This is a genomic window from Sphingorhabdus lacus (assembly GCF_009768975.1).
Lineage (GTDB): Bacteria > Pseudomonadota > Alphaproteobacteria > Sphingomonadales > Sphingomonadaceae > Sphingorhabdus_B > Sphingorhabdus_B lacus.
Genome location: NZ_CP035733.1, coordinates 517,563 through 575,233, shown reverse-complemented (window position 1 = coordinate 575,233; position 57,671 = coordinate 517,563). Strand labels below are relative to the sequence as shown.

General features: G+C 57.4%; 45 protein-coding genes and 1 tRNA gene (2 of these 46 cut by a window edge). 18 read left to right on the top strand and 28 right to left on the bottom strand.

Going from position 1 to position 57,671, the window contains the following annotated elements:
- From edd to EUU25_RS02540, 4 genes are all read right to left on the bottom strand, one after another.
- Positions 1-377, bottom strand: the 5' end (the start) of a protein-coding gene (gene edd, locus EUU25_RS02555) for a phosphogluconate dehydratase (RefSeq protein WP_158898015.1). The gene continues 1,447 nt to the left of window position 1, outside the view; the window shows 377 of its 1,824 coding nt (coding positions 1-377); the start codon lies at positions 375-377; its stop codon lies beyond the left edge, outside the window.
- Positions 370-1,815 carry a glucose-6-phosphate dehydrogenase gene (zwf, locus tag EUU25_RS02550; RefSeq protein ID WP_158898013.1) on the bottom strand — a complete coding sequence of 482 codons (1,446 nt, stop codon included), beginning with the start codon at positions 1,813-1,815 and terminating at the stop codon, positions 370-372. The genes edd and zwf overlap by 8 nt, the downstream gene beginning before the upstream one ends.
- A 99-nt stretch (positions 1,816-1,914) precedes the next feature.
- A complete protein-coding gene (locus EUU25_RS02545; RefSeq protein ID WP_158898011.1) occupies positions 1,915-2,949 on the bottom strand; it encodes an ACP S-malonyltransferase in 1,035 nt (344 codons plus the stop codon).
- Complete coding sequence (locus EUU25_RS02540; RefSeq protein ID WP_158898009.1) at positions 2,946-5,138, bottom strand: thiamine pyrophosphate-dependent enzyme; 2,193 nt, start codon at positions 5,136-5,138, stop codon at positions 2,946-2,948. The genes EUU25_RS02545 and EUU25_RS02540 overlap by 4 nt, the downstream gene beginning before the upstream one ends.
- A 221-nt stretch (positions 5,139-5,359) precedes the next feature.
- Between EUU25_RS02540 and EUU25_RS02535 the strand changes: the two genes are divergently transcribed.
- Positions 5,360-7,942, top strand: coding sequence for a TonB-dependent receptor (locus EUU25_RS02535; RefSeq protein WP_158898007.1), 2,583 nt, complete (start codon positions 5,360-5,362; stop codon positions 7,940-7,942).
- Between the two features lie 309 nt (positions 7,943-8,251).
- On the opposite strand, the gene EUU25_RS02530 is transcribed toward EUU25_RS02535, so the two are convergent.
- From EUU25_RS02530 to acs, 4 genes are all read right to left on the bottom strand, one after another.
- Positions 8,252-10,447, bottom strand: a complete 2,196-nt coding sequence (locus EUU25_RS02530; protein WP_158898005.1) for a 3-hydroxyacyl-CoA dehydrogenase NAD-binding domain-containing protein — start codon at positions 10,445-10,447, stop codon at positions 8,252-8,254.
- A gap of 14 nt (positions 10,448-10,461) precedes the next feature.
- On the bottom strand, positions 10,462-11,676 hold the full coding sequence (locus tag EUU25_RS02525; RefSeq protein ID WP_158898003.1) for an acetyl-CoA C-acetyltransferase: 1,215 nt from the start codon (positions 11,674-11,676) through the stop codon (positions 10,462-10,464).
- 9 nt (positions 11,677-11,685) lie between these two features.
- Positions 11,686-12,834: a CaiB/BaiF CoA transferase family protein gene (locus EUU25_RS02520; RefSeq protein WP_158898001.1), complete on the bottom strand. Its 1,149-nt coding sequence runs from the start codon at positions 12,832-12,834 to the stop codon at positions 11,686-11,688.
- 95 nt (positions 12,835-12,929) lie between these two features.
- On the bottom strand, positions 12,930-14,882 hold the full coding sequence (gene acs, locus EUU25_RS02515; RefSeq protein WP_158897999.1) for an acetate--CoA ligase: 1,953 nt from the start codon (positions 14,880-14,882) through the stop codon (positions 12,930-12,932).
- 161 nt (positions 14,883-15,043) lie between these two features.
- On the opposite strand from acs, the gene EUU25_RS02510 reads away from it, so the two are divergent.
- Positions 15,044-15,826, top strand: a complete 783-nt coding sequence (locus EUU25_RS02510) for an SDR family oxidoreductase (RefSeq protein ID WP_158897997.1) — start codon at positions 15,044-15,046, stop codon at positions 15,824-15,826.
- Positions 15,827-15,894: 68 nt separating this feature from the next.
- On the opposite strand, the gene EUU25_RS02505 is transcribed toward EUU25_RS02510, so the two are convergent.
- The 3 genes from EUU25_RS02505 to EUU25_RS02495 form a co-directional block, all read right to left on the bottom strand.
- Positions 15,895-16,620, bottom strand: coding sequence for a hypothetical protein (locus EUU25_RS02505; RefSeq protein WP_158897995.1), 726 nt, complete (start codon positions 16,618-16,620; stop codon positions 15,895-15,897).
- Positions 16,621-16,717: 97 nt separating this feature from the next.
- Entirely contained in the window at positions 16,718-17,845 is a 1,128-nt protein-coding gene (gene prfB / locus EUU25_RS02500) for a peptide chain release factor 2 (protein ID WP_158897993.1), read from the bottom strand.
- Between the two features lie 70 nt (positions 17,846-17,915).
- On the bottom strand, positions 17,916-18,845 hold the full coding sequence (locus EUU25_RS02495) for a DUF3137 domain-containing protein (RefSeq protein ID WP_158897991.1): 930 nt from the start codon (positions 18,843-18,845) through the stop codon (positions 17,916-17,918).
- A gap of 62 nt (positions 18,846-18,907) precedes the next feature.
- On the opposite strand from EUU25_RS02495, the gene EUU25_RS02490 reads away from it, so the two are divergent.
- Positions 18,908-19,465 (top strand): LemA family protein, encoded by a 558-nt coding sequence (locus EUU25_RS02490; protein WP_158897990.1) that lies wholly within the window; start codon positions 18,908-18,910, stop codon positions 19,463-19,465.
- A 24-nt stretch (positions 19,466-19,489) separates the two neighbouring features.
- Here the strand turns inward: EUU25_RS02490 and EUU25_RS02485 are convergent, their stop codons facing one another.
- On the bottom strand, positions 19,490-22,009 hold the full coding sequence (locus tag EUU25_RS02485; protein ID WP_158897988.1) for a penicillin-binding protein 1A: 2,520 nt from the start codon (positions 22,007-22,009) through the stop codon (positions 19,490-19,492).
- Between the two features lie 71 nt (positions 22,010-22,080).
- Positions 22,081-22,995 carry an N-acetylmuramoyl-L-alanine amidase family protein gene (locus EUU25_RS02480; RefSeq protein ID WP_425505194.1) on the bottom strand — a complete coding sequence of 305 codons (915 nt, stop codon included), beginning with the start codon at positions 22,993-22,995 and terminating at the stop codon, positions 22,081-22,083.
- 508 nt (positions 22,996-23,503) lie between these two features.
- Here EUU25_RS02480 and EUU25_RS02475 point away from each other — a divergent pair.
- The 3 genes from EUU25_RS02475 (at position 23,504) to EUU25_RS02465 (ending at position 28,443) form a co-directional block, all read left to right on the top strand.
- Positions 23,504-26,077: an Rne/Rng family ribonuclease gene (locus EUU25_RS02475; protein ID WP_158897984.1), complete on the top strand. Its 2,574-nt coding sequence runs from the start codon at positions 23,504-23,506 to the stop codon at positions 26,075-26,077.
- 116 nt (positions 26,078-26,193) lie between these two features.
- Positions 26,194-27,561 (top strand): M48 family metalloprotease, encoded by a 1,368-nt coding sequence (locus EUU25_RS02470; protein WP_158897982.1) that lies wholly within the window; start codon positions 26,194-26,196, stop codon positions 27,559-27,561.
- Between the two features lie 57 nt (positions 27,562-27,618).
- Positions 27,619-28,443 carry a DsbA family protein gene (locus tag EUU25_RS02465; protein WP_158897980.1) on the top strand — a complete coding sequence of 275 codons (825 nt, stop codon included), beginning with the start codon at positions 27,619-27,621 and terminating at the stop codon, positions 28,441-28,443.
- Between the two features lie 29 nt (positions 28,444-28,472).
- On the opposite strand, the gene EUU25_RS02460 is transcribed toward EUU25_RS02465, so the two are convergent.
- Positions 28,473-29,159 carry an RlmE family RNA methyltransferase gene (locus tag EUU25_RS02460; protein WP_158903044.1) on the bottom strand — a complete coding sequence of 229 codons (687 nt, stop codon included), beginning with the start codon at positions 29,157-29,159 and terminating at the stop codon, positions 28,473-28,475.
- A gap of 1 nt (position 29,160) precedes the next feature.
- Entirely contained in the window at positions 29,161-30,384 is a 1,224-nt protein-coding gene (locus EUU25_RS02455; protein WP_158897978.1) for a Ppx/GppA phosphatase family protein, read from the bottom strand.
- Between the two features lie 170 nt (positions 30,385-30,554).
- On the opposite strand from EUU25_RS02455, the gene EUU25_RS02450 reads away from it, so the two are divergent.
- A tRNA-Gln gene (locus EUU25_RS02450) sits at positions 30,555-30,628 on the top strand.
- A gap of 35 nt (positions 30,629-30,663) precedes the next feature.
- Here the strand turns inward: EUU25_RS02450 and EUU25_RS02445 are convergent.
- From EUU25_RS02445 to EUU25_RS02425, 5 genes are read right to left on the bottom strand one after another with little or no spacing between them, the layout of a single operon-like run.
- Complete coding sequence (locus EUU25_RS02445; protein ID WP_158897976.1) at positions 30,664-32,103, bottom strand: S41 family peptidase; 1,440 nt, start codon at positions 32,101-32,103, stop codon at positions 30,664-30,666.
- A gap of 44 nt (positions 32,104-32,147) precedes the next feature.
- Positions 32,148-32,585: a response regulator gene (locus EUU25_RS02440; protein ID WP_158897974.1), complete on the bottom strand. Its 438-nt coding sequence runs from the start codon at positions 32,583-32,585 to the stop codon at positions 32,148-32,150.
- On the bottom strand, positions 32,570-34,525 hold the full coding sequence (locus EUU25_RS02435; RefSeq protein ID WP_158897972.1) for a sensor histidine kinase: 1,956 nt from the start codon (positions 34,523-34,525) through the stop codon (positions 32,570-32,572). The genes EUU25_RS02440 and EUU25_RS02435 overlap by 16 nt, the downstream gene beginning before the upstream one ends.
- 3 nt (positions 34,526-34,528) lie before the next feature.
- Complete coding sequence (locus EUU25_RS02430) at positions 34,529-35,173, bottom strand: response regulator (RefSeq protein ID WP_158897970.1); 645 nt, start codon at positions 35,171-35,173, stop codon at positions 34,529-34,531.
- A 2-nt stretch (positions 35,174-35,175) separates the two neighbouring features.
- Positions 35,176-36,282 (bottom strand): sensor histidine kinase, encoded by a 1,107-nt coding sequence (locus EUU25_RS02425; RefSeq protein ID WP_158897968.1) that lies wholly within the window; start codon positions 36,280-36,282, stop codon positions 35,176-35,178.
- A 193-nt stretch (positions 36,283-36,475) separates the two neighbouring features.
- Here EUU25_RS02425 and EUU25_RS02420 point away from each other — a divergent pair, with 193 nt between their 5' ends.
- Together EUU25_RS02420 and EUU25_RS02415 are read left to right on the top strand one after the other, a co-directional pair.
- A complete protein-coding gene (locus EUU25_RS02420) occupies positions 36,476-37,060 on the top strand; it encodes a phosphoribosyl-AMP cyclohydrolase (RefSeq protein WP_158897966.1) in 585 nt (194 codons plus the stop codon).
- Positions 37,061-37,151: 91 nt separating this feature from the next.
- Positions 37,152-37,832 carry an OmpW/AlkL family protein gene (locus EUU25_RS02415; protein ID WP_158897964.1) on the top strand — a complete coding sequence of 227 codons (681 nt, stop codon included), beginning with the start codon at positions 37,152-37,154 and terminating at the stop codon, positions 37,830-37,832.
- 88 nt (positions 37,833-37,920) lie between these two features.
- Here EUU25_RS02415 and EUU25_RS02410 read toward each other — a convergent pair whose 3' ends face one another.
- The 3 genes from EUU25_RS02410 to EUU25_RS02400 all read right to left on the bottom strand — a co-directional run bounded on the left by EUU25_RS02410 (position 37,921) and on the right by EUU25_RS02400 (position 40,312).
- Positions 37,921-38,691 (bottom strand): SDR family NAD(P)-dependent oxidoreductase, encoded by a 771-nt coding sequence (locus EUU25_RS02410; RefSeq protein WP_158897962.1) that lies wholly within the window; start codon positions 38,689-38,691, stop codon positions 37,921-37,923.
- Between the two features lie 40 nt (positions 38,692-38,731).
- Positions 38,732-39,628, bottom strand: coding sequence for a haloalkane dehalogenase (locus EUU25_RS02405; protein ID WP_158897960.1), 897 nt, complete (start codon positions 39,626-39,628; stop codon positions 38,732-38,734).
- A 75-nt stretch (positions 39,629-39,703) separates the two neighbouring features.
- Entirely contained in the window at positions 39,704-40,312 is a 609-nt protein-coding gene (locus EUU25_RS02400) for a TetR/AcrR family transcriptional regulator (protein ID WP_187351288.1), read from the bottom strand.
- A 113-nt stretch (positions 40,313-40,425) separates the two neighbouring features.
- On the opposite strand from EUU25_RS02400, the gene EUU25_RS02395 reads away from it, so the two are divergent.
- Positions 40,426-40,689 (top strand): hypothetical protein, encoded by a 264-nt coding sequence (locus EUU25_RS02395; RefSeq protein WP_158897958.1) that lies wholly within the window; start codon positions 40,426-40,428, stop codon positions 40,687-40,689.
- Positions 40,686-41,315, top strand: a complete 630-nt coding sequence (locus EUU25_RS02390; protein ID WP_158897956.1) for a hypothetical protein — start codon at positions 40,686-40,688, stop codon at positions 41,313-41,315. Before EUU25_RS02395 ends, EUU25_RS02390 begins: the two co-directional genes overlap by 4 nt.
- 17 nt (positions 41,316-41,332) lie before the next feature.
- On the opposite strand, the gene EUU25_RS02385 is transcribed toward EUU25_RS02390, so the two are convergent.
- Positions 41,333-43,675, bottom strand: coding sequence for a transketolase (locus EUU25_RS02385; RefSeq protein ID WP_158897954.1), 2,343 nt, complete (start codon positions 43,673-43,675; stop codon positions 41,333-41,335).
- Between the two features lie 129 nt (positions 43,676-43,804).
- Between EUU25_RS02385 and EUU25_RS02380 the strand changes: the two genes are divergently transcribed.
- From EUU25_RS02380 to EUU25_RS02350, 7 genes are all read left to right on the top strand, one after another.
- A complete protein-coding gene (locus tag EUU25_RS02380; protein ID WP_158897952.1) occupies positions 43,805-44,284 on the top strand; it encodes an Lrp/AsnC family transcriptional regulator in 480 nt (159 codons plus the stop codon).
- Between the two features lie 17 nt (positions 44,285-44,301).
- Positions 44,302-45,678, top strand: coding sequence for an amino acid permease (locus tag EUU25_RS02375; RefSeq protein ID WP_158897949.1), 1,377 nt, complete (start codon positions 44,302-44,304; stop codon positions 45,676-45,678).
- A 97-nt stretch (positions 45,679-45,775) separates the two neighbouring features.
- Complete coding sequence (aptA, locus tag EUU25_RS02370; RefSeq protein ID WP_158897947.1) at positions 45,776-47,092, top strand: omega-aminotransferase AptA; 1,317 nt, start codon at positions 45,776-45,778, stop codon at positions 47,090-47,092.
- A gap of 589 nt (positions 47,093-47,681) precedes the next feature.
- Positions 47,682-48,722: a DUF3034 family protein gene (locus EUU25_RS02365; protein WP_158897945.1), complete on the top strand. Its 1,041-nt coding sequence runs from the start codon at positions 47,682-47,684 to the stop codon at positions 48,720-48,722.
- A 28-nt stretch (positions 48,723-48,750) separates the two neighbouring features.
- Entirely contained in the window at positions 48,751-49,239 is a 489-nt protein-coding gene (locus EUU25_RS02360) for a group I truncated hemoglobin (RefSeq protein ID WP_158897943.1), read from the top strand.
- Entirely contained in the window at positions 49,239-49,619 is a 381-nt protein-coding gene (locus tag EUU25_RS02355) for a c-type cytochrome (RefSeq protein ID WP_158903040.1), read from the top strand. Before EUU25_RS02360 ends, EUU25_RS02355 begins: the two co-directional genes overlap by 1 nt.
- A gap of 98 nt (positions 49,620-49,717) precedes the next feature.
- On the top strand, positions 49,718-50,116 hold the full coding sequence (locus EUU25_RS02350; RefSeq protein ID WP_158897941.1) for a VOC family protein: 399 nt from the start codon (positions 49,718-49,720) through the stop codon (positions 50,114-50,116).
- A gap of 443 nt (positions 50,117-50,559) precedes the next feature.
- Here EUU25_RS02350 and EUU25_RS02345 read toward each other — a convergent pair whose 3' ends face one another.
- The 4 genes in view from EUU25_RS02345 to EUU25_RS02330 are tightly spaced (at most 3 nt apart) and all read right to left on the bottom strand, a layout consistent with a single transcriptional unit that may run on beyond the window.
- Entirely contained in the window at positions 50,560-51,630 is a 1,071-nt protein-coding gene (locus EUU25_RS02345; protein WP_158897939.1) for an alcohol dehydrogenase family protein, read from the bottom strand.
- On the bottom strand, positions 51,627-52,877 hold the full coding sequence (locus EUU25_RS02340; protein WP_158897937.1) for an aromatic ring-hydroxylating oxygenase subunit alpha: 1,251 nt from the start codon (positions 52,875-52,877) through the stop codon (positions 51,627-51,629). The genes EUU25_RS02345 and EUU25_RS02340 overlap by 4 nt, the downstream gene beginning before the upstream one ends.
- Positions 52,877-55,321, bottom strand: coding sequence for a GcvT family protein (locus tag EUU25_RS02335; protein ID WP_158897935.1), 2,445 nt, complete (start codon positions 55,319-55,321; stop codon positions 52,877-52,879). Before EUU25_RS02335 ends, EUU25_RS02340 begins: the two co-directional genes overlap by 1 nt.
- A gap of 3 nt (positions 55,322-55,324) precedes the next feature.
- On the bottom strand, positions 55,325-57,671 hold the 3' portion of the coding sequence (locus EUU25_RS02330) for an FAD-dependent oxidoreductase (protein ID WP_158897933.1). Its footprint extends 68 nt past the window's final position; only the last 2,347 of its 2,415 coding nucleotides appear in the window; the start codon falls outside the window, past its right edge — the gene reads right to left on this strand; its stop codon occupies positions 55,325-55,327.

Genomic DNA, 57,671 nt, shown 5'->3' with positions numbered 1-57,671 from the left:
AATTCCATCGAATCCTGCCCTTGCGTCACCCCGTCGCACATGGCCGGGGTGGCTCCAGCGACCTGTGCCGTGGCGCCGACTTCGCGGGCGAATATCTTCATCTGTTCAGGGTAGCGTCCATAGGGCTGATGCGCGGACAGCATGTCATTATAGGCGCTGATGATGCCGATATTCATCGCCTTGCCGCCACGGATTGCGGCCTTGTCTTCACCGCTGGCGGCAAAGCCATGGGCGAGATTACCACAGCTCAAGGTCGGCCGGTTGACGCCGGCATCCCGTTGCCGCGCAATCAGGTCCAGATAGGCAGCGCGTCCCGGCTTTGACCGTTCGATGACCCGCGCGGTAACCGCTTCCAAGGTGGCGTTCAGCTTACTCATGCCAGCTTACTCCATCCCGTTCGGCAAGTGCGATGGCGGCATTGGGCCCCCAGCTACCTGCGCCGTAATTTTTGGGCCTCAATCCGGTCGTCTTCCAAAGTTCGCGGATAGCATCGACCCATTTCCACTGTGCCTCGACCTCGTCGCGGCGCACGAACAGGGTCTGGTCACCCTCAATCAAATCGAGCAGGAGCCGTTCATAGGCGATCCGGCGGCGCGACCCTGCAAAAGCGGTGGTAAGCGACAGGTCGAGCGGCACTTCACGCAGCGTAACCCCGCCGCGATCCAGACCTGGCTCCTTCGCCATCACCAGCAGCCGTACATATTCCTCTGGCTGCAACCGGATGATCAGGGTGTTGGCCTCCAACCGTCCGCCGCGCGCGCCGAACACATTGTGCGGCACCGGTTTGAATTGGATTACAATCTCACTCCGCCGTTCAGGCAGACGCTTTCCGGTGCGCAAGAAAAAGGGCACACCCTGCCAGCGCCAATTATCGACATAGGCCTTGATGGCGACAAAGGTTTCGGTGTCGGATGGCTTGCCCAGATCGGAATCATAGCTTTTCACCGCCTCGCCCTTGACTGCGCCATCGCCATATTGGCCGGTCACAACATCGCCTTCGGCAACGGGCCGCAAGGCGCGGAGTACCTTGACCTTTTCATCACGGATTGCAGTGGCGTCCAGGTTGGCGGGTGGCTCCATCGCGGTTAGCGCCACGAGCTGAAGCATATGGTTCTGCACCATATCGCGCAGTGCACCGGTGTCGTCATAAAAGCCGGCACGTCCTTCCAGACCGACCGTTTCGCTGACGGTGATCTGCACATGCTCAATGGCGTTGGCGTTCCACAACGGCTCGAACAGCATATTGGCAAAGCGCAGAGCCATCAGGTTCTGCACCGTTTCCTTGCCCAGATAATGGTCGATCCGGAACGTCCGCTTTTCCGGAAAGACGGCGTTGACCGCATCGTTGATCTGGCAACTGCTGGCCAGATCATTGCCGAGCGGTTTTTCCAGACCGATACGCACATTGTCGCCCGCGAGCCCTGCGCTGTGGAGTCCTTTGATGGTGGGTTCAAACAGCGACGGGGCGGTCGACAGGAATATCGAAAGGCCGCCCGAAATGTCGCCGATTTTGTCGGCCAGCGCAGCAAAGCCGTCGGGCTGCGATGCATCCAGCGCCTGATAGTGGAGACGCTGCAAAAAGGCATCAATCATGCCTTCCGCCTTGCGGTCCTCCGGTAGAAATTCGCAAAGCGCTGTGCGCGCAAATTCGCGGAACTCGGCATCGCTATAGGCGCTGCGCGCGGTGCCAAAAATGCGCAAAGCAGGGTCGATCAGCTCGTCGGCGTGCAGCGCATAAAGGGAAGGTAGCAACATCCGCCGCGAAAGATCGCCGGTCGCGCCGAATAACAAGAGGGTCGAACTATGCTCGCTCATGCAGCCTATCTCCAACAATCGGCGTCCTGCGCGTCGATTACGCGCCATCCCTTAGCTTGCCGACCCCTCGCGTCTAGCGCTTATTCGTATGCACCGCCCTTAACGGACCACCTGCGCCCTCTGATCGGCTATTCCCATCGACAATATCACCGGATTTTCAGCCTGACGGGCCTGAAAATCCGTTTTTCCGGAAAGGCCGCGCCAGTCTGATCCGATCAGGGCCTGCGCGGTAGGTGCGCCGAGCGTTGTGCCGGGGCCCAGGACGATGATCTTATCCGGCGCAAATTCCGCCGCCGCGACCTGAACCGCGCGGGTAAAATCATAGGTCCGGTTCAACTGTGCACCTAGAGTATAGTCATACATTGCCGCCGGATCGAATGCCTTGGGCGACCAGACCTTGCCCTGCCCGTCCACCGCCGAAAGTTCACCTGCACCGAAATCCGCCAGCGGATTGGCGGCGCGCGCCATTTCCGGGATATGGTCGAGCAGCGGGCTGTGGAAAGCCGCATGGTGCATCAGACGCATCGGGAAGCGGTCGTCCTTGGGCAAACGCTCCGACAACCATTTCAAGCCCTTATCATCCGCCGCGAACACGATCATGCCGCCGAGATGGATGGAAATATGGACTTCTATATCAGGGAGAGATGCAACTTCTTGATGTATCTCACTGACTAATTTGTCTTTTTCGGGATCGATACGCCAATCGGCATCCACAATCGGCCAGACGATTTGCCCGCCGACGCCATGTTGGTGCATCATACCACCCATGGTGTTGACCAACCGCGCTCCACCTTCAAAATCGAGTATTCCGGCGCAAGCCAATGCCAGATACCAGCCCATTGAATTGCCGGTGACCGCAACAATATCGTAGCGTTCCCGGTCAATCGCCGCGAAGTCGGCCAAGGCACAGGCGTAAATCAGCAGGGATGCGTTATCGCCGGTCATATGGACCGAGGGCGTATATTTCTCGGCACCGTCCAGCTCGGAAATCGGCACCTGCCCCAGTGAACGGCGGAGCGCGTCGAGTTGCTCAACCATTGCCCAGCGGTCGGCATGATGGGTTTTCAGATAACCAAGTTCCGGCGCATTATAGGTGCCACGTCCGGGGCAGACGACAAGTGCAGTCTCTTTCATGCCACGGCCGCCTTTGCTGCTGCGATGATCGACTCGCGACTTGGCAAAACCAGCTCTGCGGCGGGCCCTAGCGGTATGAAGCAATCCTCGGCGGTGATCCGGTGCGTCACATCGCCGCGTCCGGCCTCGGCCAGGATCGTCATCAGCTTCTCGCTCAAACTGCCTGTCCGGCGGCTTTCATCGACGATCAGGATATTCCGGCAGTCGGCAATAGCCTCCACGATGGCGGCATCGTTCAACGGGTGCAGCCAGCGAAGGTCGATGATCCGCAGATCAATGCCCGCTACGCGCAATTCAGCCTCCGCTTGCCGAGAAAGAAAATAACCATTTCCGTAGGTTATGATCGCAAGTTGCGAACCACTCCCATGCTGGTGCAATTCGCCAAAGCCGATACGCTGCGCCTCAGTGGGCGCAGTATAAGGTGCCGTCCACGCCCCGTCATTGGCCTCCACCAAATCGGTCGTGTGATAAAGAGCGATGGGTTCGACAAAAACAACCACCTTGCCATCTTCATGCGCCATCCGGACACATTCGCGCAGCATGGCGGGCGCGTCTGCGGCATTTGAGGGACAGGCGACGACGATACCCGGAATATCGGTCAACACCGCAAGGCTATTGTCGTTGTGGAAATGCCCGCCAAAGCCTTTTTGATAGGGAAGTCCTGCGATGCGGACGACCATCGGGTTACGATATTGGCGGTTCGAGAAGAAGGACAGAGTCGCCGCCTCGCCGCGTATCTGGTCCTCGGCATTGTGCAGATAGGCCAGAAACTGGATTTCCGGGATCGGCACAAAGCCATTATGCCCCATCCCGATGGCGAGGCCCAATATGGTCTGTTCGTCGAGCAATGTATCAAAGACCCGCGCCGCGCCGAATTTCTCCTGCAGCCCCTGGGTCACCCCGTACACCCCGCCCTTGCGCGCCACATCTTCGCCAAATAGCGCGATATTGGGGTAGCGCTGCATCAGATCGGCGAGCGCAAAGTTGATGGACTTCGCCAGCGTTACAGGCTTGGCCAAATTGCGCTGATCCTTGGCAAACAGCGCATCACGGGCCGGTGCATCCGGTAAAGGCGGCGATGCTTTGAAACCTTCTATGGGGTCAATCGACGCCATGACGTCAGTTGCGGTCTCGATCCGTGGCTTGGCCAGCGCGTCCTGCGCCACATGGTCGACGCGGGCGCGCATATCCTGATAGCGTTGGACGATTTCGTCCCCTGAAAGCCCCGCCTGTTCATGCAAAATGCGGGCGCTGTGCAGCAACGGGTCCTGCGCCTCGGCAGCCTCGATATTGGCGAGCGCGGAATAGCTTGCCTCTACGTCTGCCCCGGCATGGCCCATCAACCGGACGGTGCGCATATGCAGGAACACCGGCTTGCGCCGCGCCCGCGCATAGTCGACAGCTTCCCTGCACCCGCGCACGGCATCGTTCAGGTCTGCCCCGTCGCACTGTATATAATGCAGCGCAGGCCGGTGCGCGAAATTCGCTTCGATCCAGCCGCCGGGCGTGCGCACCGATATCCCGATGCCATTATCTTCACACAGGAAGATGATCGGCATCGGCAAATGCTGATAAGCGGCCCAACAGGCCGAATTGAACGCCCCCTGCGACGTCGAATGGTTCGCCGACGCATCGCCGAAGGAGCACAGTATCACCGCATCATGCGGTAGGATAGCGTCCTTAAGCTTCAACCGCTGTGCCATCCCCAGGGAATGCGCCGCGCCCACGGCCTTCGGCAGGTGCGAGGCGATGGTGCTGGTTTGTGGGGGAACGAAGGTATTGGCACAGCCCAATACCTTGTGCCTTCCGCCCGATATCGGATCGTCAGCAGCGGCGGCAAAAGACAGAGCCATGTCGTATAACGGAGTCAGACCGCCGAACTGCTTCTTACGCTGGATCAGGAACGCAGCATCGCGATAATGCAGAAACGCCATATCGGTGTGCCGCGTCGCCGCCGCCATTGCTGCGGTGCCTTCATGGCCGGAACTGCCGATCGAATAAAATGTCTTCCCCTTCGACCGCCGCGCCCACAAATCGAGATGGCGGCTCATGATCTGGCTGTCGAACAGATCGACCAGTTGATGCGCAGGAACGGACAAAGGCGCCGAATTGCTGCGCTGTGCCGGAAAGTCTTGTGCGGCGACGCGGCGCACAAAGGCTTCGTCGATGATGGTGGGGCGGTCAAACATAGCCAAGGGCTATAATATCCTGCGCGACGGAAAAGCCACAGTTATTTGGCAAATTCAATCGCGCGATTAAATTGCTGGATTTGCCAAAAATCGTTGATAGGATGCGGCTCGAGAGAGAGCTTGTTCCCCAGGAAGATATCCTAGTGAATTTGTAAATGGCGGTTTGGCAAAGATGAACAGGAATGTCGCCAACCAAATCGCCGGTTAAGGAGGAGAGAGAAATGCGTCGATTTAATCATATACTGACGGCTGCGCTATGCAGCACGATGTTTGTTCCTGCCGTTTATGCCCAAGAAGCCCCACAGGCCGAAGAGGATTCCGGCAACGAACCAATCATCGTGACGGCAACCCTGCGCGCGATGGATGTCCAGGACATTCCCCTCGCCGTTACCGCGGTCGCCCCGGAAGCCCTTGAGCGCGAAGGTGTCTCGGACATCAAGACGCTCTCCTCGATTTCACCGAGCTTCAACATCCAGTCGTCACAGACCGAAACCCAGGGCACATCGATCAAGATTCGCGGCGTCGGAACCACCGGTAACAACACCGGCCTGGAAAGCTCGGTCGGCGTATTCATTGACGGCGTCTATCAATCGCGCCCTGGCGTAGCCCTCGGCGATCTTGTCGATCTGGAGCGCCTCGAAATCTTGCGCGGACCACAGGGCACCTTGTTCGGCCGCAACACATCGGCAGGTGCGCTGAATATTTCGACCAAGCGCCCGAGCCTTTCGGAATTCGAAGGCTTTGCGAACGCTAGCTACGGCAATTATAACTTCATGAATGTGCAGGGCGGCGTCAGCGTTCCGATTGCGCAGGATGTGGCCGGTATCCGCTTGTCGGGAACATGGCGCAAGCGTGACGGCTATCTGAAGAGCACCACAGGCGCGGAAAGCAATAACCGTGACCGCTACATGCTGCGCGGACAGCTTTATGTCGAACCCAATGCCGATGTGAGCATCCGGTTGCTCGCCGATTATTCGAAAGTCGACGAAAACTGCTGCGACGCGGTTATCGTGCGCGAAACAGAATTGGCGCCCTTCTTTGCGTTCCACGGCCTCACCAGCGACGGCGTAGATGCATCGGGCCCAAGCGCGCTACAGGGGCTCGACACCAACAGCCAATTGTTCAAAAACGGTGCGGAACAATGGGGCGTCTCGGGCGAACTGAAATGGGATTTCGGTGGCGTAAAGCTGACCTCCATCACCGCCTATCGCGACTTCAAATCGAGTTCGACGCAAGAGTCCGACTTTACCAGCCTGAACATCTTTACGGCTGGCGCAGGTGGCTCCAACTCGCGTCCGGGCATTCTGCCCAATGGCGACAAGATCAAGACCTTTACCCAAGAGCTTCGGTTGCAAGGCACGGCGTTTAACGACCATCTCGACTGGCTTGTCGGTGGCTTCTATTCAAAGGAAGACATTACATCCAACCAATCGATGACGTTCGGCACCGATTACCAGCGCGCCAACAGCGCGTTCAACTTTGCCAACGCACTCGGCGTCAATCCGCTCTTCGCTCTCACGGCGTTAGGCAATGGCGGAATTCCGGTCAACTCGGCCGGGTCCTTCGCGGAAAACGTCTTCTCGCAAAGCGCAAAGAGCTTCTCGGTCTTCACGCATAATGTCATTAACTTCACCGACAAACTGAGCCTCACGCTCGGTGCGCGTTATGTTGATGAGAAAAAGACAGCATCGTTCGACCAGATCAATGGAAGCAACGGCGCGTGCCAAGCCAGCGTTAACGGCGTTTTGAGTGGAGCATTTGGATTGGCCGGACTTCCAGGCGCCGTCCAGTCCGGCGTCGTCGGCCTGAACTGTTTCCCGTTTGCGGCACCGGTCACATTGACCGCGCCAGCCGGACTCGGCGGCGGCCTTGCCAGCCGCTTCCTGCCTTTGCCGCGGGAATGGGCGAACGTGTTTAAGGATGACGAAATCACCTACACCGCGCAGGTCGGCTACAAAGCCAATCCAGACCTGCTGATTTATGCCGGCTACAGTCATGGCTTCAAATCAGGTGGTTTCAACCTTGACCCAACCGCTGCAAACATCACTAACTCTGCGGCAGTTTTGGCAGGGGGCGGCACAGTTGCTCCAATCTTTGCCGATCCACGCTTTGAATCGGAAAAGGTCGATCAGATTGAAGTTGGCGTTAAAGCTACCTTCGGTCCGATCAAGGCAAACCTCGCCTTGTTCGACATGAAGATGAGCGACTTCCAGGTTCTTGAATTCACGGGCGTGCAGTTCCTCACCTTCAACGTCAATTCGGCTCGTTCGACCGGCGCTGAATTGGAACTGTTCGGAGACTTCGGCAATTATGTGAAGGGCAATTTGGCCATGACATATGCCGATGCCCGTTATCCCGGAAACTGCGCAGTTGGCGTTGCTCCCGGCGCACTTGGCTCGGTGACCCGTCTCTGCGGACAGGATCTGACCAACGCACCGAAGTTCACCAGCGTGGTCGGCCTGACGTATGACGGTCCACTCAACAGCTCTGGCTGGGGACTGCTGGTCAACGGCAGCATGAACTATTCGGACAGCCGGACCACACGTACGATCGACCTCGACACCAATGGTCTTCCCATCCCGCTCGCGCGGCAGGAAAACTATTTCAAGATGAACGCACGCATCGGGCTCACCACGCCGGATGAGCGCTTCACCTTTGAATTGTGGGGTACGAACCTGTCGAACGAAATTACCCGCGGCATTACCGCCAACACCCCGTTGCGTGGTGGCGCCGGCACCCGTTCGCTGATCGGCTTTGTCGAAGAACCCCGCATGTACGGCTTGACCGTCCGCGCGAAATTCTAAAAAGCTAAGACGAAAAAGGGGCGGGCTTCCCAGTGGAGGCCGCCCCTTTTTTTATGCCGAATATACGGAACACAATCACATTCCAGAGACCGTCACCCTGAACTTGTTTCAGGGTGACGGTTGGGGTTCCGTAAGAGCAACCGCACATCCTGACCGAAGTGGCTCTGTCTCAAATATACCCCCTGAATACTTCCATGCCCAATCCGTTCGCATCGAGCGTAGTCGAGATGCCGTGCAGTAGTGCGCTACCTATGGGTGTCTCGACTTCGCTCGACACGAACGGGAGAGTTTAATTGACGATCTGCAATATTACGCAGCCGCCTTATAAAGCGTCGCCCCTGTATCCGCCATTTCGCGAAAGCTCTTGGGTGGCGCGAAACGGCTGCCAAAACGCTGTGCGAGGCTGTCGGCGGTGCGGACGAAGTTTTCGAGGCCGACGGTGTCGATATAGCTCATCGGACCGCCGGTATAGGGCGCAAAACCCCAACCGAAAATCGCACCCAAATCCGCACTTTGCGGATCGCGCACGACTTCTTCTTCGAAGCATTGCGCCGTCGCAATCAACTGGATGTAGAGAAGGCGTTGCTTGACTTCTTCCACCGTCGGCTGGTTTTCCGCGAGCGGATAATGATCGGCCATTCCCTGCCACAAAGTCAGGCGCTCGCCCTTTTCATCATAGTCGTAAAAACCGGAGCCGAAGCGGCGACCCTTACGGCCCAGCTTGACGACCATCAGTTCCATGAAATCTTCGGTACCGCTTGGCTGGTAAGCATCGCCCAATTCCTTCTTGGTCGATTGCATCACATCATAGCCAAGCTGCAACGTGGTTTCGTCGAGCAGTGCAAGAGGACCGATCGGCATGCCCAGCGACTTGGCCGCATTTTCGATCAGGGCAGGCTTCACACCTTCAGTCACCAGCTTCATCGCCTCGCCCATATAAGGTGGGAAAACGCGGTTGGTGAAGAAACCACGCACGTCTTTGACGACGATCGGGGTCTTTTTGATCTTCGCATTATAATCAAATGCTGCGGCCAAAGCGCGGTCGCCCGACAGTTCGCCGGGGATGATTTCCAGCAATGGCATTTTTTCGACCGGCGAGAAGAAGTGCAGACCGATGAACAGTTCCGGACGGACCGAATTTTTCGCAAGGCCAGTGATGGGCAAAGTGGACGTATTGGACGCAAATACGACGTCGGGGCGAATGACCGCCTCTGCCTTTTTGATGACGTCGGCCTTGACGTCGGGGCGTTCGAACACCGCCTCGATGATCAGGTCGACATCTTTCAGATCGTCATAATTATCGGTCGGCGTAATGCGGGCCATGAATGCCTCGCCCGCTTCCTTGGACATTTTGCCACGGCCCACGGCCTTTTCGATAATCTTGCGGCTGTATTCGACGGCCTTGTTGGCGTCTTCCAGACTGCGGTCGAGCACAACGACATCCATGCCGCCCTTGACGGTCACATGGGTGATGCCCGACCCCATCAGGCCGCCGCCCAAAACGCCGACTTTCTTGATTTCGACAGGTGGCACATCCTTGGGACGTCCGGCGCCCTTTTCCGCAGCCTGCTTGTTGATGAACAGCGTGCGGATCATATTCTTGGCCTGGCTACCCGAAAGAAGCTTGGTGAAATATTTCGATTCCACGCGAAGCGCCGTGTCGAACGGCAGGATCGAACCTTCATACAGGCAGGACAAGATCGCCTTCACGGCATCGAAATTGCCTTTGCTTTCCTTGTGCGCCATGGCGTTCAGGCCGATGAAAAGCTGGACCGAGCGCGGGTCCATAGCGCCTGCGCCGCCGGGGAATTTGAAATCCTTCTTGTCCCACGGCGCGGTGGCCTTGGGATTTGCCTTCACCCATGCCTTGGCATTGGCGATCAACTCCGCAGCCGGAACAACGTCGTGCACCAGACCCTGCGCCTTTGCCGTTGCGGGGTCGAGCGACTTGCCCTGAATGATCATCATGGCCGCATTTTGCAGGCCGATCAGCCGTGGTGTACGCTGCGTACCGCCGCCACCGGGCAAAAGGCCAACCAGCACTTCGGGCATGCCGAGCTGGATTTTCGGATTGTCGGCGACAACACGATAATGGCACGCAAGGGCCAGTTCCAAGCCACCGCCCAGAGCGAGGCCGTTAAGGGCACATGCGACCGGCTTTGCCGAGGCCTGACCGCTGGTCAACGCCTTGGCGGTCTTACCGCCGGCTTCCATCTTACGCAGCAAGGCGTTTAGCGCGAATGCCTGATCAAAGGCTTCTTTCGTGCTGTTCGCCTTTGCCCCGCCCAGCATGGTAAGGTCTGCGCCCGCGAGGAATCCGGTAGCTTTGCCGGATGTGATGACGGCACCCTTGACCGCTTCATTGGTTGTGAAGTCTTCGACCCACGCACCGAATTCGGCAATCAGGTCGCCATTCCACACATTCATGGTCGCTCCGGGAATGTCGATGGTGACAAGCGCGATGCCGTCGCTGTCGATGTCGACGGAAAAAGTTTTGTAAGTCATGTTCTAAATCCCGATCAATTCACGCGTTCGATGATAGTCGCAGTGCCCATGCCTGCGCCGATGCACAGGGTGGTGAGCGCGGTCGATTTTCCGGATCGTTCCAGTTCGTCCAGAACGGTGCCCAAGATCATCGCGCCGGTTGCGCCCAGCGGGTGGCCCATAGCAATCGCGCCGCCATTCACGTTGATATCGCCATGGTCGATGTTGAGCGCTTCCATGAAACGCAGGACGACCGAAGCAAATGCCTCGTTCAATTCCCACACATCGATGTCGCCCTTGTCCATCCCTGCCCGCGCGAGCGCTTTTTGCGCGGCAAATTCGGGGCCGGTCAGCATGATCGAAGGTTCGGAACCGACGGACGCCATCGAAACAATGCGTGCACGTGCCTTCAGGCCATATTTCTCGCCCGCTTCCTTTGTGCCGATCAGGACGGCAGCCGATCCGTCGACGATGCCCGAGCTGTTTCCGGCATGGTGGACGTGGTTGATCTTTTCGACGTCGGGATAGCGCATGATCGCGATGTCGTCGAAACCGGGCATCATCGTGCCCATCATCTGGAACGCAGGGGCCAAGGCACCCAGCGACTGCATGTCGGTTTCAGGACGCATCAGTTCGTCATGGTCCAGAATGATTTCACCGATGACGTCATGGATCGGCAGGATCGACTTGGCGAAGCGCTTCTCGCTCCATGCCTTGGCGGCCCGCTTCTGGCTTTCGACGGCATAGGCATCCACATCGTCGCGGCTGTAGCCATATTTGGTCGCGATCAAATCCGCCGAAATACCCTGCGGAATGAAATAGTTGGCAATCGCCGAACGCGGGTCAATCGGCCATGCGCCGCCATCGGACCCCATGGGAACGCGGCTCATCGACTCAATTCCGCCGCCAATTGCGAGATCGCATTCGCCCGACTTCACCTTGGCCGCCGCAATATTCGACGCTTCGAGGCCTGATCCGCAGAAGCGGTTTACCTGAATACCGCTGGTTGTGTGCGGATAGCCCGCCGCCAGCACCGCGGTGCGAGTGATAACCGCACCTTGTTCGCCAACCGGCGACACGCAGCCGAAAGCAACATCTTCGATTTCTTCGCCCGACAGACCATTGCGGTCGCGGATCGAGGCGAGCACCTGCGCTGCCAAATCAATTGGCGTTATTTCATGCAGCGCGCCATCAGAACGCCCCTTGCCCCGGGGGCTGCGCACCGCATCATAAATATAGGCTTCGGTCATGGTATCTTCCTAGTTGGCAATCACGGCACCGGCCGCGATCAGTTGGGATATATCGTTCTCGCCAAGGCCAGCCTCGGCAAGGATGGCAGCATAATCGCCGCCTTTTGTTGCAATTTCGAAATGGGTAGCCAGCGGCTGCGTTGCAAGGCGCGGCGCGATTTGCGGGTGCAGCCAGCGACCATCCTGCAGGACAGCCTGACGCTTGGCATTGGCGGGGTGCGCTGCGGCTTCGACATAGTCCAGCACCGGCGTGACGCACGCATCGGTCCCGGCAAAAATCGCCTCCCACTCATCGCGGGTTTTGGTCGCGAACACATCTTCCAGCATCTCGTGCTGTCTCGCCCATGAACCAAAATCAAGCTGGGCCCCGAAAGCCTCCGCATCAATGGGCAGGCGCTCCATCATCGCCGCAAAGAACTGCGGTTCGATGCAACCGACAGCCATGAATTTCCCGTCGGCCGTCATATAGCAGCGGTAGAAAGGGGCCGCGCCGTCAAGCAGATTGGATTCTCGCTTCGGTTGCCATTGGCCGACCCCGGCCATGCCGTGGACAAAGCTCATCAGACTATGCGTGCCATCGATGATGGCGGCATCGACCACATTGCCCTTACCCGTCCGTCCACGTTCAATCAGTGCAGCCAATATTCCGGTCATAAGGAACATCGAACCGCCGCCAAAATCGCCGACCATATTCAACGGCGGCACGGGCGGTTGTCCCTTCTTGCCGATGGCGTTCAAGACGCCGGTCATGCTGATATAGTTGATGTCGTGCCCGGCCATTTGGCTCCACGGGCCACTTTGCCCCCAGCCGGTCATGCGTCCATAAATCAATCCCGGATTGATGGCGTGGCACGCTTCTGGCCCCACACCCATGCGCTCGGTCACGCCGGGGCGCAGTCCCTCGATCAAGACATCAGCCTTGGCCACCAGTTTCAACAGCGCTTCGACAGCCTCCGGCTTTTTAAGGTCGAGCACGATCGACTTTTTGCCGCGACCGTCCACTGCCTTGGGCAAGGATCTGCCCGGCCGGTCGATCACAACCACATCGGCGCCCATATCGGCCAGCAATTGTCCGGCATAGGGACCGGGGCCAATACCGGCCAGTTCAATGACCATGATGCCGGCGAGCGGGCCGGTCTTGGCAGGGGAATCAGTCATGGCATCCTTCCGTTACGGAACAGGCGGCACAGATATTTAACCGCACGATTAACTGCGGCCTTCTACCCCGTCCGGGAGGTTGACGCAAGCGTCAACTAGCGGTTTTGCCGCCCCTCGATCAGCGCATCAACCACGCTGGGATCCGCCAATGTCGACGTATCACCCAGCGCGGCAAAGTCATTTTCCGCAATTTTGCGCAAGATGCGCCGCATGATCTTGCCCGACCGTGTCTTGGGCAAGGCGGTGGTGAAGTGGATATGGTCGGGCGATGCAATGGGGCCGATTTCGATCCGCACCTGCTGCCGCAATTCGGCGTGAAGTTCGTCCGACGGCTCCTCGCCCATGTTGAGCGTGACATAGCAGTAGATGCCCTGCCCCTTGATATCATGCGGAAAACCGACAACCGCCGCCTCGGCCACCTTGTCGTGCAGGACGAGTGCGCTTTCGACTTCGGCGGTGCCCATGCGATGGCCGGAGACATTGATAACATCGTCCACCCGGCCCGTGATCCACCAATAGCCGTCTTCATCACGGCGGCAGCCGTCGCCTGTGAAATATTTGGCCTTATAGGTCGAAAAATAGGTCTGCACGAAACGGTCATGATCGCCATAGACCGTGCGCGCCTGCCCCGGCCAGCTGTGCGTGATGCACAAATTGCCGCTCGTCGCGCCGCCGATCTGCTCATCTGCCAGCACAGCACCTTCGGCATCGACCAGTTGCGGGCGGATGCCGAAAAAGGGTCGGCCTGCGCTTCCCGGCTTCATGCCATGCGCGCCGGGCAGCGTGGTGATCATCACCCCGCCCGTCTCGGTCTGCCACCATGTATCGACGATAGGCAATTTCCCCTCACCCACCGTGGCATGGTACCAGCGCCATGCTTCGGGGTTGATCGGCTCACCTACTGTGCCCAAAAGCCGGAGCGATTGGCGTGATCGTGCCTTCACAGGCCCGTCGCCGTCGCGCATCAAGGCCCGCAAAGCTGTGGGCGCGGTGTAGAAAATGTTGACCTGATGCCGGTCAATAATGTCCCAGAAGCGTCCGCTGTCGGGATAGCTCGGTATTCCTTCGAATATCAGGCTGGTCCCGCCATTTTGCAGCGGACCGTACACCACATAGCTGTGGCCCGTGACCCAACCGATATCTGCCGAGCAGAAAAAGACCTCGCCGGGTTGGTAATCAAACACATAATGGAACGTCGCCGCGGTCCATACGGAATAGCCCCCGACTGTATGCAGGACGCCCTTGGGCTTTCCGGTCGAACCCGACGTATAGAGAATGAACAACGGATCTTCGGCATTCATGGGCTCGCAGGGGCATTCGCCCGAAACCTGCATGTCGTGGAACCAATGATCGCGACCCTCGTGCATCGCAACGGCTTCGCCCGTATGCCGCACGACCAGTACCGCATCCACGCCGCCGACCTTTTCAAGCGCGGCGTCGATATTTGCCTTCAACGGCACCGACTTGCCACCCCTGACGGCGGTGTCGGCGCAGATCACGAACCGGCTGGCGCAATCTTCGATACGTCCGGCGATGGCTTCCGGCGAAAAGCCACCAAATACAACGCTATGCACCGCGCCAATCCGTGCGCAGGCCAGCATCGCAACCGCGCCTTCGACACACATGGGCATATAGATTGTTACCCGGTCGCCCTTGGCAACGCCCAACTGTTTGAGCGAATTGGCCATGCGAATGACGTCGCCCTGCAACTGGGCATAGCTGACACGGCGGGCATCCTGTGCGGGATCATCCGGTTCAAAGATAAAGGCGATTGCATCCCCGCGCCCTGCGGCAACATGGCGGTCCACCGCATTGTGGCACAGGTTCAGGACGCCATCTTCATACCATTTGATCGAAACAGGATCATAGGACCAGTTCGCGATTTTCGTGGGCGGCGTGAACCAGTCGATACGCTCGGCCTGCTTTGCCCAAAAGGAGTCGGGTTCGGTGATGCTTTCGGCATAAAGCCGGTCATAGTCTGCGGCGGTGCAATATGTGTGCTCGGTTGCGCTTTCGGGAACGGGAAACCAGTCCTGTTGCTCACTCACTTGCTCTCTCCTGCGCTGGGCCTTATGCTGCACCCTGCTTAAGTGGAGTATGTCCGGTGATTCAAGGGTAAAGAGCAGAACGCCTCTCGAAATAACGTCCGTCGGTCTGAACCGGATTCAGCATGGCGTTCGCCTTGAAGTCCATTCTACAGGATAACCCTATGCCCAAATTACAGAATAAATCCGCCCTCGTCACGGGCGGCGCGCGTGGAATTGGCGCGGCCATCGCCAGACGCTTTGCCGAGGAAGGCGCCCATGTCATCGTTGGCGATATCGACACCGAAGCAGGTTCGACCCTCGCCGCAGAAATCGGCGGCCGCTTTTTCCCGCTCGACGTCGCATCCGAAACAGATTGGCAGAATCTGGCCAGCGCAATTCCCGAAATCGACGTTGTCGTCAATAATGCCGGGATCACCGGGTTCGAAGACAGCCCCGGCCCGCACGACCCCGAACACGCCAGTTTGGCCGAATGGCACCGTGTCCATGCGGTGAACCTCGATGGCACTTTTCTAGGATGCCGCTATGCGATTGGCGCAATGCGGGCAAAGGGGGCAGGCGCGATCATCAATATGTCGTCCCGCTCCGGCCTTGTCGGGATACCGGGCGCGGCCGCCTATGCCTCGTCCAAGGCCGCCATTCGCAACCACACCAAATCTGTTGCACTTTACTGTGCACAACAGGGTCTCAACATCCGCTGCAACTCGATCCATCCGGCCGCCATCTTGACCCCAATGTGGGAGGCATTGATCGGCGACGGTCCGGATCGTGAGGACCGCAAGGCGGCAATGGTCGCCGATACGCCGCTAAAGCGGTTCGGCACAGTCGAAGAAGTCGCCGCCATCGCTCTGATGCTGGCGTCGGATGATGCCACCTATATGACCGGCAGCGAGGTCCATCTGGATGGTGGATTGTTGGCCGGTTCCGCGGCGTCGCCGGGAGGGTGAGCATTTTCAAAAGGTTGCCGGGAGGGAACTACAATCGTGCAGCCCCTCCCGCCAGATAGAACAAATGGTTATTCCATGCGCTCTGCGTAGCATTTTTTCATCGCGGCCTGTTCTTGTTTCGCATCGCCCAGACCTTTAGCTGAAGCACGACATTTGCGGAATGGTGTGCTCGCCTCAGCCATTTTCATGGCTGTTGAAGAGTTGTAACTTGGCGATAACTGGCCATTCGCGCCAAAGGGTACGTTCTGCGCGACCTGCGCCATCAGCTCGCGGCCAACGGGAAGGCGCGCGCGCTTTCCGGTAATGAAGCCAGCGAACACACCGATCGCGATCACGCCAACACCGGTGGCGACGGTGTTACCCTCACCTTCCTGTCGGAAGCTGCCGGTTAAAGGAACCTGCGTGCCGTCGAGATAGATGCTGCGGAGTTCGAATTCCATTTTGCCTGATTTTCCAAAGGCGCCCTTGCCAGTCCGCCAGGTAATTTCAGCTGTCGCCGGTGTGCCACGCGGGATCACAACAGTTTGGCCAATTGTAACATCGTTAAGGACGGTCAAACGAAACTCGTCACCTTCTTTATGGGTGCTGCTGTTGACTTCTTCCGAAACGGCAAGCGTAATTGGCGTTCCCGCATTAAGGACAAGGTCTTTTGGCGGCTGTGGCTCGGCAATTACTTCAGCCGGAACCGAGGTAGCTGGTACGGTACCCGGATTCACTTCTTGGGCGGAAGCCGTTGTTGACAATGCACACAGACTAACCGCGCACAAATACTGTGCCGCAAATGTGATTTTCATAATGTTCCCCATTTTTTACACTGGATGATCCAGATATTTAACGGGATAAACAGCCCCTCTTAGCTGTCAACAACAGACTGTTCGGGTTCTGTGTAAATTAATCCACATCCTCAACAGCGACCGCCTCACCCGTCACACGCTGCGCTAGCGCGGCTGCGATGAAGCTGTCGAGGTCGCCGTCAAGCACATCCGATGGCGTAGGTGACGTGACGCCGGTGCGCAGGTCTTTCACCATCTGATAAGGTTGCAGGACATAGGAACGGATCTGATGACCCCAGCCGATTTCGGTTTTAGCGGCATATTCGCCGCTTGCCGCTTCTTCACGCTTGCGCAATTCCGCTTCGTACAGACGGGCCTTCAACATACCCATCGCGGTGGCGCGGTTCTTGTGCTGGCTTCGGTCGTTCTGGCTGGCGACGACAATGCCCGAAGGTTTGTGGGTGATCCGGACCGCGGAATCGGTGGTGTTGACGTGCTGGCCGCCGGCACCAGATGCGCGATAGGTGTCTATTTTCAGGTCACCTTCGTTGATTTCGATATCAATATTGTCGTCGATAACGGGATAGACCCAGACGCTGGAAAAGCTGGTATGCCGCTTGGCTGCGCTGTCATAAGGCGAAATGCGCACGAGACGGTGCACGCCGCTTTCGGTCTTGGCATAACCATAGGCGTTTTCGCCCTTCACCAGCATGGTGGCGGACTTGATGCCTGCCTGGTCGCCGGCCTGATAGTCGACCATTTCGACTTTGTAGCCGCGCTGTTCCGCCCAGCGGTAGTACATGCGCTGTAGCATTTCGGCCCAATCCTGGCTTTCGGTGCCACCTGCGCCTGCATGGATTTCGATAAATGTGTCGTTGCCGTCGGCTTCACCCGACAAAAGGGCCGAAACCTTGTCCCTGTCGGCACGGTCCGCCAGAGCCTTGAGCGAAGCGGCACCTTCGTCGCCCAGGGCCGTATCGCCTTCCATTTCCGCGAGCTCGATCAATTCGACGGTGCCGCTTTTGTCGGCGTCGATTTCGCGCACGGTAGCGATAGCCGCATCCAGACGGCGGCGTTCGCGCATCACTTCTTCGGCCGCCTTGGGATTGTCCCACAGCGTTGGATCTTCGACCTTGGCGTTCAATTCGTCCAGGCGACGCAGTGCGCGGTCCCAATCAAGCGACATCTTGACGAGATTAAGGGCAGCATCAATGCGGGCAACATAGCCTTCTGCGTCGGCGCGCATGGGGAAACTCCAAAGGGAATGAAATCAGGTTGGCGGCCTTTAGCCGATTAGCAGCCCGAGTCAAAGGGAGCTAATGCCGCGGCCTCTCGTTCAGTAGTTTGACCAATTTCGTGATCGAACCGAATTGCGCGATTGTCTTGCCGAGCAACTCACGGTCGCGTTTGGGACTGAGCGTTGCGCTTTCAAACATATTGCCGGTGTGCAGGGTGACGATCAGGTCACCGCCCAAAAACAGCGCCGCCAATTTATCCCCATCGAATTCCTGCTCCATTTCGATCAGACGCTCGCAATAGGCCGGGTGCACCAGATAGCGGGCCTCAACCTGGTCAGTACCATAGACATCGAAAGCGTCTTCGAAACGAGGATCGACCATCTTGATCCGCTCCAGCGTCTGGCCGTTATAGGTTTTGTTGTCGCCAAACAGGGTGATCTTGAACCCGTCGCGGCGGACCAGCGTCGTGCCCAGAAAGGGCCGTGCAAACTGGAACCGCAGCACAACGCCTTCGAATTTGGTCACGGTCCGCCGGTTCTTGCCCGAACCCTGCTCCTCCGTCAGCTTGGCTTCGTATAAGAGGAAATCCGTGCCATCGATTGACCCATGCCATTGGTCCTGCAAATATTTATCGTCATAGGTTGGCAACAGTCCATAGGTGCGGGCGTTTTCAAATTCCTGTCCTGAAAATGCGGAGACCGAATAGTCCACCTGCAAACTGCGGGCGAGCGCGCCGTTCATTTCATGCTTCAGGGAATCGATCATCTGTTGCCGGTTATTGCTGGCCCACGCCAACGCTCCGCCACCGACAACCGTAGCCGCGAAATAGCCGATTTCCTCAAGCCCAAAGGTGTAGAAAATGAAACCGACCAGAATCGCCGCAACAATGCCGCCTGCACCCGTCCAGATCATTTTTTCCTTGGCCTTGGCCCGATCCGCAACCAAGGAATCCAGCCGGTCCTGCAAGCCACCCGCCATTAGCGTGTCGACATCAGGCAATGCTATCATCTTTGCTTTCCCCTTCCCCCGTGATAACCAATGCTATCGACCGTTACAGGGGGAGTAAAGCGATGGGTTTGGTCATCATTGGTATCGTTGTTTTTTTAGGCCTGATTGCGATCCTGATTTATAATAGGCTCGTCGGATTGCGGCAGAATGTGCGGCAGGGTTGGGCCGATATCGATGCCCAGTTGCGCCAGCGGCACGATCTTATCCCCAATCTGGTCAACACGGTCCAGGGCTATGCCACGCATGAAAAATCGACGCTGGATGCCGTGATTTCCGCGCGCAATTCCGCCTTGGGCGCATCCAGTCCCGCCGCAGCGGCAGCCGCGGAAAATGGACTTTCCGGCGCATTGAAAAGCCTGTTTGCACTGGCGGAAAACTATCCGGACTTGAAAGCCAACCAGAATTTCCAGACGTTGCAGCATGAACTTGCCGATGTGGAAGACAAGCTGGCCGCATCGCGCCGGGCCTATAATGCGGTCACGGCCGACTATAACGGCGCGCGGCAGGCTTTTCCTGCGGTTCTGTTCGCGGGCGCTTTCGGCTTTGGCGAAGAGAAATTCTGGGAATTGGGCGCTGAAGAACGCCCGACAATCAGCGCCGCGCCTGAGGTGAAGTTCTAACTCATCCCTGCGTCGGGGCGGTAATCAGTAGATTCCGCCTTCTTGCTGGATAAACTCCTGATCGCGCTTGGTTGCCGAGCTTGGCCCTTGCCCTGCGTTGGCATTGCTCGACCCGCTCTTGGAGTCCGATGAATCCTTCTTCTTCGGCTTGTCGCCGCGCGCCGCCAATTCGTCCTGACGGATCGAACGCTTGGGCTCGGTCTCGGCCTTGAACGCTTCCCAGATCACCGCGCTTTTGGGATCATCGCCCGGCCATGCGCCATAGACGCGCTTGCCGCTCTTGCGGTCGATACGCACGAGACGTGTTCCTGCCGGGGCGATGAACGGCGTCTTGGGCATATCGGCCATCGCCGCGCGGGCGAATTGCTTGAATACGGGGGCAGCCAGCGAGCCGCCCTGCGCATAGCCACCCATGTTGCGAGGCTGGTCAAATCCAAGATACAGGCCAGCCACCAACTGCGGCGATCCACCAATGAACCACACATTTGTGGGGCCAGTCGTCGTTCCGGTCTTGCCGAAAAGTGGACGGTCAAGATCGCGCAATATCGTCGCTGTCCCGCGCTGGATGACGCCTTCGAGCATGTGCACGGTCTGATAGGCTGTAATTGGATCCATCACTTGCTTGCCGGATGCAGCGAAGCGCGGCATCGGCTTGCCATCCCAATCTTTTGCCCGGCAACGGTTGCACGGTTTCCAGTTTTCGGGGAAGATGACCTTCCCTTTGCGGTTCTGCGCAAAATCGATCAAAGTCGGCTTGAGTTCGCGGCCCTGGTTGACCAGCATGGAGTATGCGTTGACCATTTTCAGCACGGTCGTGTCGCCAGCGCCCAAAGCGTAGGACAGATAGTCGGGGTAGTCGCCAATCCCCATGGCGCGGAACGTGTCGGTCACATTGTCCATCCCGGAATCCGCTGCGGCGCGTACGGTCATCAGGTTGCGGGACTGTTCCAGACCCCAGCGCATCGTCTGCGGCCCTGCCCCGCCGCCACCGAAGTTGCGGAAGCATTTCTGGCCGAGCGATGCGCCTTGCCAAACGCAATAAGGGCCATCGACAATGATCGACGTCGGGGTCATGCCATTGTCGAGCGCGGTCGCATAAACGAAGGGCTTGATGGTCGACCCGGGCTGACGTTGTGCCTGTGTTGCCCGGTTGAAGCTTGAAATCCGGTTATCAAAGCCACCCTGAATGGCGAGCACCCGGCCATTGAGCGGGTTCTGAACCACCATGCCGCCGCCCACTTCGGGGACCGAGCGGACAGAGAAGCTGTTCGCACCATTCGGAACAACGGCGATTACGTCGCCTGCCTTCATCGCGGCAGGACCGCCGTTCAGAAGACCAACGGTACCATCGGCAAAACCTACCCGACCCTTGCCAAGGGCCACCCCTGCCCGCCAATTGGCGTAATCGATGCTGATATTGGTCGATGCAAAGCGTGACGCCCATTTGTCGTCGGACACATCGATCGTGCCCATATTGGCCTTCCACGCCTTGCCCGCATTATAGCGAAGCAAGCCATCACGCAGCGCCTGAGTAGCCGCCACCTGGAATTCAGGATTCATCGATGTGCGGACCCACAGACCACCGGCATAGACGCTGTAGGGACCATCCTTGTCGGTCTCGCCGAACTTCTCGATCAATTGGCGGCGGACTTCTTCGGTGAAGTACCCGCCGATATTCTTATATCCTGTCCCGCGCTGCGCAATCAGGCCCAGTGGCATGGCCCGCGCCTCAGCCATTTGCTTTTCGGTGATCCAGCCATTGGCGAACATTTCGCCCAGCACCCAGTTACGCCGCACTATCGCCGCTTCGGCATTTTTGGCGCGGCCATAACGTTCCGGCGCTTTAGGCAATATCGCCAAAAACGCCATTTCATGCAGCTGCAGCTGATCAACGCTCTTGCCGAAATAGGCCTGCGCTGCGGCTTCAACGCCGAAGGATTGGCGGCCAAGGGCAATTTCATTGAGGTAGAGCGACAAAATCTGCGGCTTGGTCAGCGCGTTCTCAATACGCTTGGCAAGGATCGCCTCCTTGACCTTGCGGGTATAGCTATATTCGTTGGTCAGCAGCAGGTTCTTGGCCACCTGTTGCGTAATCGTCGAAGCGCCGCGCGAACGGCCGCTGGTAAAAATATTGTCGAAAACAGCCGATGCGATGCCTGGATAATCGATGCCGCCATGGCTGAAAAATGTCTTATCCTCTGCCGCCAGATAGGCGCGGATCAGCAAGCGCGGGAAATCGGCATATTCCAGCTGGACGCGACGTTCGCGCGCATAGCTCTGAAAAGGCTCGCCATTGACATCCCGCACCACCGTCGGCAGCGGCGATTCATATTCGATCAAAGCCTCCGCATCGGGAAGGTTGCGGGCGAATATGGCCCAGAAGAGCAACAGAAACAGAAATGCAGCACCCGCAGCGTAGACCACCCAGCGGAAGCGCTTGCGCTGCCACCAGATCTGCCACTTGCCGATAAACCCATCGACATCGCGCTTCAGCTTATAGCTGATGTTTGTCGGTTCTTCGGGCGGGGTCACGGCGTCGGTCATTACGGGCTCTCTCTAACCGATTTGTTGCCAAGGTCCAGAATGTTAATAGGCGGCTCCGCCTGTTTTTACCTCTATTGCGAAGCGAGACGGCGGGCAAAATGGACCTGGATGGCGCTCGCGACACTGCGCGCTACCTTTTGCCGGCCGGATTCGGAGCCCAAAAACTCCACATCATCCTCATTGCTGAGATAGCCTGTTTCAAACAGGACCGATGGCGTATCCGGTGCCTTCAGGACAATGAACGAGGCGAAGCGGTGCGAGTTGGTCCGGATCCGCATGTTCGGCCGCGATTCGCGTAGGAGCAATTTGGCAAACTCCGCCGACACATTCATCGTTTCGCGCTGGGTCAAATCGATCAGGATCGAGGACACATCCGCATCCGCGCCACCAAGGTTGACGCCGTTGATAATGTCGGATTTATTTTCTCTGGACGCAAGCCGCTGCGCCTCGCGATCCGATGCGACCTCGGACAGGGTGTAGACAGTTCCCCCGCCCGCTTCGGGGTTTTCGGCGCTGTCGGCATGAATCGAAATGAACAGGTCCGCATTCATTTTGCGCGCAATTCCGTACCGGTCCTGAAGCACGAGAAATTTGTCGGAATCGCGCGTCAGAGCGACACGGACACGTCCGCTTTTCAACAGCTCGGTGCGGATCGCCCGTGCAATCGCCAGCGTCACATCCTTTTCGCGTTTCCCGCCGTGCGGACTTATAGCGCCAGGATCATGCCCGCCATGTCCGGCATCAAGCACGACCAGCGGCAAGCTTTTGTCCTTCGGGCCGCTGATGGCGGGTAGTCCTTTGCCGACACGGGATACTATCGGTGCGGATACTTCATAGCGTCGCTTGGGCGGCTCGGCCCGAAACGCTTGCTTTTGAGGGACGAGCGTTGATTGCAAAGCTACTGGCGCAGCATCGTTCCGGACAGTGTTCACCACCGGTAAAGACAGGGCCATATAAAAGGCCGGCAAGATCGCCACGGACAGCATGTCTGTCTTATGCGTTTTTGACAGGCACCCGGTCCAGAAATTTCTTTGCGCGATAACAGCTCGACATGAAATTCGCCAAAACGGCAGGCTGATGCATGTATGCGGTGACGAAAGTTGGCACATTCGCGCGCGCTATCCTTTTAACGCGCAGGGATTTCACGCATTCCCTTGCCGTTAGGGCAAACGGGTGCTAGCAATGCTGTGTGGGGCTTATATTTTTTGGTCCCTTTTATCGGGGCCACATTGTTTCGTGGCCGTTTAACAGGTTGACGCTGCATGAAGCATGATATTTCCGCCACCGCCGCCCTTCAAGGGAACGGCGTATGGGCTGGAAATCAAGCGCGCGCGAAATTCGCCCGCCATGCAAAAGCAGCAGACGCAATTTTTTCTTATCCACCATATCGCCATGCCGACGCCGACGCCCCGCGTCCGATGCGGCTTGGCACCAACAATAGAGCGGGCGGCCTACGGCTGACAACCGGAGCGGTCACCCGCTGGAGTAAATTTAATGACCACGCGTATGCTCATCGACGCGCGTCACCGGGAAGAAACCCGGGTCGCAGTCGTAACAGGAAACCGGATTGAGGAGTTTGATTTTGAATCGGCCGAGCACAAGCAGCTCAAAGGCAATATCTATCTCGCAAAAGTAACCCGGGTCGAACCGTCGCTTCAGGCGGCTTTCGTCGATTATGGCGGCAATCGCCATGGATTCCTGGCTTTTGCCGAAATCCATCCTGACTATTATCAAATCCCCAAAGAAGACCGTGAACGTCTTTTGGCTGAAGAAGCCGAGGCTGCCGCTGAAGAAGCCGCACTTCGCGAACAGGAAGAAGAAGAGAGCGAAGAGCCCTCCGACATTATGCAAGGCTCGGAAGAGCGTGAAGACGAAGTGTCCGATTTCATCGAAATCGACAGCGACGACAGCGTCGACACCATCGATATGAGTGAAGGCGAAGAACCTGACCTCAGCGCCAATGGCGACGAGTCCGCAGAAGAAAACGCACGGGACGACGCCAATTCACGCAACAACCGCCGTCGTCGTGGACGTGGTGGTCGCAATGGTGGCGAAGGCCGCGCTCCAAAAGCCAGCGATGAGGTTCGCGCCAAGCGCATGAACCTGCGCCGCCGGTACAAGATTCAAGACGTTATCCACCGCCGTCAGGTTTTGCTGGTGCAAGTGGTAAAGGAAGAGCGCGGCAATAAAGGCGCAGCTCTGACCACCTATCTCAGCCTTGCAGGCCGCTATTGCGTATTGATGCCCAACACCTCGCATGGTGGTGGCATCAGCCGCAAGATCCACAGTGCAGCCGACCGGAAGCGTTTGAAGTCGATCATTTCCGACCTGACCCTGCCATCGACCATGGGCTGCATCATCCGCACCGCCGGACTTGCCCGCACCAAGCCTGAAATCAAGCGCGACTTCGATTATCTCGCGCGTTTGTGGGATGAAATTCGCGAGCGCACGCTGCGCGGTGCTGCGCCGATGCTGATCCACACCGACAGTGACCTGATCAAGCGCGCCATCCGCGATATCTATAATAAGGATATCGAGGAAGTCTTCGTCGAAGGTCCTGAAGGGTATAAAGCCGCCAAGGATTTCATGAAGCTGCTGATGCCAAGCCACGCCAAGCGTGTGCAGCATTATGCCGACCCTGTGCCCTTGTTCCAGCGCTACCATGTCGAAGACCAGTTGAACGCCATGTATCAGCCGATCGTACAGCTGAAATCGGGCGGTTATATCGTGATCAACCCGACTGAAGCGTTGGTATCGATCGACATCAACTCCGGCCGGTCGACAAAAGAACACGGCATCGAAGCCACCGCGCTTTCGACCAATCTAGAAGCCGCACGCGAAATTGCCCGTCAGTTGCGTTTGCGCGACATGGCCGGTCTGGTTGTCATCGACTTTATCGATATGGAGCATCATTCGAACGCCCGCAAAGTCGAGCGTGCGATGAAGGAAGCCCTGAAGCATGACCGGGCCCGGATTCAGGTCGGTCGTATCTCGGGCTTCGGCCTGATGGAAATGAGCCGTCAGCGTTTGCGCACCGGCGTTCTGGAGGCATCGACACGCCAGTGCCCGCATTGCGAAGGCACAGGCCTCGTCCGCACCGCCTCCTCCGCTGCACTGTCCGCATTGCGCTTGATCGAAGAGGAAGCCGCAAAGGGCAATGGCAACCAAATCGTGCTGCAAGCGAGCCAGGAAGCGACAATTTACTGCCTTAATAACAAGCGCAGCGAATTGGCCGACATTGAGGAACGCTATCATGTCCGCATTCTGATCGTCCCCAATGGCGAAACCGAAGGTGCGAAATTGGCGGTCAGCAGTTCGGGACCACGCCCCGAAGCACCTGTTGCCTTGCCGCCCATCATCGATCTCGAAGAAGATGATTTCGAAGACGAAATCGACGACACCGAAGTCGAAGAGGAAGAAGTCAGCGAACCGCGCCGTGCACGCGAAGACCGTCCCCGCGACGACAGCGAAGGTGGCGAAGGCCGTCGTCGCAAACGTCGGCGAGGCCGTCGCGGCGGCAAGTCGCGCGATCGTGACGAACGTCCTGAAAATGGCGATGGCCAAGGCGAAGTTGCGGCCGAGAGCGCCGAGCAAAACGACGCTCCCGAAGCACCAACCGCCGAGGAGACCAAGCCGAAAACACGCCGTGGCCGCCGAGGTGGTCGTGGACGCGAACGTGGCGAAGCGGAAACCGGTGAAGCCACCGCAGAAGCGGTTGAAGTAGAAGCGGTTGCTGCGGCTGAGCCAGTAGCTGTTGAACCGGTTGCTGAGGAAAAGCCGAAGCGTCGTAGCCGGGCAAAACCTAAGGCCGAAACGGCAGTGGCTATCGAAGCTCCGGTGGAAGCCGAACCAACTGCAAAGGCAGCGCCCAAAAAGCGTGGCAAGGCGAAAGCCGAAACGCCCGCCGCCGAGCCCGAAGTGGTTGCGGAAGAAGTCGCACCTGCCAAAGCCAAGGCACCCCGTAAAAAAGCCCCTGCAAAGGAGGCGAAAGCAGAGCCCGCCGCTGAACCAGCGGCAGAGAGTGACGCACCGCCCCGCACTGGCTGGTGGCAGCGCACTTTCGGTTAAGACAACCGATCATGCATAAGGATTACCCCGCCCGTTTCGACCGGCGGGGTTTTCTTTGTGGTCCGCAAACCGATTCTTCATTGCCTGTTCACTTTGTTAACGCCACAACGGCGCATATGTTGAGCATATCACTTCGCCATTTGCGGGCAGTCATCGCGTGCGTTCTGGCCCTTACCTTGTGCGTGCAACCGGCGATGGCGCAATCCGTTTTGCGCGATGCCGAAACAGAAGCGTTTTTCGAAGAAATTTCAGCGCCTTTGATCAGGGCAGCCGGCCTTGATCCGGCCAATGTCGACATCGTCCTGATCAACGACCGGTCGATCAACGCTTTTGTGGCAGGCGGACAGATTGTCTATATCCACAGCGGCCTGATCGAGGCAGCAAAGACCGCCAATGAAGTGCAAGGCGTAATCGCGCATGAATTGGGCCATATCGAAGGTGGCCACGTCATTCGCTATTCGGACGGCGCAAGTGCCGCAGGAGGCATCAGCATTGCGACGTTGATCCTGGCCGCAGCCGCCATTGCCGCTGGCGCTGGCGAAGCGGGCATGGGAATCATGGCCGCCGGGCAGCAGGCGGCGCTTGGTAAGTTTCTTGCGTTCAGCCGTGCGCAGGAAGGCACGGCGGATGCTTCGGGTGCGCGCTATCTGTCCGCTGCCGGGATTACCGGCAAAGGCTCCATCAACTTCTTCAAGACGCTCCAGAATTACGAATTCCGCCTCGGCATTCCGCAGGAAGACAGCTACGGGCGGACCCACCCGCTGTCGGGTGAGCGTGTTTCCGTATTGGAAGACACCTATTCGGCAGATCCCGCCTGGAACAAGCCGCTGAACCAGAAATGGGAAGATGATTTCAAACGCATCAAAGCCAAGCTGACCGGCTTTTTGGCAGACCCCAAGGAGACGATGCGCGACTATCCGGAAAACGACAAGAGCGTCCCTGCCCGCTATGCGCGCGCCTATGCCTGGCATAAGGGGGCCTACCCGCAAAAGGCTTTGGATGAATCCTCTTCCCTCGTCGCCTCCGCGCCCAACGATCCCTATTTTCTGGAGCTTCACGGCCAGATCCTGCTCGAATCCGGAAAACCCGCCGACGCGGTCACACCGCTCCGCAAGGCCGTCGAGCTTACCGGAAACCAGCCGCTGATCGCGGCGATTTTCGGCCATGCCCTTATTGCTACCGAAGACAAGTCGAACCTTGATGAAGCCGCGACCGTTCTGAAAGCCGCCGTGACCAAGGACAACCAGAACCCCTTCGCCTGGTACCAGCTTGGCGTTGTCTATGAACAAAAGGGCGATACCGCACGTGCCGCGCTTGCCAGTGCGGAACGCTATCTGATGGAGGGCGCACCCCAATTTGCGCTCCCCAATGCGCAGACCGCAATGGCGGGCCTGCCTGAATATACGCCGGACTGGATCCGTGCGCAGGACATCAACATGGTTGCCGAAGCACAACTGGCCCAGTTGAAGAAGCGGCGGCGTTAAGTCCCGTTGCGTGCAACCACTGGTCAATTTCTCCTATTCGCGTAAAGCCCCCCCATCATGAACGACATTGTTAAAAACAACCGCATCCCCCTCGTTATCGCAGCGCTCGGGACAGTATTGCTGATCATTGTTGGCGTATATTTTTTTGAACGCCAGTCACCCGATGCATTTTCGGCGATTAGCGGGAAAAATGCCGAGCAGGCCACAAGCGCCGCCGATTCTGCTGTCGCCGCCGCCGGAATGTCCGATGCGCAGCGCGAGGCTACCAAAGCGCTGGTTCGGGCAACGCTTTTGGAAAATCCCGAAATCATCACTGAAGCGGTTGAAATCCTGCAACAGCGGGAATCCGCGAAACGACTTTCATCGGTTCAGGACAAAGTGACTACACCCTTTCCCGGTGCCGAAGCGGGTAATCCGAAGGGCGATGTTACGCTCGTCGAATTTACCGATTATAGCTGCGGCTTCTGCCGCGCGAGCGTCGCCGATGTGAAGCGCCTGCTGAAAGATGACGGCAATATTCACCTGATCTACCGCGAGCTCCCGATTTTATCCCCTGCAAGCCGTGAGGCCGCCGCATGGGCCCTCGCCGCTGCACAGCAGGGCAAGCATCAGGCATTTCACGACGCCATGTTCGATGCAGGTCCGCCCAATGCCCAAAGCATCCGTGCTGCAGCAACTAAGGCCGGCCTGAACATTGCCGCTGCGGAGGTATTTGCAGCATCTTCCAAAGCCAAAGCCGAGATTGAGAGCAATTTGGCGCTGATGCAGCAGGTCGGCTTTAACGGGACGCCGACATTCGTGATCGGCAGCCAGATCCTCGAAGGCGCATTGGGCTATGATGCGCTGAAAGACGCCATTGCAAAGGCGCGCAAACAGAAATGATTCCAGCAATCAGAGCCTGAAATTTAGGCTCAAGCTTTCTTTCCCTGGGCGATCACATACCATTCGACCGAGCCTTTGCGGCTGGCGGGCGGCTTTGCGTGCTTGACCGTCGTGAAATTGCTTTTGAGGATCGACAGCAAGGCTGGATCGGTTCCGCCCGCAAACACCTTCGCAACAAAGTCACCGCCGGGTTTCAGAACATTGACCGCAAAATCCACAGCCGCCTCAACCAGCCCCATCGTCCTCAGATGGTCCGTCTGCTTATGGCCGACGGTATTCGCCGCCATATCCGACAGGATCAGGTCCGGCGCACCGCCCAAAGCCTCGATCAGGCGATCGGGCGCGCTGTCGTGCATGAAATCCAACTCGAACAAGATAACGCCGTCGAGCGGCTCGACAGGCAGCAAATCAATGCCGACGACGGCAGCTTTCGGAATTTGCCGGCGAACGACCTGCGCCCAGCCTCCGGGTGCGATACCCAGATCGACCACCGCACGCTTCCCGCGCAGGATATGGAATTTCTCGTCCAGTTCGACCAGCTTATAGGCAGCACGGCTGCGGTAACCTTCCGACTGCGCGCGGCGGACATAGGGGTCGTTCAGTTGCCGTTCCAACCACCGGGCCGATTGCACCGTACGCCGCTTGGCCGTCTTGACCTTTTGCCGTCCGGCAAGGCTGCGGCCTGAATTTTTACCGCCAAAGAGATTGTCCGCCATATCAGTTACGCCGATTACGACGTTTGGCATCGCTCGCCATCAGGGCTCGCAAGATACCTTCGCGAATACCGCGGTCCGCGACACCCAGACGTTCACCGGGCCAGATGTCAAAAATGGCTTCCAAGATAGCGCACCCCGCCACGACAAGATCGGCACGCTCATGGCCGATGGTGGGGAATTCGGCACGGCCCTTAACGGTCCGGCTAGCAAGTTCGCGGCTGATTGCGCGCATCGCTTCTGTCGGCAGATGCAAGCCATCTACGGCACGGCGGTCATAGCTTTGCAGTTTCAGGTAAACGCTCGCCAAAGTGGTCACGGTGCCCGATGTCCCGAGGAGCCGGTGATGCCCGCCATCCTTGGGTAGGCGCGCCGCAAATTGCGCAAAGCTTGCACCAACCTTGTCGCGCATCACCTGATACGTCGCAGCTAGGCTCTCGGCATCATCCGAATCCTGCCGCTCGCTTTCGGTAAGGGATACGACGCCCCACGGCACGCTCACCCAATCGAGAATTTCAGGCACAACGCCATCGGTCGACACCAGAACAAGCTCGGTCGAGCCGCCGCCAATGTCAAAGATCAAGGCAGGGCCCTCGCCTTCCTCAAGCAGCGCGTGGCAACCCATAACGGCGAGCCGCGCCTCTTCTTTCGGGCTTATGATGTCGAGATGTATGCCCGTTTCGCGCTTCACGCGTTCGATGAACTGCGCACCGTTGACGGCTTGGCGGCACGCTTCGGTCGCGACCGATCGCGCGAGCACCACATTGCGTTTTTTCAGTTTTTCGGCACAGACCGTCAAGGCTTCGACCGCCCGGTCCATGGCTTCATCGCTCATGCGCCCGGTCGACGTCAGCCCCTCACCCAGTCGCACCACGCGCGAGAATGCATCGACGACGGTAAAATCATCACCGCCTGCCTTGGCAATCAGCAGCCGGCAATTGTTCGTGCCAAGGTCAAGCGCGGCATAGGCCGTCCGCTCGAACCAGTTGCGGCGCGAAAACGCGCTATCGTTGGCTTGCGCTGCGCCTGCCATTTCCGGATGTGCGCTATTTCCCGCATCCGCTGCGGCGCGTGCGTTTTGGGATGGTCGCTTTGCGGAACGCGCAGCGACATTGGCCGAAGCCGGCTGCCCATTAGCAGCCCTTGGTGCCGCTTTCTTGCGACGGGGCGACTTTCTATTTTTACGCCCACGTGCCTTATGCGGCGATGGTGCGATATTTTCGCCCATGGCCGTAACTCTCTTCTTATTTTCTATCCGGTTCGGATAAGCCGCCGGTACCTGTCGTCCGTGCTACGCCGAACAGGTTAAAATATCAAGATTTTTGCAAATCTGATGCAAGGCCTGCGATTCAGCGGGTTGACCACCCCACGGCAGCGGCATATAGGCCCGCCCACTGTTCCCCGGTCGTCTAACGGTAAGACTACGGACTCTGACTCCGTCTATTGAGGTTCGAATCCTTACCGGGGAACCAGTTTTCACTCAGATTTACACTGTTTTTCCAGATCCTTAATAGGATCCGGGAACCTCGCGCTGTGCGACATTAGGTGCATCTGGCAAGGGTAATACCCGGCGTTCCTTTTGCGACATCGCGCTTTGTGCGCTTTGGCCCGCGATGACCGGGGTGCAGCTTCGCCCGGCCAAGAAATCAAGCGCAGAACGCAGCGATGCTTCCTGCGGGTCGCCCAAAGGGCGTGTGATGTCATCGGCCGCGGCGCAGGTTGTCCGCATGGTTTGCGCCAGACCATTAAAATAATCACCCTGCCCGGCCGCATTCTCCTTGGCAAAGGCGACGACCCTGATGCGATCATCGCAGGCGGTTTGATCCAGCGCGATCTGTCCGACAGGTTTTCCAAAGCTGTTGCTGCCCACCAAAGCCGCATTGACACCTAAAAAGGGTACAAAGCTGTTCATCACCAATTCGCTCGCGGACGCTGTAGCGCCAGTCGATATGAAGGCGATTTTCACCGGCGAAACCGACTGCGATTGCGCGCTAAAGCGGCGGGTTTCGTTGTTGGACGACTTGGATGGCCGGAACCGTGTAAAGGTAAAGACATCGCTGCTGAGGCGGTTGCCGCCGAGCAGATCGCCCATCAGTTCGGCCGTGGATACAAGACCGCCGCCATTATAGCGGAAGTCGATCACGAAATTGGTGATGCCTTGCGCACGGAAATCGGCAAATGCGGTCCGCAACTGGTTATCGGCCGTCGAAATAAATGTCCGCATATTGATATAGCCGACACGTTGACCACCATTATCGATGGTTTTGACGCCGTAGCGCGTCGACAAGGGGTCGATATTGAAATTGCCCTTTGTCACGGTGACGTCCCGCGTGCCAGAGGCATTGGATATACGCAAAACCCGGCTTGTGCCCGCGGTGCTTGGACCCAATGCATCGGTAACGCCATTTGCGCCCTGGGTCGCCAGAATGTCGCTCACATTGACCAGGTTCGAACCCGTCGTTCCGATGGCAAGTATTTCCGTCCCGCGATCCAACCCCGCCGCAAGAGCAGGCGCGCCTTCAAACGCTTCTATGACAAACAGACGGTTGCCTTGATAGGCGAAACGGACACCGAAACCGGCGGTCGAACCGGACGAGAAAAACGCATTTTCTTCCTGGATGGACGTCACATAGGTGAAAAAACGGTCCTTGCCTTGTGCACGGGCTGTTGCCGTTAGAGCATCGATATAATCCTGGACGGTCGTATAAGACGCTGGGCTCAAACTTGATGGCAAGAGTTCTGGAAACAGATACCATTCATTGAGAACGGCGAAAGCAAAATCCTGGCGACTGCGAAGACTGCACGATGAGGAAGTCGGCGGAGGCGGCGTGGGTGTTATGCTGGTAGGAGGAGCAGATCCGCCCCCGCCACCAGAACCGCCGCCGCCACAGGCTGTGGTAGCCGCAGCCAGAATGATGATGACGTTTTTGAGCTTCCCCAATTTCATACCAGTACATCTTTCGCGGTTATATTTGTATTCAGCGCCGGGACTCAACCCTGCCGAAGGCGTTCATACAATATGCGGGTCTCCAGCAAATTGGAAATCCGTAAAGCAACTTCAATGACGTCGAACGGTTTCGCAACAAAATCTTTCGCACCAAGCGCAAGAGCACGTCGGCGGGTCTGCAGGGTCGTATCCGCGGTAAGGACAAGGACCGGCCGAAATTCGTCGGGTTGATCATGCCGCGAGAAGGCTTCGAGCAATTGAAACCCGTCAACTTTCGGCATCATTAAATCCAGCAGCACCAGATCAGGTGATAGTTTAATATACATTTCTAGTGCCTGCTCGGGGTTTGTCAGGCAATGGACATCCCGATAGCCTTCCCGGTCCAGCACATTTGCGAGCAAAAGGACGTTGGTTTCCTCGTCATCGATGGCCAAAATGCGTCGACTAAGAAGTTCCTGATTACTGATCAGTCTGGCTGGCATGAATTTTCATCTTCCTTAATGGCTTTGGCGACAGGCAGTGTGAACCAGAAGCACGCGCCCTTTTCTCGGGCGTCAAAACCGATTTCGCCGTGCATGGATTCGACCAGCCGTTTGGAAAGGGCCAACCCGAGACCTGTCCCTTCCACCTTGGCACGGGTTTGCTGCCCGAGGCGATCAAAGGGCGTAAACAAGCGGGGAATGTCCGATACATCAATGCCATCGCCGTCGTCTTCAACCAAGACCTGCACCATGTCGTTAATGGGTCGGCACGACAAGCGCACCATCGAACCGCTTCGATTATATTTCGCCGCATTCGCGACCAGATTCAAAACCACCTGTGTCGCGCGCCGCCGGTCTGCCTGGGCGAAGAGGTCTGGTGCGGGTAATTCAAGGACAAATTGCAGCCCCGCGGATGCTACGATCGGTGATGCAAATGCGTGCACCTCCTGCAGCAATTCGCTCATGTCGACATCTTCGATCGACACCTCGGTACCACCGGCTTCAATACTGGAAATGTCGAGGAGGTCGTTGATCAGCGACAGCAGATGTCGACCTGCCTTCATGATCTGGTGCACCGCCTCCTGATGCCGTGGCGAAAACTGTTCCTCGTCCAGTTCCAGCAATTGCCCGAAGCCCAAAATCGCGCTGAGAGGCGTCCGCAATTCGTGGCTCGTCCGGGATAGAAACTCGCTTTTTGCCAGACTTGCAGCGACCGCCTCCTCACGCGCAATGCGCAATGCCTCTTCCGACCGGCGCCGCTCGGTCATATCACGGGTCACTTTCGCAAAGCCCCTGAGATCGCCGCGATCGTCGTAAAGTGCGGTGATCACGACATTTGCCCAGAAACGTGATCCGTCCTTGCGGATACGCCACCCTTCATCCTCTGCGGTACCCGCTTCGCTCGCGCGTTCGAGCATCTGCGAAGGCAGGTAGGTTCGCGTTTCCTCGGGATAGAAGCGACTGAAATGCTGCCCCAATATCTCTTCGGCCATCCAGCCTTTGATCCGCTCGGCTCCGAAATTCCAGCTCACCACTATGCCGTCCGGATCGAGCACAAAAATTCCGTAATCGCGGACCCCTTCGATAACGAGGCGAAAACGTTCCTCGCTTTCACGCAGCGCTTGTTCGCGTGCGCGAAGAAGGGCGCTCGCCCTGTCCATCCGCTGCCCCAAAGTTCCAATTTCGTCAGCATCGTCCGGCATGGGCGTCAGGGCTTCGCCTCGCGCCAGCAGTTCTGCATTATGTTCGAGTGTGCGGACGCGGCGTACGATGCCGGTCGAGAACAGATATACGGCAGCAAGACTGCCCAGCAATCCGATCATTGCGCTGATCGCTGTCAGAAGCAGAAAGCGGTTGCGCACCTCATCGACCTTGGCTTGCCTCTGGTCGAGAAGAACGCGTTCGCGCCGTTGGATATTTTCAATCTCCCGCCGCATTCCGTCGAGAACAATCTTGTTCGAAATCAGCGCTTCTTCGATCGCGAGTGCATTTGAGGACCGGACGGCAGGCGATCCGGCGAGCGCAACAATTTTTTTCAGACCTTCGCGTTTGCGCACTGTGGCCTGTCTGATGCGTTCGAACCGTTGCCGCACTTCCGCGTCCCGGATTTCCGCATCGAGGCGCGTCATGGTCGCGGGCAGTTCCGCCTCCGCTTTACGATAGGGTTCCAGAAAGCGCGACTGACTCGTGAGGACATAGCCCCTGACACCTGCCGCCGCTTCCGCCAGCAAGGCATGCACCTGATAGGTATCGCGCTGAATCGCAAAGGCACGGCGAACATCGTCTTCGGCGCGCGATTCCGCATTACTTGCCAAATAGAGGGAAATGAGCGCCCCGAACAAAATGCCGAGCGGGAGCGCCACAACAACGAGGCCTTTGAACGCGAGCGGACGGTCAGTCCAATAGCTGGTTATCGCCCAACCGGATTTTGCAGCAGGCATTGCTTAAGCGTCCTTCGCGCGATCTTGGGTGGCAACGACCGCGGCCTGGGTGCGATCCGAAACGCCGAGCTTGGCAATAATCCGCTCCACATGCGCCTTCACTGTGGCCGGACTGATGGTCAGGGTCCGCGCGATTTGCTTGTTCGTCATGCCTTGGGATACCAGCATCAACACTTCATGCTCGCGTTCGGTGAGGACTGCTTTGGTATCTGTCGGGCGCAGCGAGCGCTCCGGCGCGCGCAGCGCCGCGTTCATCAAATCGAGCGGCACCGCGGTCTGCCCGGCCAACACCTGGGTCACTGCGCGCCGCAGGTCTTCAATCGCGGTGTCCTTAAGGACATATCCGGCAGCGCCTGCCGCCAGAGCTTCTCGCACATAGGCGGGCATATCGTGCAGTGTGAGCATGAGAACGCGGGTTGGCAGATCTAGGGCCACAATCGCCCGTGTTGCCTGCAACCCGTCCATTCCGGAACCGAGCCGGACATCCATTAGCACAATGTCGGGCAGATATTTTTTGACGAGCGCAACGGCTTCTTCCCCCGTTGCAGCCTCACCGACAATTTCAAAGCCTTCGCCCGCCAGAACCGCCTTCAAACCTTCGCGCGCAAGCGCGTGATCGTCGACAATCAGTATTCGTGCTAGCGCCATAATCAGAAGGTGACCGGAAACTGGGCAAGGACGCACACACCACCTTGTGGTGGCGACGTCCAGCGCAAGCTGCCACCGACAGCGGCCATTCGTTCGCGCATAACCCCTATGCCGACATGGCTACCCGCGTTTACCGTCGGGCTTTCCATCATCGGTGACGGACAGCCTTTGCCGAAATCCTGAATGCGTAAGAAGCAGCCATCGGGCTCATCCGACACCGCCAGTTCCACCACAACGCGGCACGACGGACCGGCATGTTTACGGATATTCGCAACCGCCTCTTGCGCCACGCGAAACAGGGCGGTTTCGAGATGCGCGGGCCATGTGACGGCCTGTTTCGAAAGATCAACGGCAACGTCATAACCATCGACGCGAAGGGCGTCGGCCAGCGCGACCAGAGCGGCTTCAAGCCCCAGATCATCGAGCAATGTGGGCCGCAGCCCGCCGATGACTCCGCGCAACTCTGTCACCAGATCGCGCGCAATTGCCGCAAGCTTAACGCGTTCCGCAGCGGGAATATCGGCGTTGGGCTGTGTTGTCGTGCCCTCAAGAATGCGCACCAGCGCCGTTGCGGTCTGTGCGACCCCATCGTGCAATTCCTGCGACACGCGGCGACGTTCTTCCTCCTGCGTGGAGAACATGCGTCCTACGAGATATTCAAGACGAAGCTCGCGTTCCTGCAATGTATTTAACAGCCGGTCGCGATCATGGGCGTCATTCATGCGCGCAATTGTCGCGCCCATAAGTTCCAGATGCATCCGGAAAGCTTCGGCATCCTCACGGTCAACGATTTGCTCAATCCCCGTCAGGCCGTCGATGATGATGCGACCGACGATGCGTTTTCCTTCGCCGGGGGCTAGTATGGCGATCCCGGCATCTTCTGGCCGCAAACTGATCTCGGCACGGGATTTGCCAACAAAAAAGGCCAACCTTTCGGCGCAGCGCCGCAACACCTCTGCGCTATTCTCCTGCGTGGCCTGCGCCATTTCACGTCCACTCGTCGACAGCAACCGCAACCGCGCGCCGCGCGCTTCGGACGCGCGATAGAGCTCGCGCAATTCCGTGATCGTATCGATCTGCTGGTCGAGGAGCGGTGACGAGATTCGCATCGCGCCGTTGTAAACATTCGGGCGCGGAGTGCATAGGCCAACCGGCCTAGGCCGCGCGGCGGGCCATCCGGCCAATTTTAGCCCCCTGCGAATAACTCTATCTCTTCGTCATGGGCACCAAGTCCATTGTTCATGCCGCACCACCTGCACGTCCGCAGAGTTGCAGCGCGGCTTTAAATCGGGAGTGCAGATTATGAAGAGTTTTCGTTTGAAGATCGCAGCCGCAGCGCTGCTCCCCCTGTCGCTTATGGCCTCGCCTGCCATCGCCGGAACACAGTCGGTACATGCCGCTTCGGCACCTTATGCGCCGATTACACTGGCCGAAGTCGAAGCCGCGCAACAGGCTTGGGGCCAGGCTCTGGTCGCCATTTCCACCGAATATGACCGCAAAGGCTATGCCGCCGCGAAGCGCCTCGCTGAAACCGTTCTCGACACCGCTTATGGCTACAATATGGGCCCTGTCCTGTTCAAGCCGACGTTGACCGTTGCACCGCAAACATTCCGCACCCAGCGTGACGGTGCCCTGGCCTATTTTGTTGGTGGCGACAAAAACTTTCCCAAGGACACCGGCTTCGCGCTGAAAGGCTGGCGTTCGTACAAGATCGAAAATGCAAGCGTGCTGATCACCGGCAACTCGGCAACGTCAATGGGCAATGTCATGCTAACCGACGCCAAGGGCAATGTGACCACGGTCGACAAGACCTGGGGCTATGTCCGCGACGGTGAAGGCAAATTGCGGATCGTTCTGCACCATTCGTCTTTGCCCCACAAAGACTAATGCCCCCCAGATGGTCGCCCTTAACGGGCGGCCATCCCCTCCCCCCAAACGGGACATTCCTCCCCAGAATTCCCCATAAGGAAAAATAACGATGAAAAGGCATAACCTCCTTTTTGCGGCCTGCTGTGCTGCCGCAATTTCTATGGCAACACCCGCCTATGCCGGAGACAATGAAGGCAAGATCCAGTTGAAGGCATTTGCAACGGGCGTGCTGCCCGACGGCGCCATCACCGACGTCAAAACCGACCTTATCGGCTTGCCCGCAGGGTCGCAGACACGCGCCACAGACTCTTACGTCCCCACCATCGCCGCGGAATATTTTCTTTCGTCCAATTTCTCGATTGAGACCATCTGCTGCATCACTCCCCATGATGTGCGCGGAACGGGCGCGTTGGCCAGAGCTCGTCTGATTGAAAATGCGATCATCCTTCCCGCCACCGTTACGGCGAAATATCATTTCAATCTGAGCGAAGGCGTGAAGCCCTATCTCGGCGCAGGCCCCACCCATTTCTTCATCTTCAGCGAAGATGTGGGCGCTGACGCCGCCGCCTTGGGCGCAACCGATGTCAATCTGTCCGATGAACTTGGCTTCGTTCTGCAAGCCGGTCTCGACCTGAAGCTGAACGACAAAGGTCTTGGTCTTTCGGTAGATGCAAAACGCTATTTCGTGGGAACCACCGCAACATTCCGTGCGGGCGCTGCAACGGCGCTACAAACAAAACATGACCTCGATCCGTGGGTCATTAGTGCCGGTCTGGCGTACCGCTTCTAACGGTTCACCAGACCGTCGCGTGGAGGCTGCCTGCAACCGTCGATCCCACCGCAGGCAGCCAAAACGCTGGATATATTTTACGTAGTTTCTATCCGGCCCGCGTTTTCGTCCGCAAGCTGTTCCAGCTCGCATCGCCGGTCCAGCCGCCGTCGACCGGCAGGCTCACGCCATTGATGAAATTATCCTCAGACGCCAGGAAAGCGATCGCGGCCGCCACATCTTCGGCTTTGGCAAAACGGCCCATGGGAACCCGGTCAATGATGTCATCATCATTATAGGCGCCCGTGGCCTGTGACATGACATCCATGTCGGTCTTTATCCAGCCGGGGCAAACGGCGTTAACGCGAACTCCGCGTCCGCCCCATTCGGCTGCCAAAGTACGGGTCAGGCCGATCAAGCCATGCTTGGACGCGTTATAGGCCGCGCGGTGGATAATCCCATAAAGTCCGGCAATAGACGCGACATTGACAATACTGCCACTGCCTTGCGCCAACATCTGGCGTCCAAAGGCTTGCGACAGGAAAAATGCGGCTTCCAGATTGATCGACATCACCTTGTGCCATTCGCTCCGCCCGATTTCTTCGGCCGGGACGATCATGCTGATCCCGGCATTGTTGACCAGCACATCGGCGGCGCCATGTTCCGAAGCGACCTGACTGGCAAGCGCAGCGACAAACTCTTCCGAAGCGATGTCGCCGCTAATGCCCTGGACCGATAATCCGGATGCCGAAAGCTCCGCGATTGTGCTTTCCAAGGGTTGCAGGTCGGTCAAAACCACATGAAAACCGTTGGAGGCCAATTTGACCGATGTCGCCAGACCGACCCCTTGGGCTGCACCCGTCACCACTGCTGTTTTCAAGACCCCACGCTCCTCTAATTTACCGACAATTGTTGCGCTTTTACGCCTTGGCGACTTTCAATATGCAGTCAACAAATCCTTTGGGATCATCTTCCTGAATGAAGTGCCCGCCTTTTAACGTCGTGTGCGGCTGGCCTTCAGTTCCCGGAACGCGGCCAATCCACCTCGCCTCGCCTCCTCGGGTAACAGGGTCACCATCGCTGAAGCAGCAGAGAAATGGCTTGTCGAATTTCTCGAGAACCGCCCAAGCCTTTTTCTGGTCAGGGATCGCGACATTATTTTTGAAGGGAACGAAGGATGGAAATATCCGTGCTGCAGCCGTGTATCCGCTGTCGGGAAAAGGCGCGTTGTAGGCGGCAATTTCCGCATCACTCAACCCGCGCTTGGTTCCTGCGCTGACGATTTTACCAATCGGAAAAATGGGGCTCCATTTCGAAAAAGCGCGCCAGATCGCAAAGGCACGCGGCGCGGGGCCGCCTTCAGGCAAGCCCCCGTTTGACAGTACAACGCCAGCGAAGCGGTCGGGCATTTCGCCCACTAGACGCAAACCGACCAGCGACCCCCAATCCTGACACACAAGGGTGATATTGCGCAAATCAAGCTTCTCGAGCCAAGCCCGCATCCACGCCACATGGCGCGCATAGCTATAATCGCTTTTCTTCGACGGTTTGTCCGATTTTCCAAATCCGATAAGATCGGGTGCCACGACACGAAGCCCCCTTTCCGCTACCGGAGGAATCATATGCCGGTAAAGATAGGACCAGCTCGGCTCGCCATGCATCATGAGAACCACCTGGGCATCCCGGGGCCCTTCATCGATATAGTGGACACGCAAAGCGGTTCCGTCCTGCGGATCGGAAATCTCGGTATAATGCGGCTGGAACGGGAAATCCGCGATGTCCTCAAAGGCGGCATCGGGTGTGCGCATGACTTTCATAACTATCTCCGCCAATATATTGGCACAAACAGTGCCATATTAAATTTATATGGTCAATCTGATGCGCCGGCGCACTTATTGGTCGGGCATATGCTGCAACGCGTCCGCCAGCATTCTTTTGATGACGAGCCCCGCTTCCTCGGTCGACAAGCCCTGATCATGACGCAACAGACGCCAAGTCTGAAAACTGAGGATGACGTTGAGGCCGCGTGCGCCAACACTGTCTTCTTTGACGCTTCCGGGTAACAGCGCCTCTACTCCGTCCGCCTCTGCCTTCAGCAGGCGTTGATAATCCTGCATCAAATAAGATGACTGGAAACGTTTCAGATTGGCGGAGATCCGAAAGGGCAGAATAGTTTCAAAAACGATGGCACGCCGGTCCGCAATCTCGGTCATCCTGGCTTTCCAGTTCGGACCCTTCAATGGCTCTGCGATAATCGGCAGCACACGTTCCTCGATCACCGCACTCATTTCGCGGTAAAGCGTGTCCATATCGTCAAAATGCCGGAACACCGTCCGCAAACCGACGCCTGCAATGTCAGCAACGCGCGCCGCACTTGGGGCGACATCGCCGTTCCCGACCAACTGCAACATCGCCTCGACAATTTTGGATCGGCTGGACCGGCTGCGGGCACGACGGCCATCCAATTTCAAGGCTTCGGTTTTCTCGTGCGCCGATGTCATAGGCATCTTTCTCGTTTCATATACCAGCTATTACAAGGCAATGCCTGACTTGCCAAACTCTATTGGCACATATAATGCCAATATAATGTAGCGAAAATAGTGGAGCTGAAACGATGCGGAATTTAGGTGTTTCGATCATAGCATGCGTGACCATGCTGATAGCCACGCCGGTCGAGGCGCAAACAAGCGTCCGCGAGGCTTGTATGGCCGATATGAAGAAATTCTGTTCGCCGGAACTGGCCACATTTAATCGGGATAAAGTTCGGGCTTGCCTGATCCGCAACATCCAGAAAACATCGCCCGGATGCAAGGAAGCGGCCAAGGCCCAACGCGACCGTCAGCGCGCCCTGAAATCAGGCGCAGCGGGCAAAGAATGATGGCCGTTGCCGTCATCTGGGGATCGGCGCTGGCGCTCTATCTGCTGTTCCGCCTTTGGTACGACAATTGGTCAGGCCCCCTCAAAGCGGACGAGATCGACTCCTTTATCGATGCAACACAAGATCGCTTCGAAGCATCGGGTAATAACGTCTCGGTTTTACGCGCCTTTCTGGAAGCGGATGACGGCCGCGAATTTATCATGCTCAATCTGGTCAAAGCGCAGATGGACGACGTCAAGGACCCTGTAACCGGCCAGATGGTGCAAGGCCTGAGCCTCCTCCAGCGTTATTCGAAGCGGTTCATGCCGGTACTTTTCCGGAACGGTGGCCATCCGGTCATGGTAGGGCGTAAAGTCGGCGGATACATCGATGCGTGGAATACCGAGGGCGATCCCGGCTGGACGATCTTCGGTCTGATGCGGTACCGAAGTCGGCGCGACATGGTGAAGCTGGTGATGGATCCCACATTCAAGGAAGGCCATCCAGACAAGATGCTCGGCACGCTAGCGACATTTTCATTCCCGACCCAACGGGTGCTGTCGCTTTATCTGGGGCCCAGAGTCTCGTCTGCGATCGTCATCGCGCTAGGTGCCGCAATTGCGCACATCATCTGGCTCAGTGTCTGAATTCTGCCGCGGTAAGTTTACCGGACGAGAAACAGCTCCGCCATCGCATCGATAACCGCATCGGCGTCGAGCCTGTAGTTGCGGTAAAGATCGGGTAGATCGCCGGTTTGACCGAAGCGGTCCGTTCCGAGCGGGCTGATCCGCATGCCTTTGACGCCGCCGATCCACGACAGCGCCCCCGGTGAGCCGTCGATCGCCGTCACAATCCCCGCATGGGGCGCAAGGTCGGACAATAATGTCTCTATATGGCTGACCGCTCCATGACGGCCCGTCCATCGCGCTGCCTTCTGCGCAGACCATTCACGGTGCAGGACATCGGGCGAAGTGATATTCAACACCCCGAGCCCGGGAATGTCATCCACCAATTGTTCGTATGCCGACAGGATTTCGGGCGCAATTGCACCGGTAAAGGCAATAGCTGCCTGCGATCCCGGTGCGGGTTTGCGCAACCAATAGCCACCTTTCAGAGCGTCTTCCTCCCACTGCGTATCTTCGCGGGAGACTTGCGGGATTTGCCGGGTGCTGAGCCGTAGATAGACCGAGCTGCCGTCGGGCTGCTGCAGATATTCAAAGGCCCAGCGCATGAACAGCGCCACCTCGTCCGCATAGGCAGGTTCGAAATAGGCAAGGCCGGGCTGCCCCATACCGATCAGCGGCGTGTTGATCGACTGGTGCGCCCCGCCTTCTGGTCCCAAGGTCAGGCCCGATGGTGTGCCGACCAGCAAAAAGCGCGCGTCCGAGTAACAGCCGTAATTCAGCGCATCGAGCCCGCGCGAGATAAACGGATCATAGACCGTGCCCACCGGTATCAATCGCGTCCCGAAATGTGGGGCAGCTAGGCCAAGTGATGTCAGCAACAGGAAGAAGTTATTCTCTGCAATGCCAAGCTCGATATGCTGGCCAGCGGCATGCGCAGCCCATTTCTGGGCCGACGGAATTTTCGCCTCGCGAAAGATGTCCGCGACTTGGGACCGCCGGAACAGACCACGTTGATTGACGAAGCCGCCCAAGTTCGTCGTCTGGGTAACATCGGGCGCCGTTGTGACAATATGGTCCGCCAATGGCTCGGACGATTTTGCCAGATCGAGCAGCACATGTCCGAACGCCGCTTGGGTCGATTGTGTTTCGCCAGTCGGAACCGGAAGGCGCGCCGGCACGAAGATGGGTGGAGGCGAACTTTCCTCGTCCTTTTTCGCAAGGACACTCCGGTCGACAAAATCCTTCAGCCGTGCCGCCATATTGCCGCCGAGACCGGCGAAAGGCTCCCATTCCTGCCCGGCTTCAATGCCCAAGCTTTCGCGCAATTGTTCTATTTGCGCAGGGTTCATCATACCCGAATGATTGTCTTTATGCCCGGCCAGCGGCAGGCCATATCCCTTGACCGTATAGGCAATGAACAAGGTCGGTCGGTCGTCGTCCGCGCTGTCAAACGCTTCCATGAGCGAGGCGATGCAATGCCCGCCCAAATTGGTCATCAAGGCGCCCAGACCATCATCATCAAAACTGTCGAGCAGCTTTTTGACATGGGGTTTGTGGCCGATATCGTCGATCAACCGCGCGCGCCACGCGGTACCGCCCTGATAGGTCAGCACGGCATATTCGGCATTGGGGCAATTTTCGATCCAGTCCTCAAGTGACTTCCCGCCCGGCCGCGCAAATGCCGCGCGCAACAGCTTGCCGTGCTTCAGCGTAATGACGCGCCAACCGCAGGTTTCGAAAATGTCATCAAAGCGGCGGAACATGCGGTCCGCCGTGGTGCTGTCCAGCGACTGACGGTTGTAATCCACCACCCACCAGCAGTTGCGGATGTCATGCTTATAGCCTTCGATCAGGCACTCATAGATATTGCCTTCGTCAAGCTCGGCGTCGCCCATCAGCGATATCATCCGCCCCGCATCGGCCTCGGCCATGGAGCCATGGGCGACCAGATAGTCCTGAACAAGGCTTGAGAAAGCCGTGATAGCCACGCCCAGCCCCACCGACCCGGTGGAAAAATCGACGGGGATTTTGTCCTTGGTGCGCGATGGATAGCTTTGTGCGCCGCCCAAAGCGCGGAACTGCTGCAGCTGCTCAAGCGACTGGTTGCCCAGCATATAATGGATCGCCTGCAACACCGGCCCCGCATGCGGCTTTACCGACACCTTGTCATTGGGCCGCAGGGCATGGAAATAGAGTGCCGCCATGATAGCGGTCATGGAGGCGCAGCTTGCCTGATGCCCGCCCACCTTCAGGCCATCACGCTTTTTGCGGATATGGTTGGCGTTATGCACCGTCCAAGACGACAGCCAACGCAGCCGCGTATCCAGCGCCTCAATGGCCGCTATCTTCTCTTCGCGCGCATCCGCAAATTTGGTCGCCATTATTATTTGTCCCGGAATCCTGTTGACCGGAGTTTAGCCAGCGGACGTTAGCATGTCCTTGCGTATAGCTGGGTTCTGCGGCATATTTTTGGCAGATAATCCCATTAACGACACGAATAGAGATATAATATGCCAGAAAATGCGCTGGACGCGATAGACCGCAAAATTATCGATCTGCTTCAGGCCGACGGGCGAATGTCTAATCAGGAGCTTTCCGACCGCATCGGCCTCTCCCCCAGCCCTTGCCTGCGCCGGGTCCGGCAGTTGGAAGCGAACGGCACCATCGCGCGTTATGTGGCACTGGTCGATCCGGACAAGGTTGGTCTGTCGGTCACCGCCTTCGTCCGCGTTCGTCTCGATCAACAGGACGACCGGCATCTGCAGGAGTTCGAAACGGCCGTGGCGGGCTTTCCCGAAGTCATGGATTGCTATCTCATGACGGGCGAAGCCGACTATCAGCTTCGCATATTGGTAAGCTCGCTCACCCAGTTCGAGGACTTCCTCCGCAGACGTCTGACCAAGGTCAACGGCGTTGCAAATGTCACCACCAGCTTTGCCTTGCGACCTGTCATTTACAAAACCGCCGTACCGACGCTACAACCCCTTTGAACCAGGGGGATATTTTAATGGAATCAAGCATAGCGGCACCGAATGAGCTGAGCCGGTCACTGAAATCGCGCCATGTGTCGATGATCACATTTGGCGGTATCATCGGCGCGGGGCTGTTCGTTGGCTCCTCTACTGCAATCGGCAATATCGGTCCGGCAGCGGTGCTGAGCTATGCCATTGCCGGGTTTCTTGTGCTGCTCGTCATGCGGATGATCGCGGAAATGTCGATCGCCATGCCGGGCACGCAGACCTTTCCTGATTTTGCGCGGCAGGGCGTGGGCGACTGGGCCGGCTATATGGTTGGCTGGCTTTACTGGTATTTTTGGGTCGTTGTGATCGCCATCGAGGCCATTGCCGGAGCCAAAATCATCAACGGATGGTATCCGCAACTGGAGGTCTGGCAAATCGGTGTCGTGCTGATGGCGGTGTTGACCGCGATCAACCTGATGTCCGCAAAATCCTATGGCGAATTCGAATTCTGGTTTGCGTCGACCAAGGTTGTTGCGATCATCGTCTTCATTCTTGTGGCCGGGGCCTATGCAACCGGCGTGACGTCCCCATCCGGATCGACCTTTGCGAACCTGACAGCGCATGGCGGTTTTGCGCCGGCTGGAGTGGCCGCGATATTTGCAGGTGTTGCGACGACGATCTTCTCGCTTTGCGGGGCTGAAATCGCGACGCTGGCTGCGGCAGAATCGGAGGAAGGCTCCAAGACAATCGCGAATATGACCATCTCGGTTTCCTTGCGAATCCTGATTTTCTTCGTGCTTTCCATTTTCCTCATCGTCTCGGTTGTTCCCTGGAATGAGATTGAGGCGGGAACTTCGCCTTTTGCCCATGCGCTCCGGCAGATGGGCTATCCCGGTGCTGACCTGATCATGGAGGGCATCGTCCTTGTCGCGGTCCTTTCATGCCTGAATTCAGGGATATACATCACATCGCGGGCGATGTTCGGCCTCGCCCGCAATGGCGATGCACCCCAATCCTGCGTGAAGCTGAGCGGTGCCCGCGTTCCGGCAAGGGCGATATTGATCGCCAGCCTCTTCAGCTATTTTGCCCTCGCGGCATCCATCCTGTCTCCCGACCAGGTGTTCAACTTCCTCGTCACATCTTCAGGCGCCATCATGCTTTTCATTTACATTCTGGTGGCAGTGGCCCAGCTTCGCCTTCGCGCGCAATTCGAGGCGGAAGCGCCGGAGCGGTTGCAGGTTCGGATGTGGCTATATCCCTTTGGCACATGGTTCGCGATTGCCGGTATGGGCGGTGTCCTTGTGATGATGGCATTGTCACCGACAAGCTCAAAAGAATTATGGGCCAGCATGATTGTGACCGCAGCTTTCCTGTTCGGTTATTGGGCGAAAAACTATTTTGTTTCGCGATCGAAAGATGCGTGACCGAAAGCAAAATTTTCCAGTCGGAATAAAGATTTGAGTCGCACCAAATTCACTGACCATTGCATAAGCGGTGGACGCGTAGTGCCGGAGTCCGATTATGAAACTTGAGAATGATCCTTTAGCCGCATTCTGGATGCCCTTCACGGCAAACCGGGCGTTCAAGGCGACGCCGCGGCAGCTGAAGTCCGCAAAGGATATGCATTATACCAGCGATGATGGCCGGCAGATCCTCGACGGCACCGCCGGACTTTGGGCCGTAAATGCAGGCCACTGCCGTGCGCCGATTGTGGAAGCCATCCAGAAGACGGCATCCGAACTCGATTACGCCCCGCCCTTCCAACTGGGCCATCCGCTGGCCTTTGAACTGGCGTCGCGGCTGGCGACACTCATGCCCGAGGGGCTGGACCGGATATTCTTCACCAATAGCGGATCGGAATCGGTCGACACCGCGCTGAAGATCGCCCTCGCCTATCAACGCGCCATTGGCCAAGGCACCCGCACCCGCCTGATTGGCCGGGAACGTGGCTATAATGGCGTCGGCTTTGGCGGCATTTCGGTGGGCGGCATCGTCAACAACCGGCGACAGTTCGGAACGCTGCTGACTGGCGTCGACCATCTGCCGCACACGCACAATATGGAGCATAATGCCTTTACCATGGGGCGTCCCGAATGGGGCGGGCATCTGGCCGACAATCTGGAAGCCATTGTCGCACTGCATGGGGCAGAAACCATCGCAGCCGTCATCGTGGAGCCGATGGCCGGATCGACAGGCGTGCTGGTGCCGCCGGTCGGCTATCTCGAAAAATTGCGCGAGATCACCCGCAAGCATGGCATTGTCCTGATCTTCGACGAAGTCATCACCGCCTTTGGCCGCGTCGGCGGGGCGACCGCCTCGGGAACCCTTGGCGTGACGCCGGATATCATCACCATGGCCAAGGGCCTGACCAATGCCGCCGTGCCGATGGGCGCAGTCGCGGTCAGCCGCCATATCCATGACGGCGTGGTCGAAGGTGGCCCCGATGGCATCGAACTGTTCCACGGCTACACCTATTCCGGCCACCCTCTCGCCGCCGCCGCGGGTCTGGCGACGCTCGACCTTTACAAGTCTGAAGGTATTTTTGAACATGCAACATCCCTGCACAGCTATTGGCAAGACGCCGTCCACAGCCTGAAGGGCAAGCGCAACATCATCGACATCCGCAACATGGGCATAGTCGCCGGCATCGAACTCGCACCGCACAGCGCCGGGGTCGGAAAGCGTGGCATGCAGCTGTTCCACAAATGCTTCGATAACGGATTACTGGTGCGCGCAACCGGCGATATCATCGCCCTGTCCCCGCCGCTCATATTGGAAAAGGCGCATATCGACGAAATGATCGGGCGGATCGCGGAGTTGGTGGAAACCATCGACTAGATTTTCGCGCGATGCCGAAGGGCGTGTGGGTTGGAGGATGAGTTGACGACGGCCAATGAGAGATCGAAACTCTGGTTGGTATGTCTGGAAAGGTTTGCGCCTTGAAAAGGGACTGTCCCCAACCCCCCCATCATACCCACCCGTCACCCTGAACGAATGGCAGGTTTCAGCGTACCGAAAAACTAGCGGGAATGACCGGAATGTTGTGGAAAGCGGACCGACAGCTTTCAGGAGGTTCAGGCCAATAGCAGCCATTCATACAGTTTTGGTGACGACAGCTATGCTCACAAAAATAGTCGTTAAACGCGTTGGCGCGCTCCCCAAAAATCGGACATTAGATAATTAAGGTTGATATGTCTGCTTTGTTGGTCGAAGCCTATCGTCTGATCTTCTGCGGGCTCGATGCAGCAATCATCGACCAGTTGAATCAATGTAGCGGGTGACGCTGCAAAGGCAGCAGGCGAGAAACCGCTTCCAAATATCGATGGAGCCAGAGATTTCTTTTTTCGTTCTGCATCCGCAACGTGAGTTCGCTCGTAACTGTTGCTGCGCACGTCAATCGGCTGGCGACGGTTCTGGGAGAAAATGGATGGGGAGTTTTTTAAAGTTGGCAGCAATGCCGTATCGGGCCGGAGTGGTAGCTGCCAGTCTTACTGCAACATCAATGCCCGTAAATGCCGACAATGCATCTGCCGCAATCGAGATCACCAATTTTGTCGAAATTTCCGATGGTGAACAAAGCGCAGAAGCGGATGAAGGGGCTGTCAACAAAAGCGAAGAAACCAGCGAAAGCAGGCGATCGTTTTTGTCCGGGGGTGGACGGCTTTTGCTGACTGGCGGTGTATCGACAATCGAGGGGGCAGGCGGCGGTGGCCTGGTGCCTTGGGCACTGATTGGCGGTTATGGAACGCGCAATGAATTTGGTCTGTCAGCCTTCGCGACAGGCGTCGATACAAAAGACTTTACGCTCGCAGCTTACGGCGGTGCGATCAATTTCAAGAATCGCGTTGAACTGTCGGTAGCGCGGCAGAATTTCAACCTCCGCGAGGTTGGCAATGTGCTCGCACTTGGCAATCGCTACACGATTAGCCAGACGATAGTTGGTGCCAAGGTGCGGCTAATTGGCGACGCGGTGCTTGAGCAAGACAGCCTGTTGCCACAAATAGCCGTCGGCGCACAATATAAGATAAATGACAATGATGCGATCGTCGGCGGCGCCCTCGGACTGAAGCAAAAGGGCATCGATTTTTATATCGCTGCCACAAAAATTATCCTCTCGCAAAGCCTGTTGCTGAACGGCACAGTGCGCATGACCAAGGCTAACCAATACGGCATTCTGGGATTTGGTGGTCTTGGCGGAAAGCAGCAAGGTTACAAACCGCAATTTGAAGGATCGGCGGCGCTGTTGCTGACCCGAAAACTTGCGATTGGCGGCGAATTCCGCACCAAATCAAACCGGTTGGAAGGCGCGCTGGGCGGCACATCGTTCCGCGAAGAAAATGCCTATGATGCGTTCATCGCCTACGCGCCTGCACGCAATGTATCGCTAACGCTGGCTTACGCCCGGCTTGGCCAGATCGCGCTGCGCCGCCAGAACGGTGCTTATGCCTCACTACAGATCGGCTTCTGATCGCCTGTTTCTTTCCGGAGATTTTAATATGAAAATCATTCTAGCTTCGACATTCTTTTTAACCGCAATGACGATCACTGGCACGGCAATTGCCGCCGAACCTGCTATTAGCGACACCGAAATCAAGCCCTCGGCACCGACCTTGCCTATTATCACCGACGACACAGCCCTGTTTGAACAGTTCGGCGGGCGCGAAGGTCTGACGAAGATTATGGACGATGTCATGGTGCGCTGGCTTGCCAATCCGCGCACAAAGCCGTTCTTTGAGAATTCCGATCAGGACCGCATCAAATTGCAGCTTGTTGAGCAATTCTGCGTCATCATGAAAGGACCGTGCGAATATTCGGGGCGGACAATGGCCGAGGCGCATCGCGGCATGAACGTCAACGAAGGCTCCTTCTATGCGCTGGTCGAAGAATTGCAGATCACGCTGAACAAAATGGATGTGCCGTTCCGTGCTCAGAACCGGCTCATCGCGGCGCTTGCCCCCATGCACCGCGATATCATAGACAAGTGATGACCTACCGTTCATTTATTCTTCCTGCTGTGATGGCAGCGCTGGCGATTTCCAGCGTTGCCATCGCACAATCGCCAAACGCCACGCCGCAAGCGGCGGCTGGGGCAAAGCTTTACCAGTCAAAATGTTCGAGTTGTCATAGCATTGCTGCGAACAAGATTGGTCCAGCGCATCGCGGCGTATTTGGGAGGGTCGCAGGAGCGGCATCCGGGTACAAATACTCGGCGGCGCTCAAAGGCTCAAAAATCACCTGGAACGCTGCAACACTCGACAAATGGCTTAGCGGCCCACAGAAATTAGTGAAAGGCAGCAAGATGTACCTTGTTGTCACCAATGCTGACGAACGCGCTGCCATTATCGCATATTTGAAGACGCAGTAATTGCTTCGCCGATTGAGCGCTATAGCGGCCAGTTTCAGCTATTGTATGGATGCCGTTAGATGATCACGCAGTTAATGAGTTTAGTAGGAGATAAATGCATGCTTTTTCACACCATGGTCGGGTCAAACGACATCGAGCGATCCAGGAACTTTTACGACGCGGCGCTCAGCGTCCTTGGAATAAACAAAGCATCGAACAACATAGCTGACAGCGGCCATATCCGCCTTTTGTATCAAGGCGAGAATGGCACCAATTTCATTGTCACTCAGCCCATCAATGATGAGTTGGCAACAGTAGCAAATGGTGCAACGATTGCTTTTTCATGCAGCTCACCTGAGCAAGTGAAACAATTCCACGACGTAGCGGTCGCCAACGGTGGTACGTCGATTGAGACAGCGCCGGGGCCCCGCAACACCCAATCGTTGGGTGTAGTAGAATTAGCCTATTTTCGTGACCCCGATGGCAACAAGTTGTGCGGGATCCATTTTCCTAAATAGCGGCTTGTTTCAGAGGTCTGCAGAAATGAGCCGTTAGCCCTTACTTTAGGCTGGCGGCTCGTGAACAGCCGCTACCTGTGGTGATCTTGTAGCTGTCTGTCTTTTCTGAAAGTACGGCAAGTTATTAAGAACAGGCACCTGGAGGTGAATGGCCATTTGGCCAGCGTGACCGGAACAAGCAGCTATGTCCGCTTTGTAGTCGTGTCCTGACAGTCCTCTTTCGATCAGTCGCCTTCGAAAGCAGACGCGCTCAACCCCGTTTCCCCTAGCAATGTTGGATAAGATTTGAGAGCGTCCTATCGCTCTCTCGTGAAGGGAGCATGGCTCTTTGAACTGTTGACAATTGGCGCAAATCCCGAACGGGCCGCGTTAACTTAAAGCAACAAAGGATACATTTTCAGTACGTCTTTGCGTATCTTTTGTATCCTTAGGTTTAGGACCGCTTAAAGGACCAGGACAATCTTTCCCACATGGCGCTTCGTCAGAAACGCCTCCTGCGCTGCGGCGATGTCGGTGATGGGATAGGTGGCGGCGACCACGGGTTTGATTTCACCGCGTTCGATATAGCCGATCAGATTGGGAAACACTTCAGGCTCCAGCACGGTGCAGCCGATAAGGCGCAGGTCTTTCAGGTAGAGAGTCCGCAAATCGAGATCGACCACCGGACCGGAGATCGCGCCCGACACGCCGTAACGTCCGCCACGTTTAAGGGCATTCAGGATGGGCCCGAACTGCCCGCCGCCGACGATATCGACCGCAGCGTCGAAATATTCGGAGCCGAAAAGCGATTCCAGATCGGCGTCGCGTGGGACGACCTGGCTTGCGCCAAGGTCGCGCACGGTCTCTGCCTTTGCATCTGCGGCCATGGCCGTCACTTCGGCACCGCGCCGCTTTGCAAGCTGGACAGCGGCCGAACCGACGCCACCGGATGCGCCGGTGATCAGCACGCGTTCGCCCGCCTGCAACCCGATGCGGGTCAGGATATTTTCCGCGGTGGCATAAGCGCAGGGAAAGCTTGCTAGCTCCACGTCGGAGCAAGTGGATTCGATGCGGTGCGCGTGGACGGAGGGGACCCGGGCATATTCGGCAAAGCCCCCATCTACTTCGGACCCGAAATAGCGGATATCGAACCGGCTATGGCCCCGAAACACCGGCTCGACCAGCACCCGCTGCCCAATTCGGGAAGAATCTACGCCCTCACCCACGGCTACAATCTGCCCGCAGGCATCGGCGCCCTGAATACGCGGAAAGGTGAACGCAGCGCCCGACCAGCCATCGTCGCCTGCGCCTTCAATGCCCGTTGCTGCTCCCGCATCGGTCGCTTCTGCAACCGCTTTCGAATACCAGCCGATCCGGGTGTTGATGTCGGTGTTGTTCACCGCCGCCGCGCCGATCCGGATCAGGACATCACCCACTTCGGGAAGGGGCACGGGGACATCGGTTCGCCATTCGAGCTTGTCATAACCGCCATAGCCGGTAAGCAGAACGGCACCCATGACAGCGGGCAGGGTCATTCGGCCCGCGCAAGCCCGAACTGGTTCAGATACCATTTCTGGAATTTGATGACGCTGCCTTCCTGATCGGAATAGCGCCCGGGACGATAGCGGGTGGACATGATGCCGGTCTGGTTATTCTCGGTGATGACTTTGTCTTGCGTCGTGGTGGCATGATAACCCCAGGTCATCTTGGGGATGTCGACCTCATCCTCCCCTGCCCGGCCGTCGACAATCCAGATCATCTCGACATCGGTTTCCAGCGCGCTGCGCGGTGTGAACTGGAACAGGATCGCGAAATGATCGTCAGCGACGATCTGGCTGAAGGGGCTGAAGCTCAAATGCATCCGGCCGCCATCGGCTTTGCTGCGTTTGCCCATCAGAGGCGCTGGCGCCGATCCGTCCTGCGTTTCCGATGACCAGCCGTCCTTGTTCATACGCTGCATCATCAGGCGCAAATGGCTGCTGTCGGGGGCATCGTCGATATTGCCAATGGGACGACCCGCGGCAGCAGCGCTTGTCTCCCACGCCTGCAATTTGGGGGTGAAGCTTGCAATCGCATCGGCAGGTCCGGAACTTGGCCCTGCCCCCACGGCAACAATCGATTCCGCCGCATGCATCGAACAGAATTCGGGGTGGGACGGGACGCAATGATAGCATTCGAAGAAATTCTCGACCACCAGCTTCCAGTTGGCCGTCGTGGGGTAGCTACCCGCATGGGCGATGCGGGCCGTATCAAAGCCGTGATAGTCAAGGATCGGGCCCATTTCGCCAAAGGTTGCGTCAAAATCTACCGGTTCGTCTTCGCTCATATTGATGAAGATTAGCCCGTGGAAAACGCGGATATGGCAGGCGAACAGGCTGTTCTCCGCCTTGTCGAAATCCTCGGGCATCAGACGCGCGGAGAGAAGTTTGCCATCGAGGCCGAAGGTCCACGCATGGTAGGGGCAAACAAGGCGCGGCGCATTGCCGCTTTCGGCCTGGCAAATGGTTGATCCGCGATGGCGGCATACGTTGAAATAGGCCCGGACGCTGTCGGCATTTTCGCGGATGACGATGATCTGCTCGGCACCGACCCGGAACAGGAAATAGTCGCCCTTGTTCGGGATGCGGGAGATATGTCCGGCCAACAGCCATTTCTGGCTGATGATCTTATCCATGTCGGCCTTGAACACCGCTTCGCTGGCGTAAAATTCCTGATCGAAACTATACCCCACGCGGGTATTGGCGGCGAGCCTTTGCATCAATTGGCTTTGGGTTTCGGTCATCAGATTTTTATCCGTGCGTTGCTGGGGTCGTAAAGAGGTTTGAGCGAGGCCAATGCGGGATAGCGCACACCGGCAATCTCGATCTCAAAATCGTCGGCTCCAATAGCGCCGACAACGCCATCGTCCGGCGCTGTAATATAGCCAAGTCCGCACGCACCGCCCAGACCATGGGCATACATGCCCGACCGGATATAGCCGGCAATCCGGTCGCCCTGCCAGATCGGCTCATTATGGTAGAGCATCGGCTCTGGCGATTTCAGCAGGAACTGGACGAGCCGCTGTTTAAGCCCCGTCTCCTTCTGCCTCAGCAAAGCCTCTCGCCCGATAAAGCCGCCTGCCTTGTCCATCTTTACCGCGAAGCCCAGACCTGCTTCAAGCGGCGTGTCTTCATCGGTGATATCATGCCCCCAATGGCGATACGCCTTTTCCATCCGCAGCGCGTTGAGCGCATGATATCCGCAATGCTTCAGTCCAAAAGCAGCGCCGGCCGCGACAATCTCATCATATACACCGGTCATGAACTCGGTCGGAATATAAAGCTCCCACCCCAGTTCACCGACATAGGTAATCCGCGACGCCCGCACGAGAGCGTAGCCCAATTCGATTTCCTGAGACGTCGCAAATGGAAATGCCTCATGCGACAGATCATTGGGGCAGATTGACTGCAATAAATCGCGCGCTCGCGGGCCCATGATGGAAATCACGCCCATGGCCGAGGAAATATTGGTCAGGACAGCGTGGGCGTCGTCCGGAATATGCCGCTTCAGCCAGTTGAAGTCCTTCACCTCTGTTTCGGCGCCTGTGACGATCAAATAAGCGGTTTCCGACAAGCGCGTGACCGTCAAATCCGCTTCGATGCCGCCCTTTTCATTCAGCCATTGCGTGTAGACTAGGCGTCCGGGTGCGACGTCAACATCATTGGCGCACACCCGGTTCAGCACGGTCATGGCGTCACGGCCTTCCAGCCGGAATTTTGCGAAGGAGCTTTGATCGAACAGCCCGACCGCTTCACGCACCGCTTTGCATTCTGCGGCATTGGCTTCAAACCAGTTTTGCCGCCCATAGCTATATTCATAGCGCGGGCTGCTGCCCGGTTCGCCATACCAGTTGGGCCGTTCCCAGCCAAAAGCCTCGCCGTGGCAAGCGCCGGCAGCTACAAGCCGGTCATGGATTGCAGACCGGCGCACCCCCCGCGCGGTTTCATATTGTTTGAAGGGGTAATGTGTTGCGTAGAGCAAACCGAGGCTTTCAGTCACCCGCTCCCGCAGATATTTGCGGTTGATCTGAAAAGGCATGTTCCGGCGAATATCGACCGTCCATAGGTCCGCAGGCGGGATGCCGTCGCGGATCCAGTCCGCCATTACCTTGCCCACGCCACCGGCGGATTGTAGGCCGATGGAATTCAAGCCCGCCGCCACGAAGCAGCCTTTCAATTCCGCGCTTTCACCCAGATGATAGCGTACGTCGGGGGTAAAGCTCTCCGGTCCGCAGAAGAATTTCTGTATCCCCGCCTTTTCCAAAGCAGGCACACGGCGCATCGCGTCCATCAACAACGGTTCAAAATGTTCAAAGCTGCCCGCGATTTCGTCGAAGCAGAAATCTTCGGAAATGCCGTCCATTCCCCAAGGTCGGGCGTTGGGTTCAAAGGCCCCGACCAGTAGCTTTCCGGCGTCATATTTATAATAGCCGCAATAATCATAGTCGCGCAAAACGGGCAGCGTGGAGTCTATCCCTTCGACCCCTTCGAACAGCACATAATAATGCTCGCACGCATGAAGTGGCGCGGCCACCCCGACGCTAGCGGCCAGATCGCGGGTCCACATGCCACCGCAAATGACAACATAATCCGCGTCGATCGATCCGTCGTCCGTATCGACCCCCGTCACCCGTTCGCCATTGTGCCGGATTTTGGTGACCTTGGTGTTCTCGAAAATGCGCGCGCCGCCTGTGCGTGCACCCTTGGCCAAGGCCTGTGTAATATCGACCGCATTGGCATAGCCATCGCTGGGAATATGGATGCCGCCCACGACATCGTCGACATTTACGATATGGGCGAGGTCTTTGATTTCTTGCGGTGTGACCACATGGACCGGTAAGTCGAACACCTTCGCCATGGAGGCGCTTCGCTTCAGTTCCTCGAAACGCTCTGCATTGGTTGCCATGGATATGGAACCGCATTGGCGATAACCAGTTGCCTGCCCCGTTTCCGCCTCCAAACCGCGATAGAGTTCGCCGGTATATTTGGCGAGCTTCGTCATATTAATCGACGGCCGGAGCTGTCCGACAAGTCCGGCGGCATGCCATGTCGTTCCGCTGGTCAACTGCTTGCGTTCGAGCAGGACAACATCGTCCCAACCGATTTTGGTCAGGTGATAGGCAATCGAACAGCCGATGACGCCGCCACCGATGATGACGACCCGCGCCTTTTTGGGAAGTTCAGCCACGTTTTAAACCTTCATTTTCGCATTGTCGGGGTCATAGGCGGGATGCTCCAGCACCGTCGCCGAGCGGCGCTCGCCCTGCAGATAGATGTCGAACGTCGAACCGGGTGTTGCATGTTCCAAAGGAACACAGGCGAAGAACAGGCTCTTTCCAACGCGGTGGCCATAGCCCCCTGACGTGGTCAATCCTATACAGTCGTCGCCAATCAAACATGGTTCGGCGCCGCGCACATCCACATTGCTGGCATCAACCGCGCCATAGACAATACGGAACCGGTCCGGCGCATCCAGTGTCGCCTGCTTCCCGACAAAATCATCCTTCGTGAAGTTGATGAAACGCGGCATGTCGGCCTCCACCATGGTAAGTTCGTTGGTAAGTTCACTACCCCAGGCCTTGTAGCCCTTCTCCATCCGCATAGTGTTCGCGGCGTAAAGGCCATAGTTTACGATCCCGAACTCTTGCCCTGCCGCCCACACAGCATCGTACAGCGCAGCAAGATCACCCATCGCGGGATGCAGCTCCCAACCGAGTTCGCCCGCATAGGACACCCGAAGCGCACGCATCTTCATGCCCGCAATGATTATATCCTGCCCGCTCAGCCAGCGAAAGCCCTCGTTACTCAGGTCTGCATCCGTTAGCTTTGCCAGCACATGACGCGATTGCGGGCCGTTGAGCACCAGCACGCCAAAATCCATGGTTAGATTGCGAATGGTTACGTTTTCATTCGGTAATTTGCTCTGGGTTAGAAAATCCCAGTCCCGCTGTTCGGCTGCGGCTGCGGACAGGCAATAGAAATGATCATCGGCAAAGCGCGTCACCGTCATTTCGCCATAGATACGGCCCTGACGGGACAAGGGATGTACAAGCCCGATTCCGCCCTGCTTCTTCGGCATTCGGTTAGCGCAAATACGGTTCAGAAATGCCTCGGCATCCGGCCCGGTCACATCATATTTGGCAAATCCGGATAGGTCGAGCACACCGACCCGTTCCATGACGGCCTTTACCTCACCCGCAATCATTTCGAAACTATTGGTGCGCTCATATCCGCCCTGTTCCGGGGCGCCGTCGAGTGCAAAATATTTGGGCCGCTCCCATCCGTAAGTTTCGCCGTACACCGCACCTGCGGCTTTCAGTGGTTCATAAAGCGGACTTGTTTTGCACGGACGGCCGTCGGGTTCCTCTTCGCCCGGCAAGCGCGTCGTAAACGTCATACGATAGTCGAGAAACACCTTATCGCGGCTATAATCCTCATCCGCAAATGCACCGTAACGGCGCGGATCAAATTCGGTCATGTTGATGTCGGCATCACCATAGACCATCCACTGCGCCAGATATTTGCCGGACCCGCCACCCTGCGCGATCCCGAAGGATGTGCCGCAGCAGTGCCAGAAATTCTTGAGGCCTGCCGCCGGTCCCAGCAATGGACCTCCATCCGGAGTATGTGGTATAGCTCCGTTAACAATCCGCCGGATTCCAACCTCGCCAAAAACGGGCATCCGTTCTATGGCGCGCTCCAGCCATTTGGAGATACGGTCCAGATCATCGATGAACAGTTCGCTGGTCGATTCCCACTCCGGCTGGCCTTTGGGGGCCCAGGCTTCGGCAAGTCCGATATTCTCATATACGCCGATCAGGCCGCTCTTCTGCTCCTGCCGGAAATAGCCCGAAACATAGGGGCAGCGCATGACCGGTATTTCCTCATCCCGTTCCAAAAAAGCTGGAATGGGATCGGTGACGATATAGTGATGCTCCATATTGGTGACTGGAATGTCGATTCCCGCCATTTGCGCCACTTGGCGGGCATAGCACCCCGCCGCATTGACCACGATCTCGGCACGCACAACGCCTTTTTCGGTCGCCACATCCCACTCACCCGACGGCAATTGGGTTAATCCGGTAACACGATTTTTGCGAACAATCTTCGCGCCCATATTTTTGGCACCGATGGCCAACGCATTGCAGATACCTGACGGGTCGGCATGGCCATCGCTCGTTGTACGCGCGCCTGCGATGACACCGTCAGTCGTCAGAAATGGATTTATCCGACGGATTTCTTCGGGGTCGATAATCTCCATGTCGAAACCGACGATTTTGGAAAAGCCATGAATGTACTTGAACCAAGCCAGTTCGCGTTCGTTGGTCGCAAGACGAATACCGCCGGATTTGTGCCAGCTAACATATTGGCCGGTCAGCCCCTCGAGACGCGGATAGAGATCGTTGCTATAGGCGTGGATTTTGGCGAGATTGAAACTGCCGGTGATACTCGGACATTGTCCGGCAGCGTGCCATGTGGACCCCGAGGTCAGCTCGTCCTTTTCAATCAGCAGGCAGTCCGTCCAGCCAAGTTCGGCC

What these genes read in the sequence shown, in the direction of transcription:
- aptA (WP_158897947.1), top strand. Translation starts at nt 45,776, where the DNA reads ATGAAACTTGAGAATGATCCTTTAGCCGCATTCTGGATGCCCTTCACG.
- EUU25_RS02445 (WP_158897976.1), bottom strand. Translation starts at nt 32,103, where the DNA reads ATGAAATTGGGGAAGCTCAAAAACGTCATCATCATTCTGGCTGCGGCT.
- EUU25_RS02465 (WP_158897980.1), top strand. Translation starts at nt 27,619, where the DNA reads ATGAACGACATTGTTAAAAACAACCGCATCCCCCTCGTTATCGCAGCG.
- EUU25_RS02485 (WP_158897988.1), bottom strand. Translation starts at nt 22,009, where the DNA reads ATGACCGACGCCGTGACCCCGCCCGAAGAACCGACAAACATCAGCTAT.
- EUU25_RS02355 (WP_158903040.1), top strand. Translation starts at nt 49,239, where the DNA reads ATGACCTACCGTTCATTTATTCTTCCTGCTGTGATGGCAGCGCTGGCG.
- EUU25_RS02480 (WP_425505194.1), bottom strand. Translation starts at nt 22,995, where the DNA reads ATGCTGTCCGTGGCGATCTTGCCGGCCTTTTATATGGCCCTGTCTTTA.
- EUU25_RS02420 (WP_158897966.1), top strand. Translation starts at nt 36,476, where the DNA reads ATGAAGAGTTTTCGTTTGAAGATCGCAGCCGCAGCGCTGCTCCCCCTG.
- EUU25_RS02375 (WP_158897949.1), top strand. Translation starts at nt 44,302, where the DNA reads ATGGAATCAAGCATAGCGGCACCGAATGAGCTGAGCCGGTCACTGAAA.
- EUU25_RS02400 (WP_187351288.1), bottom strand. Translation starts at nt 40,312, where the DNA reads ATGACATCGGCGCACGAGAAAACCGAAGCCTTGAAATTGGATGGCCGT.
- EUU25_RS02475 (WP_158897984.1), top strand. Translation starts at nt 23,504, where the DNA reads ATGACCACGCGTATGCTCATCGACGCGCGTCACCGGGAAGAAACCCGG.
- EUU25_RS02405 (WP_158897960.1), bottom strand. Translation starts at nt 39,628, where the DNA reads ATGAAAGTCATGCGCACACCCGATGCCGCCTTTGAGGACATCGCGGAT.
- EUU25_RS02365 (WP_158897945.1), top strand. Translation starts at nt 47,682, where the DNA reads ATGGGGAGTTTTTTAAAGTTGGCAGCAATGCCGTATCGGGCCGGAGTG.
- EUU25_RS02435 (WP_158897972.1), bottom strand. Translation starts at nt 34,525, where the DNA reads ATGCCTGCTGCAAAATCCGGTTGGGCGATAACCAGCTATTGGACTGAC.
- EUU25_RS02470 (WP_158897982.1), top strand. Translation starts at nt 26,194, where the DNA reads ATGTTGAGCATATCACTTCGCCATTTGCGGGCAGTCATCGCGTGCGTT.
- EUU25_RS02460 (WP_158903044.1), bottom strand. Translation starts at nt 29,159, where the DNA reads ATGGCGGACAATCTCTTTGGCGGTAAAAATTCAGGCCGCAGCCTTGCC.
- EUU25_RS02510 (WP_158897997.1), top strand. Translation starts at nt 15,044, where the DNA reads ATGCCCAAATTACAGAATAAATCCGCCCTCGTCACGGGCGGCGCGCGT.
- EUU25_RS02395 (WP_158897958.1), top strand. Translation starts at nt 40,426, where the DNA reads ATGCGGAATTTAGGTGTTTCGATCATAGCATGCGTGACCATGCTGATA.
- EUU25_RS02385 (WP_158897954.1), bottom strand. Translation starts at nt 43,675, where the DNA reads ATGGCGACCAAATTTGCGGATGCGCGCGAAGAGAAGATAGCGGCCATT.
- EUU25_RS02535 (WP_158898007.1), top strand. Translation starts at nt 5,360, where the DNA reads ATGCGTCGATTTAATCATATACTGACGGCTGCGCTATGCAGCACGATG.
- EUU25_RS02495 (WP_158897991.1), bottom strand. Translation starts at nt 18,845, where the DNA reads ATGATAGCATTGCCTGATGTCGACACGCTAATGGCGGGTGGCTTGCAG.
- EUU25_RS02390 (WP_158897956.1), top strand. Translation starts at nt 40,686, where the DNA reads ATGATGGCCGTTGCCGTCATCTGGGGATCGGCGCTGGCGCTCTATCTG.
- EUU25_RS02415 (WP_158897964.1), top strand. Translation starts at nt 37,152, where the DNA reads ATGAAAAGGCATAACCTCCTTTTTGCGGCCTGCTGTGCTGCCGCAATT.
- EUU25_RS02455 (WP_158897978.1), bottom strand. Translation starts at nt 30,384, where the DNA reads ATGGGCGAAAATATCGCACCATCGCCGCATAAGGCACGTGGGCGTAAA.
- EUU25_RS02340 (WP_158897937.1), bottom strand. Translation starts at nt 52,877, where the DNA reads ATGACCGAAACCCAAAGCCAATTGATGCAAAGGCTCGCCGCCAATACC.
- EUU25_RS02530 (WP_158898005.1), bottom strand. Translation starts at nt 10,447, where the DNA reads ATGACTTACAAAACTTTTTCCGTCGACATCGACAGCGACGGCATCGCG.
- prfB (WP_158897993.1), bottom strand. Translation starts at nt 17,845, where the DNA reads ATGCGCGCCGACGCAGAAGGCTATGTTGCCCGCATTGATGCTGCCCTT.
- EUU25_RS02350 (WP_158897941.1), top strand. Translation starts at nt 49,718, where the DNA reads ATGCTTTTTCACACCATGGTCGGGTCAAACGACATCGAGCGATCCAGG.
- EUU25_RS02430 (WP_158897970.1), bottom strand. Translation starts at nt 35,173, where the DNA reads ATGGCGCTAGCACGAATACTGATTGTCGACGATCACGCGCTTGCGCGC.
- EUU25_RS02425 (WP_158897968.1), bottom strand. Translation starts at nt 36,282, where the DNA reads ATGCGAATCTCGTCACCGCTCCTCGACCAGCAGATCGATACGATCACG.
- EUU25_RS02540 (WP_158898009.1), bottom strand. Translation starts at nt 5,138, where the DNA reads ATGTTTGACCGCCCCACCATCATCGACGAAGCCTTTGTGCGCCGCGTC.
- EUU25_RS02440 (WP_158897974.1), bottom strand. Translation starts at nt 32,585, where the DNA reads ATGCCAGCCAGACTGATCAGTAATCAGGAACTTCTTAGTCGACGCATT.
- EUU25_RS02380 (WP_158897952.1), top strand. Translation starts at nt 43,805, where the DNA reads ATGCCAGAAAATGCGCTGGACGCGATAGACCGCAAAATTATCGATCTG.
- EUU25_RS02520 (WP_158898001.1), bottom strand. Translation starts at nt 12,834, where the DNA reads ATGACTGATTCCCCTGCCAAGACCGGCCCGCTCGCCGGCATCATGGTC.
- zwf (WP_158898013.1), bottom strand. Translation starts at nt 1,815, where the DNA reads ATGAGCGAGCATAGTTCGACCCTCTTGTTATTCGGCGCGACCGGCGAT.
- EUU25_RS02360 (WP_158897943.1), top strand. Translation starts at nt 48,751, where the DNA reads ATGAAAATCATTCTAGCTTCGACATTCTTTTTAACCGCAATGACGATC.
- EUU25_RS02345 (WP_158897939.1), bottom strand. Translation starts at nt 51,630, where the DNA reads ATGACCCTGCCCGCTGTCATGGGTGCCGTTCTGCTTACCGGCTATGGC.
- EUU25_RS02525 (WP_158898003.1), bottom strand. Translation starts at nt 11,676, where the DNA reads ATGACCGAAGCCTATATTTATGATGCGGTGCGCAGCCCCCGGGGCAAG.
- EUU25_RS02545 (WP_158898011.1), bottom strand. Translation starts at nt 2,949, where the DNA reads ATGAAAGAGACTGCACTTGTCGTCTGCCCCGGACGTGGCACCTATAAT.
- EUU25_RS02505 (WP_158897995.1), bottom strand. Translation starts at nt 16,620, where the DNA reads ATGAAAATCACATTTGCGGCACAGTATTTGTGCGCGGTTAGTCTGTGT.
- EUU25_RS02490 (WP_158897990.1), top strand. Translation starts at nt 18,908, where the DNA reads ATGGGTTTGGTCATCATTGGTATCGTTGTTTTTTTAGGCCTGATTGCG.